We start from the raw sequence: 57,671 nt of genomic DNA, 5'->3' as shown, positions 1-57,671 counted from the left end.
CAACGTGCCCGGCAACGTGACCTACAACGGCTACGTCGCCATGCGCGAACTGCTGCGGGTGGTCGCCGAGGTCGGCTCGACCGACAACATCAAGATCATCAAGGCGCTGGAAGGCCGGGTCATGAAGGCGGCCGACCGCATGCAGCACCACGATGCGGTGATCGATGCCGACTCCCACCACGTGCAGCAGACCATCTACCTCGCCCAGGGCAACCCGAAGCCCAAGGACGACACCGACTACTTCCAGATCCTCAGCAGCTCGGACCCGGACTCGATCCGCGCCGATGCCAACAAGGAGTGCAAGCTGGAATCCTACGCGGACACGCCGAACTACGATCAGGGCTGATCCTCGTCCCTGCCCGGGGACCCGTGCTCGCCCACGGGTGCGGGTCCCCGTCTTTTTCGCCGTCATCGAGGGGCGATCCCGGTCGGGATCGTCGGGAGGCCCGTCCGAGACATGCTGCTCAACCTGATACCGCACCTCATCAACGGCCTGGCGCTTGGGCTGCTGTTCGCCCTGCTGGCGCTCGGCTTCATGCTGATCATCGGCGTGATGGAGGTGATCAACCTGGCGCACGGCTCGCTGTTCACGATCGGCGCCTATGTGGCGCTGGCGGTGATGGCGCCCGACGGCGGCCTGCCATACGCGTTCATGGAGCCCTACTACGCCCTGCCGGCGATCCCGCGCTACCTGATCGCTCTGGTGGTCGGCCCGCTGGTCGCCGGGGTGATCGGCATGGGGCTTGAGCTGTGCCTGCGCCGGACCTATGGCAGCGACCCGCTGTACGGCCTGCTGCTGACCTTCGGCGCCGCCCTGGTGCTGGAGGAGTTGATCCGCGAGATCTGGGGGTCTAGCGAATACTACCTGCCGGTGCCGCAGCAGATCTCCGGCGGCTTCATCGCCGGCGACCTGATCTACTCGACCTATCGGATCTATGCCGCAGTGTTCGCCGCCGCGATGGTCGGCGTGCTCTGGCTGTTCCTCAACAAGACGCCCTACGGCGCGGTCATCAAGGCCGGCGCCCATGACAGCGAGATGGTCCGCGCCCTCGGCTACAACCTGACCCGGCTGCGGCTGCTGGTGTTCGGCTTCGGCGCAGCGCTGGCCGGGATCGCCGGCGTCATCATGGCGCCGATCTGGGGCATCCGGCCGGTGGTCGGTGTCGACGCCGTCATCCCGGCCTTCGTGATCATCGTGCTGGGCGGGGTCGGCAGCTTCTGGGGTGCGGTCAGCGCCGGCATCATGGTCGGGCTGGTCGTCGCCCTGACCGCGGCCTTCCTGACCGACTGGTCGCTGCTGTCCATGTATCTGCTTCTGCTCGCGGTCGTGACCTTCCGGTCGCGCGGCCTCGCCGGCAAATCCAGCGTCTTGGAGGCCTGAGCGATGGCGATGGACTACGCCCCCAAGCAGACCACTGCCTGGATCACCGGACCGATCGCGCTGTCCCTGGTGGTGTTCGGCACCCTGCCGCTGTGGATCGAGAGCGTCGGACTGTACCAGTACATCGGCGTCGAGGTGCTGATCTGGGTGATCTTCGCCCTCGGATTCAACCTGCTGCTCGGCTACACCGGTCTGCCGTCGTTCGGCCACGGAGCGTTCCTGGGGATCGGCGCCTACGCCTTCGGGCTCGCCCAGTTCGAAGTCTGGCCGAACCTGTGGTTCTGCCTGATCGCCGCCTTCACGGTGACCGCCGCGTTCGGCGCGGTGACCGCGCTGTTCCTGTCGCATCGTCGCGGCATCTACTTCGCGCTGATGACGATCGCGTTCGGCCAGATCTACTACTTCATCGCCAGCAAGTGGACCGACGTGACCCATGGCGAAGACGGGCTGCTGAACATCGCCCGCCTGCCGGTCGACCTCGGACTGGTCGAGCTGTCGATCGCCGACAACGGGCAGCTCTACTACCTGTGCTTCGCGGTCTATGCGGTGCTGGTGCTGCTGCTGTGGCGCCTGACCAACTCGCCCTACGGCCGGGTCCTGCGCGCGATCAAGCAGAACGAGACGCGGGTGGCGTTCGTCGGCCACCCGGTCGGGCTCTACAAATGGTCGGTGTTCACCCTGTCCTGCGGCATTGCCGGCATCGCCGGCGCGCTGTTCGCCATGGCCCAGGAGGGTGCGTACATCAATGTCATGAGCCTGCAGTGGTCCGGCATCATCGTGCTGATGGTGCTGATCGGCGGCGGGTTCGTCAGCTTCTGGGGGCCGGTGTTCGGGGTCATCCTGTACTTCGTCGCCCGTGACGTGCTGGGAGCCTACACCGAGACCTGGCTGCTGTGGTTCGGACTGATGTTCGTCGTGCTCGTGATGTTCAAGCCCGACGGCCTTGCCGGCATGTGGCAGGACCTGATGCGCCGGCGAACCAGAACCCAGCCGGCGCCTGTCGCCGCAACCAAGGCGGAGGGCTGAGCCATGGCGTTGTTCGAGGCGCGCTCCCTGCACAAGCGGTTCGGCGACCAGGTGGTGCTGGAAGAGATCAACCTCAGCTTCGAGGCCGGCCAGCTGTCCGGAATCATGGGGCCGAACGGGGCCGGCAAGACCACCTGCTTCAACGTCCTGACCGGCCGCTACAAGCCGAACCGCGGCACCGTCACCTTCGACGGCCAGGACATCACCGGCCTTGCTCCGCACCGGATTGTCGCCCGCGGCATCTCGCGGTCGTTCCAGATCATGAACCTGTTTGACGAGTACTGCGCGCTGGACAACGTCGCGATCGCCCTGCCCGAAGTCCGCGCCCGTGGCTTCGCGGTGACCCATGCGATCGACGCCAACACCGAGATCCGGGACCGGGCGGCATCGATCCTGGAGCGGGTCGGGCTGCGCGGCCGCGAGCGGGTGAACGCCCGCAGCCTGTCCTATGGCGAGCGGCGGGCGCTGGAGATCGGCGTGGCGCTGGCCACCGAGCCGCGCCTGCTGTTCGTCGACGAGCCGACCGCCGGCCTGGGTACCAGCGCTACCGCCCGGCTGGCGGAGTTGATCCAGGAACTGAAGCGGAACACCACCATCGTGATGATCGAGCACGACATGCGCTTCCTGTTCGGCCTCGCCGACCGGATCTCGGTGATCCATTGGGGGCAGGTGATCGCCGAAGGCACACCCGACGAACTGCGCGAGAATCCCTGGGTGCAACGCTCGAACCTGGGAGCGCTGGCGTGATGCTGCAGGTCCATGACATCGAGACGTTCTACGGCGAGACCCAGGTGCTGTTCGGGACCTCGCTGGAGGTCGGCGCCGGCGAAGTGGTGGCCCTGCTCGGCGCCAACGGCGTCGGCAAGACTACCACCATCCGATCGATCCTCGGGCTGACGCCGCCGCGTTCCGGCTCGGTCCGCTTCGACGGCAACGACGTGACGCACCGGCCGACCCACGAGATCGCCCGGCTCGGCGTCGGCTGGGTCCCGGATGACCGGCGGATCTTCCCGACCCTAACGGTCGCCCAGAACCTGGCCATCGCCCGGCGCAGCACCCGGTTCCGCAGCTGGGCGCTCGGCGAGATGTTCGAGATCTTCTCGGCGCTGGAGCATCTGATGCTGCGGGACAGCGAGAACCTGTCGGGCGGCGAGATGCAGATGGTGGCAATCTCGCGCGCCCTGCTCGGCTCGCCCGGTCTGGTGCTGTTCGACGAACCATCCCAGGGGCTGGCACCGAAGATCGTGCAGGACGTGATGGCGACGATCCGCCGGCTCAGGAACGAGGGAATATCGGTGCTGGTGGTCGAGCAGAACGCAATGAGCGCGCTTCAGGTCGCCGACCGGGTCTACGTCATGGACCATGGTCGGACGGTTCACGAGGGACCGGCGGCGGCATTGCTTGCCGACGACGCGCTTCGGCAACGCCTGTTGGGGGTCTGACGATGACGCCGATCCTGCACGTCGACGGCCTGCGGAAGTCCTACCAACGCGGCCTCATCAAGCGCATCGAGACGTTCCGACTGGAAGCCGACTTCACAGTCGAGCAGCCGGCGGTCATCGGCGTGATGGGGCCGAACGGCTCCGGCAAGACCACGCTGTTCGAGCTGATCACCGGTTCGAACGCTCCGAGCGCAGGACGGGTGCTGTGCCGCGGCACCGATATCCACAAGGTGCGCTACGACGAGCGCGACCGGCTGGCGATCCACTACCACCAGTCCTATCAGGTCAGGCATTTCCGCAAGACCCGACCGGCGTTCATGATGGAGCCGGCGGCCAGCGATTATCCGGTGGTCCACCTGTTCGACGAGCCGCAGTTCAACACCCAGGACGGCTACATCGGCTTCATGCTGGATTTCTTCCGGCGGCTGCGCAGCGAGGGTCGCCTGGTATTCCTGTGCCTGCACCCGAACGAGCGGTTCCACCTGGAGATCCTGCGCGAGATCTGCGAGCGCTTCGTGTTCGTTCGCAACGGCCGTCTGACTCATGCCGACACCTTCGACGCCCTGGTCGAGCACGAGCCGGTGCAAGCCTATCTTGGCGCTTTGCTGCGCTGAGGAACCGGGATGGAAACCAACTCGGCATCACCCGACACCACGCCGATCGAGGGCCGCACCCCACCGGTCGATCTGGTCCGGTTGCGTGACCAGTTCGACCTGACCGGGCGGGTCGCGCTGGTGCCGGGCGGCTACGGGGCGATCGGTGAAGCGGTCTGCTGGGCGCTGGCGGTTCGCGGGGCGACGGTCGTCGTCGCCGGTCCTACCTCCGACAAGGCCGAACAGCTGGCCGCGGCGATCCGGGACGCCGGCTTTGCGGCGGATGCGGCAACGCTCGACGCCCGCGAGGTCGGCGTCATCCAAACCGTCGTCGACGCCGTCGCCGACCGGCACGGCGCGCCGGACATCCTGGTCAATTGCGTCGGCATACAGCGCGAGCAAACCCTCTTCGACGTCACTCCCGAGACGTTCGACGCGATGTACGAAACCAACCTGCGGGCCGCCATGTTCCTCGGCCAGTCGGTGGCGCGCCACCAGGTGGCGGCCGGTCGCGGCGGGCGGCAGATCCACCTGTTGTCGGTCCGCTCGCAGCTCGCGCTGCGCGGCCGCGGCTATTCAGCCTACTGCGCGACCAAGGGCGGCTTGCTGATGCTGGTCAGGCAGCACGCCATGGAACTGGCGCCGCACAACATCACCGTGAATGGCGTCGCCCCGACCTTCATCCGCTCCGACCGAATCAAGCCGCACATGGACCGCCCGGCGTTCCGCGACTTCATCCTGGACCGAAACCCGCTCGGCCGGATTGGTGAGCCGATCGAGGTCGCCGGGCCGGTTGTGGCACTGGCTTCGGACGCCGGATCCTATGTCACGGGACAGGTTCTGTACGTCGACGGCGGGGTGACCGCGAGCCAGTAACCGGCGCGCAAGGCGTTACATCAACCGAGACCGAGTTCGCGCGCCTTGAGCGCCGCCTGGGTCCGGTTGACGACCTCGAGCTTCTTCATGGCGCGCCGCACGTGCAGCTTGACGGTCACTTCCGCCAGATCGAGTTCCCGACCCAGCTCCTTGTTGGACTTGCCTTGGATCAGCCCTCGGACAACCTCAAGCTCACGCTCAGTCAACGTCGTATCCGGGCGAGCGGCTGCACGGAGCGACAGCTCCGGCGGTATGTACACCGCCCCCTTGGCGATCAGTTGGATCGCCGCAGCCAGCTGCTGCACCGGCATGGTCTTGGGCAGGAACCCGCGCGCTCCCGCGGAGACTGCCGCCGAGGCAATCGCGGGGTCTTCGTCGCCGCTGCAGACCACGACCGGTATTCCGGGCGCGGCATCGCGAAGATCGGCGATTGCTTCAGCGCCCGACAGGCCGGGCATGCGCCAGTCCATGATCATGAAGTCGAAGGCCGAACCGGCCTTCAGGACGTCGATCGCCCGATCAACCCGATCAACGGTGATGGTTTCCAGCGCGGTACCGGTTGCCTTCAGACTGAGCGCAAGCGACTCACTGACGAGAACATGGTCGTCGATCAGAAGAATCCGCAAGTTGGCCCCCGTTTCCCCCAAAGCCCTTCGGCAAAACGCACCTGTCCCCGGACACTGCCGCAATTGCCGGGGGCGGGCAACGCCTCCCGCAACCGCCGCCAGGTCACCAGCGGTTGACGCTGGGGCATCTCGGATCATGGGTTGGTAAAGGTTTAGTAACATTTGCACTGAATACTGGCAGCGGCCAGTTGGCTGCCGCTTGATGGATAGTGAATGAGCCCTTCCCCAGAGACTCCTGCATTAAACTCGAACGAAGCCGCGCCGTGGAGGATCGTCGCCGTCGACGACGACCCATTGGTCCATTCGACCACGCGGTTCCTGATGTCGGATCTGACGTTCCGGGATCGGCCGATCGAGTATCACGCGGCAACATCCAGCGACGAGGCGATACGCCTGCTGCGCGACGGCGCTGAACCCGCAGTCATCCTCATGGATGTCGTCATGGACCGGCCGGATGCGGGTCTGCAGCTGGCGTCCCTGATCCGCGAGGACCTGGGCAACTCGGCGTCCAGGATCATCATCCGGACGGGACAGCCCGGATACGCCCCTCAGCGGCACGTCGTCGAACGATACGACATCAACGACTACCTGGAGAAATCCAGACTCGACTCCGACCGGCTCCTGACGTCCGTACAGGTGGCCCTGCGGGGCTACGATCAGTTCTCGCGGCTGCGCGAGAGCGAGCGCCTGAAGGCGGAAGAAATCGCCCGACGGACCGCGATCACCGACCTGATGGCCGATCCCCTGATCGTCGTCGACCCCGACGGACGCATTACCTTGGCATCACAGGCGATCGAGGAAGTCCTCGGCTATCGGCCGGCCGATCTGATCGGCATGCCGATCGGGGATCTCGTGCACCCGAGCCAGCAGGACAGCGTGCCGAGGCTTCAACAACAGGTCGACGGGACGGAAGCACCGTCCTTTCACAGGGACAATCTGCGATTCCGGGCCCGCGACGGATCCTGGAAGATCGTGAATGTCTCCGGCCGGACCGGCCTCGACGTTCCGGGGCTGCGTGGTGGGGTCTATCTGCTGCGGGACGTCACCGACCAATATCTGAGCGATGAAGAAGCCCGGCGCACCCAGAAGCTGCAGGCGATCGGACGTCTGGCCGGCGGAATCGCCCACGACTTCAACAACATACTCGGTGCGATCGGCGGCTTTGCGTCCTTGATCCGCATGGATCTGGACCACGATACAGAGCGCTGCGGCTACACCGACCGGATCGCCGATGCGTGCAACCGCGGCCGCGATCTGGTCCGGCAAATCCTGGCGTTCGCGCGCGCCGAGGACACCGTCCTCGACACGATCGATGTTCGTGCGGTGGTATCGGAATCGCTCGAGATGCTGGCCGCCGGATTGGAGCGAGGCGTCGGCATCGATGCCGACTTGCCGGACGAGCCAATTCCGATTGTCGGAAACCGGGCTCAGGTCACGCAGCTTCTGCTGAACCTGGTGTCGAATGCGCGGGACGCGATGCCCGAAGGCAGCGGCAACGTTCGTATCGAACTGAACGTGGCTCAGGGCCGTCGCTGGGACCGCGGCGGCAGAGTGGAATCCGGCGCGGGGCAAGCGGTTTCGGGATCATTGGACGCACAGCAACGCTACGCATTCCTGTCGGTAAGCGACCAGGGCGTCGGCATGAGCGCGGAGACCCTGCAGAGGATCTTCGAGCCGTTCTTCACGACCAAAGCAATCGGCCGCGGCACCGGCCTTGGCCTGTCGGTCGTGCACGGTATCGTCCGGTCGCATCACAGCGCGGTCCGTGTGACTTCGGAACTTGGCGCCGGAGCAGTGTTCGAGATTGCGTTTCCACTGGCCGAGGGTCAGGTCGTCGAAACGATGGACACCAGTGCGAATGCCGAGCGCCAGGACGTATCCGATGTCCGTGTGTTGATCGTGGATGACGACCGCGACGTCGGCGAGAGCCTCCAGACGCTCCTGGCAAGGGCCGGGTACCGCGTCGAGTTTCAATCCAACCCGGTCGATGCGTTGGAGTGGCTGCGCAACTGCGGTGAAGTCGTTGATATCGTTATCACCGACGAAAGCATGCCCGGGATGCTGGGGACCGACCTGATCGCTGCCGCGGCTGAGGTCGTGCCGGAGACGATCTTCATCGTTTATTCCGGCTACGGATCCAACCTCAACCGCCAGCGGGCCGAGGACGTCGGAGCGTTTCAAATCCTGGAGAAACCGGCATCTTTCGGGTCGATCGACCGAGCGATCCGGGATGCGCTCTGGCCCGGTGAGTGACGGTCACGCCGCCAGAAACCGGTCGATGTGGGACAGCAGATCGGCTGGATCACCGAACTTGGGCAGCGCTGCATCGGCCCCGAAAGCGATCGCTGCCTTGGCATAGGTGTCTTCGCTCGACACGAACTGCCCGGATATCAGGACGATCGGTCCACCGTACCCACGGGCTTTGAGGCCACGGACCACCTCGAGCCCGTCCTTGTCCGGCATGAACAGGTCGCTGATCACCAAGTCGAAGGTCTCATCGGCGAGAATGCGCTCGGCATGGCGACCGTCGGTCGCTTCGACGACGTCGTGGTGACGCTTACGGCACAGCGCGACAAGAAACGACCGAAAGATCATGTCGTCGTCGATCACCAGAATACGGCTCATCATTCCCTCCTCACGACCACGTCTGCGCCGTCGGGAAATAGTGTGACAAGCCCTCACGCGACAAGGCCGCCTAACCTTTCAACCAATACCGCTATCCCAAAGGATATCGCGCCTGATCATTCGGCTAGTCCGCATGGTCCGCTCTCTACTCCATTGATAAGAACCAGGCGTCATTCAGGGTTGGGGCTGCCCGTCCATTGGGCGTGCCATCAAACGGGTCGGAGGTTTGGGACATGAGCAACTTCAGCATCACAGTACGCACCATGCTGATCAGCGCGCTGGCGCTGGTCGGGTTCGTTGCAATCGTCGGCATAACCGTGTGGGGCAATCTTCGGATCTCGACGAACGCCGATCAGCAGGCGGCCGCGGGCGAACGGTTGGCGATCGCCAAGCAGGTTTCCGAGGAGTTCCTGAACGCCCGGCGCCGCGAGAAGGACTACCTCCTCCGACGTGATGCAAAGTACGCGGCGGATCACGAGAAGGTCTCCGGCGTGATCCGGGCCGCGCTTGCCGATCTCCAGACCAAGGTCGCTGGAGACCAGGCGGCTCTGGTCGCCGAACTGGACAAAGGCTACCAGCGCTACCAGGCCCAGTTCGGTACGGTCAGTGCCGATCTGGTCGCTCTGGGGTTGGATGAGAAATCGGGTCTGCAGGGGCGTCTCCGCAAAGCTGTACAGGAAGCAGAGGCCCTGATCGTCAAGAACGCATCCGATGATCTGATGGTCACGTTGCTGATGATGCGCCGGCACGAGAAGGACTTCATCCTTCGGCAGGATGCAAAGTATATCGGCCAACTCGACAAGCGGATCGAGGAGTTCGACGCCAAGCTGGCGCCGAAAGCCGGGCTCGACGATGCCACGAAGGCGGCAATCCGCCAGAACCTGGCAGCATACCGCGAGACGTTCCACGATTTTGCCGAGGTTACGCTCGGGCTGGACAAGCACATTGCCGAGTTGTCAGACCTCTATGGGCAGGCCGAACCCAGACTGCAGGCGCTGCGCGGCAATATCGAAGCTGACTATGCCTCCGTCTCCGAACGACTGCGGGCCGCCAATCAGCAGGTGTTCTGGCTGACGCTGGGTCTGATCGCGACCATCGCGGCGGTGTGCGTCGCCGCAGGCGCGCTGGTCGGCCGGTCGATCACCGGTCCGGTCGGGCGCCTCGCGACGGTCATGCTGAAACTCGCCGACGGCGACAAGTCGGTTGAGATCGACGCTACGGGCAAGGACGAAGTGGCAGCGATGGCGCGTACCGTCCAGGTGTTCAAGGAAAACATGCTGCGCAACGATCAACTGCAGGCCGACGCCCAGGCCAAGCAGGAATCGGAACTCGCCCGCGGACGGGTGCTGGCAGAGTTGACCGGGACCTTCGACGGCGAAGCGAAGAAGCTGATCAATGAGCTGATCAGCGCCTCGACGCAACTTCAGTCGACCTCGCAGGAAATGCGGACCGTCGCGGAAGACTCCGGCGTTCGTGCGGTGACTGTCGCCTCTGCCACCGAACAGACGACGGCGAACGTGCAGACGGTGGCGACCGCCACGACGGAACTGTCGGCTTCAATCGCCGAGATCTCGTCGCAGGTCGCAAAGGCTTCGGAAGTTGCGTCCGATACGTCCCGCCAAGCGAACGAAACCGCCGGAGCCATCGACGAGTTGAGCCGGACCGCCGAGCGGATCGGCGAGATCGTTACCCTGATCCAGGCGATCGCCGAGCAGACCAACCTGCTGGCCCTGAATGCCACAATCGAAGCAGCGCGCGCCGGCGATGCCGGCAAGGGCTTCGCGGTGGTGGCCAGCGAAGTGAAGAGCCTCGCGAACCAGACTGCCAAGGCGACCGAGGAGATCTCCGCCCAGATCGCCGCCATCCAGTCGCGCACCGCTGGCGCCGTCGATGCGATCAAGGTGATCGTGACCAAGGTCGGCGACATGGAGGGCATCACGGCCGCGGTGGCGGCGGCGATCGAAGAGCAGAACTCCGCGACCCAGGAGATCTCGAAGAACATCGAGGACGTCGCGTCGGCGGCCGAAGACGTCGCGCAGAACGTGGTTCACGTCAGCGAGGCGGCCCAGACCAACGGCCGGATGGCAGGCGACGTGCTGCAGGCTTCCAACCTGCTGAGCGACCAGTCCGGTCGGCTGGGCACTCGGGTGCAGACATTCCTGGACGCGGTCCGGGCGGCATGACTGGCGTCATCGGTCGGCGTTGCGCTGCAAACGCCATCCATGAGAACTGAATCAACCTGACCGGCGCCATCCAGTGCTCTGACTGGAAGACGCCGGTCAACCCGTTCCATAGCGCGATTGGACAGTGCGATGCACGAGCATCCAGAGGCCAACCAAACCGATGGTGTCGCGAAGGATCTGGAACACCGCGAACAGGAACCGCGCGTTTCGCATCGCATCGCCAGGATGGGGTCGTTCCACGTCGACCTCGACACTGGAATCCAACGCTGGAGCCCGGAACTCTACGACGTCATGGAGATGGACCCCTGCGAAGATCCGACGGGAACGGTAGAGCGGGTCGCCCAACCCGATGACTATCAGGACTACCTTCGCTTGCGAGCGCACGCGATCACGACCGGCGAGACCATCTCCGGAACGATGGCCGTTCGAACCGGGAGCAGCGGGCTCCGACGCATGCGGTACTTCGTCGAGCCGAAGCGCGGACCCGATGGGCGGGTTTCGGGACTGTCCGGCTTCATCCAGGACGTCACCGAGTTCGAAACACTGTCGCTGGAGTTGAAGCGCAGCCGGGACCAACTGATCAAGGCGGAGAAGGTCGGCTCGTTCGGCAACTGGGTCTCCGACAAAACCGGCGCCAATATCGTTCTGTCTCCGGGAGCTGCCAAAGTCCTCGATCTGCCCGAGGGAGAGCCTTTGGCGCCCGGAGCACTGACCTCGCGCTTCGCCCCGAGCGACGTCGACGACTACCTGCGGCGGCGGCAGGTGATGATCGAGTCCGCAACACCCCTGGACTATGAATGCGACGCCCGCCTGCCTGGCGGCACGGTGAAGAGAGTCCGCATCCGGTCCCATCCGGAATACGATTCCGCCGGAGATTTCACGGGCGCGATGGCCATCCTCCAGGATGTGACGGCAGCGCATCTCGACCGCCAGGAGGCCGAAAACGCTCGCGCCCGGCTCGAACGGGCCGAAGCGGTCGGACATTTTGGTCACTGGTTCGGCAACTTCGAGGATCGGACTGCAATCCTGTCCAAGGGTGCTGCCCGTATCCTCGGCCTTCCGGCCGGCGAAGTGCTGCAACGCAACCGGTGGCAGTCGGGCCTGTCCGCCAATGGTGTCAACCGGTTCGAAGCATTCCGCGCCCGGACTCTTGAAACCGGTACGCCCTTCCGCGAGGATTTCAGCTGGCGGATGGCCGATGGCACAACGAAGCATCTGATGATCGAGCTCCACAAGGAGCAAGACGCCCAAACCGGTCACCGAGCTGGGTTCGCGATCATCCGGGACGTGACGGAGGAGTACGAGGCAAAGCAAGCCCTCGAGGAAAGCCGGGCGATGCTGCGCGAGGCCAGCTATGTGGCTCGCATCGGGTATTTCCGGACGTTCCTGTTGGAGCGACGGACTGTCTGGTCTCCCGAACTGGCGGGTATTCTGGGCAGTAGGCCGGGCGTGCGCAGCACCGACGACATCGCTGGCTACTTTGATCCGCTGGATTTTGCAGAGTACCAGAAGCGGTGTGCCAGTACCGAACTTGACGCCGCGACGTTCACCGGCCGAATGCGGTTCTCCGAACGGACCGCCGACGGCAGGGCGCGCTGGCTCGGCTATCGGGTTGTCTACAAGACCGACACGGACGGTCGGGCCGTCGAGCGCTTCGGCGTCCTGCAGGACATCACCGAGCAGGTTCATCTCGAGGAAGAGCGTGCGCAGGCCGCGTCCTTTCTGCGCAATGTCCTGGAGAATGCCGGAGCCGGAGTAGCAGTCGCGACCAGGGACCGACGGTTCGCCGTCGCCAACAGGATCTACCGCGAGCAAATCGGGATCCACCACGGATCGATCCTCGGCGAACCGGTCGATCAGGTGATTGCGACCACCGGTCGCTCGGCTCTGGCACGCGACATGAAGCACAACGATGAACGGATCATGTCGACCGGCGAGACGCTTCGGTTCGAGATACGGGAGCCCACCCCGCACGGGGACCTGCGCGACATGCAGATCGTCAAGTTCCCGATCCTGGACGAGGTTGGAGGGGTCATAGCGGTCGGAACCATCCGCACCGACGTGACGGAACTCAAGGACACCCAGCGCCAGCTGCAGGCCGTCAATCAGAACCTGGAACAGACGGTGGCGGAGCGCACGGCCGCCCTGCGGCTCAGCGAGGAGCGCTACCGGACTATCGCCGAGATCGCCAGCGACTGGTTTTTCGAGGTCGACGGCAACCTGACCCTGCTCTCGGTATCGAACGGATTCGAGCGCTCCATGGGACGTCGACCTTCAATGATGCTCGGTCGCAGCTTCCTGGAACTTGCCCCACAACCCGACGTGGTTGGACCCGGCGCCGCAAACACATGGCAAGTCCTGGTCGACTGCACGGCCAGCCGGAAGCCGGTCCGTGACCTGGAGGTCTGGTGCCGCGGCCAGGACAGCCATCGCTGTCTCCGAATCAACGCTGCACCACTGTTCGAGGGCGGCGTCTTCATCGGGTATCGCGGAGCCGCCAGCGATATTTCCAGCCTTCAGTCCGCGCGTCGTCAACTGGCCGAGGCCGAGCACATGGCGTCGCTCGGCCGCCTGGTTGCCGGCGTCGCGCATGAACTCAACACGCCCCTCGGAGCGGCAAGGACGGTCGCATCGTCGCTTGTCAGCCGTTTGACCGACCTGCAGTCGGCCGTGACCGCGTGGCCGACGTCGTCGGACTCGATGATCCGGCAGATCCAGAACCTCGAGCAGGGTCTGCAACTGGTCAACGAAGGCCTGGTGCGATCGGCGGATCTGGTCAGCCGGTTCAAGCAGGTCGCGGTCGATCAGACCAGCGGGACCCGGCGGGCATTCGGCCTGCGGGAGGTGGTTGAGAACAACATCGCGTCGATCCTGCCGTCGTTCCCGGGCCGCAAGGTCGTCATCGATCTGGAGATCGCCGACGACCTGCGCATCGAGTCGTATCCGGGACCCTTCGGACAGGTCGTCACCAACATCGTGCAGAATGCCTTTGTCCACGCATTCGACGGCCGGGCCGACGGGCGCTTGCAGGTCCAGGCACGCTGGACCGGCTCCGCGCAGTCGGCCGTCGACCTGGTGTTTCACGATGACGGAAACGGTATGGCGCAAAGCACGGTTCGACGGATCTTCGACCCGTTCTTCACCACCAAGCTCGGGGACGGCGGCAGCGGGCTCGGCATGCACATCGTCTACAACATCGTAGCGCAGGTGCTTGGCGGCAGGATTGAAGCCCGCAGTCCACCGGGGGGCGGTGCCGAGTTCCATCTGATCCTCCCCGCCAAAGCACCGACATTCAACGAAGCTTCGGCAACGAAAGGCATCGGCTAGCTGTTCAGCAACCAGCCGTCCGGATCGGCGCATATCCCTGCGAGGACGAACCGCGAGTGGCAGAAAAGTTTGATCGGAAATGGTGCTGCCGCAGAGATTTGAACTCTGGACCTCTCCCTTACCAAGGGAGTGCTCTACCCCTGAGCTACGGCAGCATCTGGCGCAGGACGGCGGCCGTCCGCGAAGGCGCGCATACATGCCAGACCGACCCGGTCGACGCAAGGCGGTTTTCGCCGGTGCGGCAAGTCGGCATGATGCGGCCCGGCAGAACGCGAGGAACAACGGTGACGGACGAGCACGCTGACACGGCCGGCAAGCCACGGAAAGCCGGTCCCGAGTCGCGCAAGAGCGGCGACACTGAGCCGACCGCGGCCGAGCGCCGGGCTACGGCACTGCGCGACAACCTGCGCCGCCGCAAGGCCCAGAGTCGAGCCCGCAGCGCGGCCCGCGATGGCGAGTCGATGCCCGAGTCCTGACCGAGGGATGCCACGCTTTCGCCGGAATGCCCGGTGACGCTGGTGTTCTCGGTTGAGAGGCCGGGGCCACTCCGCTACAACCCGTGAAACACAGCGAGACACGATTTTGATGGACCAGATTCGCGTGCATGGCGGTCGCCCGCTTCATGGCCGCCTGCCGATCAGCGGAGCGAAGAACGCTGCCCTGCCCCTGATGGCGGCCGGATTGCTGACTGCCGACCCGCTGCGCCTCACCAATGTTCCGCGACTGGCAGACATCGCGTCGATGACCAGCATCCTGCGCCAGCTCGGCGTGCGGATCGAGCGGACGGACGGCATCGATGGCGCCGCGGATGCCCTCACCCTGTCGGGTGAAGACATCGTCAGTACCGTCGCGCCGTACGATCTCGTCCGCAAGATGCGCGCCTCGGTCCTGGTGCTCGGGCCGCTGCTGGCCCGGTTCGGCGAGGCGACGGTGTCGCTGCCAGGTGGCTGCGCGATCGGCAACCGGCCGGTCGACCTGCACCTCAAGGGTCTTTCCGAACTCGGTGCCGTGGTCGAGATCGAGAGCGGGTACATCAAGGCGAGCGCGCCCAAGAACCGGGGCGGAACCGGCGGCCGGCTGCGCGGCGGGCGGGTGGCGTTTCCGTTCGTCTCGGTCGGCGCTACCGAGAACCTGATGATGGCGGCAGCCCTGGCCGACGGCGAGACCGTCCTGGTCAATTCGGCGCGCGAGCCGGAGATCGTCGATCTCGCCCGGCTGCTGACTGCCATGGGCGCCAGGATCGAGGGTGCCGGGACCGATACCATACACATCCAGGGGTGCGAGAGGCTGTCCGGCGCGGTCCACCGGGTGATCCCCGACCGGATCGAGACCGGCTCCTACGCCATGGCGATCGGCATTACTGGCGGCGACGTCCTGCTCGAAGGAGCGGACGGCGGCCTGATCGAGGCGGTGATCGAAACCCTCGGCGACGCCGGGGTGGCGGTGGAGACCATGGCCGACGGGCTGCGGGTGACGCGCGGCAGCGATCCGGTGATCGGGGTCGACGTCATGACCGAGCCGTATCCGGGCTTCCCGACCGACCTGCAGGCCCAGTTCATGGCGCTGATGACCGTGGCGCAGGGTGCCTCGATGATCACCGAGACGATCTTCGAGAACCGCTTCATGCACGTGCCGGAACTCGGCCGCATGGGCGCGAACATCAACGTCCACCATGCATCCGCCTTGGTTCGCGGCGTCGGCCGTTTGACCGGTGCCCCTGTGATGGCAACCGACCTTCGGGCATCGGTGTCGCTGGTCCTCGCCGGGCTGGGCGCCCAGGGGACCACCACCATCAACCGGGTCTACCACCTTGACCGCGGCTACGACCGCCTGGTGGAGAAGCTCTCGGCCTGCGGCGCGTCGATCGAGCGCGTGCCGTCGGAACGAGCGGCGGCGGAGGAGTAGGCATGCCTGGCCGTCATATCAGCACCGCCGTGACCGGCGGTCCGTTCCGGGTGCGGGCGCAAGATGCCGACGACCTGGCGGTGGTGTCGGCCTACCTGCAGGACGCCGTCCTGCCGGTCGTCGAGATCGCCTATGACGCGCCGGCCGAGCGCTTCGTGCTGGTGGCCGCCCGGTTCCGCTGGGAGAAGGCTCAACGCGACGCGATCGCCGCGAAGAGCGGTGAGCCGGCCGAGCGGGTGCATTGCGGCGTCCGGTTCGACGAGGTCACGGCCGTAAAGGTGCGCGGCGTCGATCCGAAGACGGAGCGAGACCGGATGCTGAACCTCCTGCAGATCGCCTGGAAAGATGGCAACGTTGAGCTGATCTGCGCCGACAACGTGACGATCCGACTTGACGTCCGCCGCCTCGCCTGTCAGGTCGAGGACCTTGGCGAGCCCTGGCCGACGGTTTTCCGGCCGACCCACGACGATTGAGGGTCGGCGGAGGCTGACGCCCGGCCGCCATCGCCCGATTTTCCGGGCTCCTGAGACCGGACGATCCACGAGGCGATCCGTGACCGCGAACGAGAAACTGGTGCTGGCCCTGCCCAAGGGCCGCATTCTGAAAGCCATCATGCCGCTGCTGACCCGCGCAGGGATTCAGCCGGAGGACGCGTTCTTCGACGAGGACTCGCGGCAACTGCAGTTCGCAACCCATGATCCGGAGCTCGACATCATCCGGGTTCGCAGCTTCGACACTGCGACCTTCCTGGCGTTTGGCGCCGCCCATCTCGCGGTGTCCGGCTCGGATGTGCTGATGGAATTCGACCACCCGGAGATCTACGCGCCGGTGAACCTGGACGTCGGCCACTGTCACCTCGCGGTAGCCGCTCCGGCCGATGTCGCGCGCAGCGAGGATCCGCAACGCTGGTCGCACCTGCGGGTCGCTACGAAGTACCCGAACGTCACCCGCCGCTACTTCGCCGCCCGGGGTGTGCAGGCCGAGTGCATCAAGCTGAACGGCGCGCTGGAGTTGGCACCGAACCTGGGGCTGTGCCGGCGCATCGTCGACCTGGTTCAGACCGGCTCGACCCTGAAGGCGAACGGGTTGGTCGAGATCGACCGGATTGCCGAGGTCAGCGCCCGTCTCGCGGTGAACCGGACGGCGCTCAAGACGCGCCCGGTGCCGGTGAACGACCTGATCGCGCGGTTCCGGGAGGCGGCGCGTGCCGCGTAGGCTTGACACCCGGGACGCCGATTTCGCCGCGCGTTTCGATGAGCTGGTGCATTCCAAGCGCGAATCCGACGCCGAGGTCGGAGATGCTGCCAAGGCGATCCTTGATGATGTGGCCGCGCGCGGGGACGCAGCGCTGATCGAGTACACTCGCCGGTTCGACCGGTTCGACCCCTCGGTGACCGGGCTTGCGATCACCGAAGCCGAGGTTGATGCCGCTGTCGCCCGCGTGGCGCCGAACCTGCGGGCCGCGCTGGAGGTGGCCGCCGGCCGGATCGAGGCGTTCCATGCCCGCCAGCTTCCGCAGGGCTTTGAATACGTCGACGACGACGGGGTCCGCCTGGGACTGCGCTGGACTGCCATGGATGCGGTCGGGCTGTACGTGCCCGGCGGCAAGGCCGCGTACCCGTCGTCGGTGCTGATGAACGCCATTCCGGCCCGGGTTGCCGGCGTCGGCCGGCGGGTCATGGTGGTGCCGACGCCGGACGGAGTTCTGAACGATCTGGTACTGGTTGCGGCACGGGTCGCTGGGATCACCGAGCTCTGGCGGGTCGGTGGCGCCCAGGCAGTCGGTGCCCTCGCCTACGGCACCGAAAGCATCCGGCCGGTCGACAAGATCGTCGGACCAGGCAACGCCTATGTCGCCGCCGCCAAGCGCCAGGTGTTCGGCCGGGTCGGCATCGATTCGATCGCCGGACCGTCGGAAATCCTGGTGGTGGCCGACGCCGACAACGATCCATCTTGGATCGCCATCGACCTGCTCAGCCAGGCCGAACACGACGAGGTAGCGCAGGCGATCCTGATCACCGACGACGCGGCGTTCGCCGACCGGGTGATCGCGGCCGTGGACGACCATCTGTCGACCCTGCCACGAACCGTGATCGCATCGGAAAGCTGGCGGACCCAGGGCGCGGTCGTCTTGGTGCGCTCGTTGGACGAGGCCCCTGCCCTGGTTGACCGGTTGGCTCCGGAACATCTGGAACTGGCGGTTTCCGACCCCGACGCTATGTCGGCCAAGGTGCGGCACGCCGGGGCGATCTTCCTCGGCCGGTTCGCGCCGGAAGCAGTCGGCGACTATGTTGCCGGGCCGAACCACGTGTTGCCGACCGCCAGGACTGCGCGGTTTTCCTCGGGTCTTGGCGTGCAGGATTTTCTGAAGCGCACCACCACGGTGGCGTGCGACGCTACAAGCCTTGCGGCAATCGGGCCGGCCGCGATTACACTGGCCGAGGCGGAAGGATTGGACGCGCACGCGCGCTCAATCGCTGTCCGCCTGAACCGACGCTGATCCACCGCTCCAGGGAGGGCGCATGCCGGATCATGATCCGGACGACGCGCCGGGTGCCGCGGCGAACTCAGCCCTCGACCTGACCGGCGAGGACGCGCGGATCGTTCACATCACGCTGGACGAGCGCACCGTGATTCGCCGCAGCCCCGAGGTCGAGCAGGAACGCGCCATCGCGGTCTATGACCTGCTTGAGGAAAACCGGTTTCGGCCATCGCAGGCGGGAGCCGGTCCCTACCACCTGCATTTGCGGATCGAGGAGAACCGCCTGATCCTGGACGTCCGGGATACCGGCGAGGAGCTGCGGGCGACGGTAGCGCTGCCGCTGACGCCGTTTCGTCGGCTGGTGCGCGATTACTTCCAGATCTGCGAGAGCTACTACGACGCCATCAAGCGCCTGTCGCCTTCGCAGATCGAGGCAATCGACATGGGCCGGCGCGGTCTGCACAACGAGGGCTCAACCCTCCTGCAGGAGCGCCTGGACGGACGGGTTGCGATGGACTTCCCGACGGCACGGCGGCTGTTCACGCTGCTATGCGTACTGCACATCCGGGGCTGACCGACGTGGCCGTCGATCCGCTTGCCCCGATCGCCCAGCCCAGTGCGGTGCTGTTTGCCTGCAACATGAACGCCGTCCGTTCGCCGATGGCCGAAGCGCTTCTGAAGCGCCGGCTCCGCACACGAGTGTATGTCGACTCGTGCGGAGTACGGCATGGCACACTCGACCCGTTCGTCGTCGAGGTAATGGCTGAACTCGGGATCGACGTGGCGAAGCACCGGCCCAAGAGCTTTGACGAGTTGGAGGACGGCTTCTTTGACCTGATCGTCTCTCTGTCGCCGGAAGCCCAGCACCGCTCCATCGAGCTGACCCGGACCATGGCGTGCGACATCGAGTACTGGCCGACCCTCGACGTCACCATGCTCGACGGCAATCGCGCCACCCGTCTCGATGCCTATCGCGCGGTCAGAGACGAGCTGGATCGGCGGATCCGAAAGAGATTCCCGGAAACATCGGAGTAGTGCAGCCATTGACTGGCTGAGATGCTTCCAACCACCTTGACGAAGGCTCGGGCCCCCCGCACTAAATCGGCATCTTCCATCCCAGCAGGAGGGACCATGCCGAAAGACGACGTGATCGAGTTCCCCGGAACCGTTGCGGAACTTCTACCGAACGCCATGTTTCGGGTACAACTCGATAACGAGCACCAAGTGTTGGCACACACCAGCGGCAAGATGCGCAAGAACCGCATCCGTGTCCTGGCCGGCGACCGGGTGAACGTTGAGATGACTCCCTACGATCTGACCAAAGGCCGCATCACATTCCGATTCAAGTAAGCACCGGTGCCGCTCCGGACCTCAGCAACATCGTCCCATTGCGCGCGCCGGATGGCTGTGCGCTGGTGCTGGCGTCGGCCTCGCCGCGACGCGCCGATCTGGTCCGTCAGATCGGCCTGACGCCTGCCCGGACCGACCCGGCCGAGATCGACGAATCCCCGCGACGTTCCGAACGACCGCGCGTCTACGCCGAGCGTATGGCCGGCCAGAAAGCGCAAGCCGTTGCCGTGCGCCACACGGGTTGCTGGGTGCTGGCCGCCGATACCGTCGTCGCGTGCGGTCTGCGCATCCTGCCGAAAGCCGAAGCCGAGCGGGAGGCGCGCCAGTGCCTCGAACTGCTGTCCGGGCGCCGACACCGCGTGATCGGCGGAATCGCGCTGGTCGCACCGGATGGCTCGATCAGGACGCGGGTCGTGGAAACCCGGGTCGAGATGAAGCGTCTGGAGCAACGCGAGATCGCCGCCTACCTGGCGTCCGGCCAATGGCACGGTAAAGCCGGCGGGTATGCCATCCAGGGTCTGGCGGCGGCCTACATCACCCTGGTCAATGGCTCCTACTCAAACGTCGTGGGACTGCCGCTGGCCGAGACCTACGGCCTGCTGACCGGTGTCGGCTTCCGTCATGCCGGCGATTGACAGGATCGTCGTCGATCGGGCGCCCTGGGCCACACGGGTGGCCTTCCTGTCAGCCGGCGAGGTTGTCGATCTGTGGATCGAGGCCGCCGACCGTCCGTCGCTGCTCGGAGGCATAGCGCTCGGCCGGGTTGTCGCGCTTCACCGTGACACCGGATCTGCGACCGTCGCGGTCCCCGGCGCCGAGGTTCACGTTACGACCCGCACCCTTGTCGAAGGCGCCGCCGTCCTCGTTCAGATCACGCGCGACACGATATCCGCCAAACGAGCGGTTGCACGCCTCGGCGTCGAGCTGGCATCCGGCTCGCTGGTACTGACCTCCCACACTGCCGGTGTCGGCCTATCGGCGGCAATCGGCGGCAAGGCGCGGCGATCGGCCATCCGGTCGGCACTGGCCGCGTCGGCACCCAATGACGCCGGACTGTTGGTCCGCTCGACCGGCGCCGACATACCGATCGAGGATCTGGTCGCCGACGCTGAACATCTCGCGCAGCGCTGGAATGCACTATCAGAGCGATCCGCCCTTCTGGAGCCACCAGCTTGGCTTCAACCACCGATCCCGATCGTGACGGCAGCCAGAAGTCACGCGCCGGGCGTAGAGCCCGAGATCGACGAGTCGGGCGAGGCGTTCGAGGAATGCGGCGGCGGTGACGCCCTGGCCGGGGCTCTTGCCCACCGGGTGCCGCTGGAGGGCGGCGGCGAGTTGGTTGTCGACATGGTCGAAGCGGCGACCCTGGTTGACGTGAACCTGCCGTCCGGCGGCGGCGCCGAGGGGTTTCGGCGAGCCAACGAAGCCGCCGGTCTGGCAGCGATCCGGCAGATGCGCCTGCGCGGCGTTCATGGAACTGTACTGCTCGACCTGCCACGAATGACCGACCGTGCGACCCGCAAACGAATACAGGAACGGATCGCCGAACAGGCCGCGACCGACCCCGTCGGCACCCGGGTACTGGGCTGGACGCCGGGCGGCATGCTGGAAATCGTGCGCGAGGGTGCCCGACGGCCATTGGCCGACGACCTGTTGACGGACCCGCGAGAACCGGCGAGTTCGCCACGCGCTGTTGCCTGGGACGCCCTTCGCGCCGCGCGCCGGGAGGCCAACCGCATCGCGCGCCCGCGGCTCTGCGTGGCCCCGGCGGTTGCGGCTTGGTTTGACGGACCCGGTCAGCCTATCTTGCAGGTGGAGCGGCGGCGCCTTGGTCATTTGTCGGTGCGCGTCGATCCGGCTCTGTCCGGCAATGCATTTCGTGTGGAAAGCGAGGTTTGATGGCGGAGGTGTATTCGATCGCCAAGGCCCGGCGCAGCTCGTGCCCGATCTGTAAGAAGCCCAGCGTCGCGGACTACCGTCCGTTCTGTTCGCCGCGGTGCAAGACCCTCGATCTCGGCCAGTGGCTCGGCGGCGGCTACCGCCTGCCGACCGAGGAAGTGCCCGAGGAAGCCGAATTGGAAGCCGGCCTGCAGGAGCGACCGGAAGACGAGACGTAACCGTCACCGGTTCATGCTTCACGACACCAGAACTGATACATGCCGAGGAAGATGTCTGGCCGCTCGGCCTCGACAGAATCCCATACGCTGAGATCGAGAGCGGCGGGATCGTCCCTGCGATGTCGCCGATAGAGCGCCAGGATAGCCGGGTCCGGCAGTTCGAAGCCAAGGAACCGAAGGTCGAGTTTCCGCAACGCCTCGTCGATCCAGATCGGATCGACCACCGTCTCGCTGACGTGCAGCAGCGCGTCGCGAACCCCGCTCGCCGCGTAGAAATCGGCGGTGCGCAGCAAGGCCCGCGCCGGATGACCGGCAGGCATGCCCATGACCGTCCGACGCGCCTGACGGACGCGTTCTATGACGGGTCCATCAACCGGAATCGTGGCGCGGATGTCGTCGAAGCCCGCCCGCGCGCGCCGGCTGTACAATGCGATCCGCATCAGCCCGCCCGGTGCCAGAAGACCGCGCAGCACCCGCCAACCAGCCATCGGATCGGAGAGGTGGTGGAGCACCCCTGAACTCTCGATCAGATCGAAGCGGTCCGCGTGTCCCTCGAGTGCAAGAATATCCGCCTGGCTGAACGTCAGGTTGTCGATGCCGAGATCGCGTGCCATGCGCTTGGCATAGGCAAGAGACCGGCGAGACAGATCAACGGCCAGGACCCGGCTTTCATGATATCGGAGCGCGGTCTGGATGGCGTGACGACCGGTTCCGCAACCAGCGATCAGGATCCGCATCGGTCCGTCGGGAACCCGGCCCTGCGGCGCACTTGGAAGTACCCGGCGCAGGTGGTCGGCAAGACTCCGCGGCGGTCGACGGTCAATCGACAGCCAGCGGGGGTAGGGATTCTCCTCGTACTGAGCCCGAACCGCGGCCGAGGTATCGTCGGCGATCGCGGTCAACGCCGGCATCTCCGCCTCCAGCCGCGATTCCGCGTGCGTATCCAGGAACGTGCGGCGCAACAGCAACGCCCAGAGCGACGCATCATCGTAGCGCAGCATCGAAGCTTCGCGCCGAAGGGCGTCGACCATCGGATCGCTCTCCATCGGCCGATACATCGCCCTGACCAGCACACGCTCGGACATCGGGCTCGATTCATCGATCAGTCTGTCGAGAACCTGAAGGTCGGCGGCCTCCTCCGGAGTCTCCGGCCAGACCCACTCAACGGCGCGCGCTTGGAGTGCGAGAGCTGCCAGCCAGGAAAGGTCGGCACCCAACGGGCGGAGGGCTGACAACTCCGACACCAGATGACGCCGGGTGAAGACGATCGCCGCCTCCATGTCAGGATCGACGATTACCGCAGAAGCCAAGGCCGACAGTGCCAGTTCGTCGGGGAGAAAGCCGGTCAGAGGCCGAAACGCGGAACCGGGATGTTCCCGTTCCGGATAGCCCCACGCCGCCGCCTCGACGGCGCGCCGGATCGCCGGCTGCGCGCGCCAGACACGGATCGCCGGGCTTGCCAGCGCCTGCCGGTCCAGACCGTCCCGCTCGAACAGAACGGTCAGCACGGACCGAGCGCCGGCATGCGGCTTGTCGAACGGGCAGCGGCGCAGCGCGGTTACCAGGGCGTCACGCTGTTCGAGATCGTCGGGATTCAGCCGCCAGGCGTCGATGCGATGCTCAAGCCCGTCGAGCGGCCGGTCGAGGGCTTCGAGCGCCGCCGCCAGGTTGGCGTGCGCGGCAACGTAGTCGGGCTTCAGCCGGACCGCACGCCGGAAACAAGGGACCGCATCGGCGACATGGCCGGCGGCCTTCAGCGCGATGCCAAGGTTGTTGTGGACGTCGGGAATGCGCGGGCGTTGCCGGATGACGTCACGATAGATGGCAGCCGCTTCAAGATGCAGGCCGGAGCGGAACAGCACACCGGCGCGCTGCAGCGCTTCAAGGGCCGACCCGATATCTGTCGCGGTGCGCGGAGCCATCGGACCGTTCTAGCGGGGGTGCAGGTCGAAGGCGACGCTGATTCGCTCATCGCCGCCGACAAACGGAATGGTCCGGTGCCAGACATATGACGGGAACAGAACCACCATGCCGACCTGGGGCCGCAACGCGCGAAACGTCGCCCGACCGCTGTCCGGAATTCCATAGCCGGGTCGGTTGAACTCGATCCAGCCGGCATGGCCGGGGTCATCGTCATGAACCGACGCCGGAACTTCGGCGTAGTACACACCGCTGAGCCAGCCGAGATTGTGGATGTGTCCGCTCTGGTGGCCGCCGTCGCCGAGGATGTTGGCCCAGGCATCCAGCGCGTATCCGGCCGGAATGGCACGAAGGTGCGGGTGCTCGGGATCCCGATCCGCCGGCGGCAGGTCCTTGACGTATTGGTCAAGCACCACGGCCAGCGATCCGGCAAAGGCCGCAACCGCCGGGTCATCATGCTTCAGAACGTCCGTCACCAGCGACCCGCCGCGGATCGCCCGCTTCGTGGGATCCCAGTCATCGCGTCGATTCGGATGGCGGCGGATCGCAGCGGCGAGCTCCCGGTTGAAGCTGTCGAGATCAGCGTATCCGCTTGGGACTGGCAATGTGTAGGGCCGTGTGAGACTGCCCCAGCCGACCAACCGATCGGCGTCGTTCGACCGCCCAAGGTTGTAATAGCAGGTGGCAGCCAGTGCGTTGGCGCGGATATGGCCCGGTTGCCGCGCCAGAACATCCTCGCAGGCGGCGAGCGCTACCGGCGAATCGCCAAGCTTGAGTGCCGCCGTGGCAAGGTTCATCGCCGGCCCTTCCTCGAACGGTGCCAGAGCCAACGCGCGTTTGTAGCATCCGACCGCGCCGGCGGGATCCTCCGCCCGCGCCTGATGGAGGTTGCCGAAATCATACCAGGCCGACCAGGAGGCCGGCTCAAGCACCGTCAGCCGCTGATAGGCCCGTATCGCCGTGCCGACCGGTGCCTCATCGCCCGCCCAACGGGCATCGACATCACGGGCGGGCACATAGTCGGGCGCGGCCTCCAGTGCGGCGTCGATATGGCGCTTGGCGCGGATCGGATCATTGGCGCGCCGGGCGATCCGCGCGGTCAAGGTGTTCGCTACCGGGTGGTCCGGCTGCACCCGCAGGATCTGCGCGCAGATCGCATCGGCCTCGGCGCTACGTCCGGCGTTGATGTGCTGTATGGCAATACGAAGTGCGTCAATGATCTGCATGGGCACGGGCAATTTAGGCGGGGGCTGATCGCCAATCAACGCCGGCGCGGTTGTCGGACGTGCGGCCACTCGGTATATGCAGATCGTGAACCCCTAGGGGCTTTCGTCGCGCCATCCACCGGAGCTCGCGTCATCGCAACGTCATCCCTCCCAGTTCTGACCATGGTCGGGAAGTTGCGCGCCGCAGGCCGGAACGGCGATGCCGGGAAGCTCATCGAAGCCTATTGCGAGCGACGGCCCGACGACGTTCAGGGACGGTTTCTGCTGGCGCTGATCCGCCGGGATCTCGGAGATGGACCAGGTGCGAAGTCGGCCATTGAACCGATTCTCGGAGAGCGCCGAGCACCGATCCAGCATCTGGCTGGCCTGATCGCACGCGATCATGGTGACGATGGACGCTCCGTTGCCCGGTTCAAACGCGCGCTTCTCTGCGACCCTGGCCACGCCGGCGCCTGGCAGGCCTTGTCACGAGAGACCGCATTGGACGTCTGCGGAGTACGATGGGCTACCGCAGCGGCCATCGTCGATCCGGCTGATGTCGACGCCTGGGCCGGTTTGGTGTCCGTCATCCTTGTGTCAAACGACGTTGCGCGCTCACACAGCCTGAAAGTACTTGCTTCCAAAGCATTGGGTCGGGCCGGCGCCATGATGGCAGCGACCGCCCCTGCGGTGACTGCGCTGACATGCGATCGTCCTGTGGAGGCTGCCAAAGCCGCAGAGTGTACTGAAGATACCGAGACTGCGATTACAAGGCTGGTGGATCAGGCGGCAGCGCGTTTTTGCGACATTGCAGTGGTGCAGGCAAGGCTGGACCTGCGCCTGAAACAGCTTGCGACCCAGTCCCCGCAGGATCGTTCAAACTATCTTGCACTGCTGGCCCTACACGGCCGCAACGCTCGACCCGACGACCAAGGACTCATGCGTCACGTTCGGCGGGTCATCGCATTCGGAAACCTGCACGCCAGCGCGTCGGATCTCAGGCAGACCTTCACGGCGTGTGTCGCTGCCAAGAACTTCGCGATGAGAGAGATCGATACGAACGCAGCGATGATTGTAGGGCATGCCCTCGGACTGCAGGCCTTGTGCGAGCAGGTCGGCCGTCCGATCGAACTGCGCTGGAGCGACGGAGCCCGTCACGTTCGAATCGGTGATCGGGAGGTCAGCTATACCCTGTCGTCATCGAACGTCATCGGATTCGTGAGCCGGTTGTTCCTGTTCGAACCCGGGCTATGGCGTTGGATGGCCGGGTTCGATGCCGACGATGTACTGCTCGACATCGGGGCGAACGTCGGCATCTACTCGATCGCGGCAGCGGGACTGTTCGGTGCGCGGGTCGCGGCGCTCGAACCCTACGCCCCCAATCTGCAGACACTGCGCCAGAACGTGGCGGTCAATCACCTAGACGATCGAATCACTATTCTGCCCATCGCCGCAACCGATGTGGAGCAAACAGGACGGTTGTTTCATGATGGTGGCGCAGCCGGCGCAGCCGCACAACACTTCGAGAGCAGCAACGCGACGCCCGAGACCGCTGCCGCCTTCGACACGGTCGAGGGAGTACCGGTCGACCTGCTGATCGATCGCGGCACGATCCCGTTTCCGACCCGGATCAAGATCGACGTCGACGGCAACGAACGCGCCGTTATCGAAGGCATGACCCGAACCCTCGCAGACCCTCGCCTGCACAGCGTTCGGCTTGAGGTGCACTGGTGGGATGCCAAAGGGCGGGCGGTCGTCGAGCGCGTGAAGGCGTTCGGGTTCCGCGTGACCGTCGACGACGACCAGAAGAACCTGCTGTTCACCCGGACGACGGCGCCTGCAAAAACCTGATGATCGGTGCTGGACAGCCCTCCGATCGGCGGCTATACACCGCGCCTGTGCCTCAGGCACCGCCCAGGTAGCTCAGCTGGTAGAGCAGTGGACTGAAAATCCGCGTGTCGGTGGTTCGAATCCGCCCCTGGGCACCACTTCCCCTTCCGGCTTTTGCCGTCATCCGGCCCGACGCCAGATCACAGGGAACAGGTCGCTGTCCAGCGGCCCGCCCGGTGCAATTCCAGGATCGCGCAACATTCGCTGCAGGTTGGGGCGTGGGTTGTAGACGACGTCGTGCCCGGCCCAGCGCGTGACATACGCGCGGCGACGCACGCCATCGCTCGTATTTCCCGGAGCACCGTGGACGGTCAGTCCATGATGAATGGTGCAGTCGCCCGGCTCCATCTCGAACCAGACGATGTCGTGCTGATCGCGTTCGGCGTCGATGTCGGGCACCGGCGGCAGGTCTTCCTTGTAACTCTCATGAGGACTGAAGCTGGCCGCTGCGAATCGTTTGCCCCAGCGATGCGAGCCCTTCACGTACTCCACCGCCCCGGTGTCGTAGGTCACCGGGTCGAGAGCCAGCCAGAGGGTCGCAATCATGTCGCCCATGACCGGCCAGTAGGTGGCGTCATGATGCCATTTGGTCTTCGTGCTGGTTCCCGGCTCCTTCACCAGCACCTGGTCGAAGATGAGATTGACCTTGTCGGCGCCGAGCAGCGAACCGACCAGTTCGGCCGCCGGCGATCCATCGACGAACTTGCGGTAGGCCGGGATGTGATGGCTGACGAAGGTGTCACCGAAGAAGAAACCCGTGCTGCCGGCCTGGTTGATGTCCTTCACCATGCCCGAGGGATTCGCGATGTTCTGCTCGACCGCCCCCCGAACGTGCTCGACCCAGTCGCGGTTGAAGAAGCCCCTCAGACAGACAATTCCGTCGCGGCGATATGTATCGATCTCGGCGTCCGTGACGGGGCGGGTAAGGCCTTCCTTCATGGTTTGCTCCACGATTTGGATGAACGGGGCAAGAACGCCCGCAACGCGCGTCAGCCGGATACTACACGCGCACCAGGCAGCCGAGAATGTATGGGTTGCGGCCTCCTGCAGCCACCAACGGAAGAGCGACGCCCTGGATCTGGGCGTGCGCCTTGTCGAAGGCCGTGATCGGACCTTCGAACCGGAACGGCATCAGTCGTTCGATACACCGCTCGTAGTTGGCGGCAACGTTGGCGATCACACCTGAGTCAGTCCCGGCGAACTCTGCCGGCCACCGATCCCTTCCCAGCAGATAGCGAATGTCCTCGCCCTGGATGCGGGAGCAAAAGCGACCCGGCCCCATCCGTTCCGTCAGGAACAACACGCCGGCGAGACGCGGGAACAACAGGATATCGAACGCGTCTCGGGATGGGACTTCCGGCGCGAACGAAGCCCACCAGTCGAACAACCGGCGGCACCGCTGGTCGAGCGTCGCGAAGGATGCAGCGTCGGCGGAATGGCGCATTCCCTCGAAGGTCGGCAACAGCCATTCGGCCTCCGGGGAAAAGCACTCATCCATCAACCGCTCCGTCGCCGCGCCCTGCGCCGCTTCGAAACAGCTCAGAGCCTTCACCGCAATGATTTCAATGGTATGCCGATCCCGGCAACTCGACAAATCGCAGCCGCACGCCCGATCGGGCAATCATGGGCTGAAGATCAGCAACACATAGGCAAAGAACAGAACGAGATGCACCGCCCCCTGCAGGAGATTGGTGCGGACCCCGCCAAAGGTCATGGCGCTCATTACCAGGGTCAGCACCAGCAGCACCGTGGACGTGTCGTCGAGTCCGAGAGTCACGGGACGCTCGATCAGAAGGCCGATGGCGAGCACGGCAGGGACGGTCAAGCCGATGGTCGCAAGCCCGGAGCCGAGCAGCAGGTTCACCGAGCGTTGCAGATAATTGGCTCGGGCGGAGGCCAACGCCGCCAGCCCCTCCGGCGTCAGAACCAGCAGGGCAATGATGACGCCACCGAGTTCGGCCGGCACACCCAGGCGAACCGTCCCGAAGTCAACGACACTCGCCAATCGCTTCGACATCAGAATGATCGGCAGCAGCGCGAGAAGCAGCAGCACAAGATGATAGCCACTCGAGTTCGTCGGACGCGCATGCCCGGGAATACCGTGTTCCACCAGCGATCCGACGCGTGGCTGCTGGAAGAAGCCCCGATGCCGGACGGTCTGGATCGCGAGAAAAACCCCGTAGAGCAGCAGCGTGATGACGCCGAAAAACAGCGCCTGGGGGCCGGAGAACGTTGGCTCCGCAGTCGATACCGTAAATTTCGGCAGCACCAGCGCGAACACCGCGAGCGGCATCAACACCGCTACGAACGCCTGCGCGCCTTGCAGGTTGTACTCCTGCTCTCGGTGCCGCAGACCGCCGATCAGCAAAGCGGCCCCTACCAGCCCATTCAGCACGATCATCAGGATTGCGAACATCGTGTCGCGTGCCAGGGTCGGCGCCGCCTCGCCAGTCAGCATCACGGCTGCGATCAATGCGATCTCGATGCTGATGACGGCGAGCGTCAGGATCAGGGTACCGTACGGCTCTCCCAAGAGATCGGCCAAGGCGTCGGCGTGGCGCACGACCCCGAAAGACGCCCAGAGCATGACACCGAACAACCAAGCGAAAACGACGCCCGCCAGCATTGGATCGGTCAGTTCTACCAGCCACTCATCGCCAGAAAACTGAAAAACTGCAAGAGTGCATCCAGAAGCGACCAAAGACGCTTCTTGTCTCAACCATCGGACCGCTGAACGGACGGTCCCGAGAACTCGCTTCAAGCGCCCTATTCCTTATGCTTTCAGTCGTGCGTTCGTCGGATCGTACAGCGGGTCGACATGAAGTATCGCGGGGTACTCCGCCCCCGCAACAACCAGCCTATAGTCTCCAGCCCGCAGATATCCTTCGTCGACTCCACCGGCGTTGCGAACATAGCCGTAGCCGATGTTGCACCCTAGGGTATAGCCATAGCCGCCGCTGGTCAGATAGCCGACTGGCTGGCCGTCGCGCAGGATGGTCTCGCGCCCCACCAGCACCGCCGCAGGATCCGCAACCGACAGGCCGACCAGAGACTTCTTCAGGGGTGCCGCCGCGACCGCAGCGGCGGCGGTGCGGCCCAGGAAGTCGCCATCCGAGCCGAGCTTGACCGCCCAGCCCAAACCCGCCTCGAACGGGCTGTCGGTCGGCGTGATGTCGGCGCCCCAGGCCCGGTACCCCTTCTCCAGTCGCAGCGACTCGATCGCCCGGTACCCGGCCGGCCGGATACCGTATGGCGCACCGGCCGTCATGAGCGCGTCGAACACCGCGCCCGCCGCCTCGACCGGCGTGTGCAGTTCCCACCCCAGTTCGCCCACATAGCTGACCCGCAAGGCCCGGACGGCCTGTCCGGCGAGCGTGATACTGCGCACCGAACCGAAGGGTGCCGACGCGTTGGACAGATCATCAGCGCTGACAGCAGCCAGCAGATCGCGCGACCGGGGCCCCATCAGGGTCAGCGTCGCCCAGGCCTCGGTCACGTCCTCGAACACCACGTCGGCAGTGCCCAGATGCCCTCGGATCCAGGCGGCATCATGGGTTCGGAATCCGGTACCGGTGACGACGTAGAACCTGTCCTCCGCCAGCCGCGCCACCGTCAGATCACACTCGATTCCACCGCGTTCGTTCAGCATCTGCGTGTAGGTGAGCCGCCCCGGCGCCCTGGCCACCCGGTTTGCGCAGATCCACTCCAGCCGCTCGGCCGAAGCGCTCCCCCGAACCTCGAACTTCGCGAACGAGGACTGGTCGAACACCACCACCCCTTCGCGGCAGGCGCGATGCTCCTCGCCGACCGGACCGAACCAGTTGGCGTGGCCCTGCGACGGACGGTCGATCGGTTCCACGCCCTCGGGCGCGAACCAGTTCGGCCGCTCCCAGCCCAGCTTGGAGCCGAACACAGCGCGCCGCGACTTCAGCCGATCATACAGCGGCGACGTCAGCCGTGGCCGGGCGCTGGCGTACTCGTCGTGCGGCCAGGCAATCGCGTAGTGCTTGCCGTAGGCCTCCAGCGTGCGTTCCCGGACCCAGGCGTCGTCACGGTGGAGGGACGAGAACCGGCGGATGTCGACCACCCACAGGTCCATCGGCGGCGTTCCGTCCATCACCCAGCTGGCGAGCGCCCAGCCCGCTCCGCCGGCCGAGGCAATCCCGAAAGCGTTGAAGCCGCAGCCGACGAAGAAGCCGCGCAGTTCCGGCGCCTCGCCGAGGATGAAATTGCCGTCCGGGGTGAAGCTCTCCGGTCCGTTGATCATCTGCTTGACGCCGGCGGTGGCGAGCGCCGGGACCCGCTCGATCGCCTGGATCATGTGCGGCTCGAAATGGTCCCAGTCCTCGTCCAGCAACTGGAACTCGAAGCCTTCGGGGATGCCGCCGTCGGCCCAGGCGATCGGGTTGAGTTCATACCCGCCCATCGACAACCCGCCGACCTCCTCTTTGAAGTAGATCAGCCGGTCGGGATCGCGCAGTGTCGGCAGGCTCGGCGCCACGCCATCGATCGGCTCGGTCAGCACGTACTGGTGCTGAACCGGCTGCAGCGGTACCGACACCCCGGCCATCCGGCCGACCTGCTTGGCCCACATCCCGCCGCAGTTCACCACCCGGTCGCAGGCGATCCGGCCATGGTCGGTCAAGACCGCCGTCACCGCGCCGTTCGCGGTCTCAAACCCGGTCACCGCCACACCTTCGACGATACGGGCACCGTACATCCGCGCCCCCTTGGCGAGGCTCTGGGCGATGTCGGAAGGGCTCGCCTGCCCGTCGGTCGGCAGGAAGGCGGCGCCAACCAGATCGTCCACGGACATCAGCGGCCAAAGGTCCACCGCCTCGGCCGCCGACACCAGGTGCATCTCCAGCCCGAAGCTCCGAGCCGTCGTGGCCTGGCGCTGGATCTCGATCCAGCGATCCGGGTTGCAGGCAAGCCGCAGCCCGCCGTTCTGCTTCCATCCGGTGGCAAGCCCGGTCTCAGCCTCCAGGGTCGAGTACAGTTCGACCGAGTACTTCAGCAGACGGGTGATCGATGCCGAGGTGCGCAACTGTCCGACCAGCCCGGCGGCGTGCCAGGTCGAGCCGTTGGTCAGGCGCCCCCGCTCGATCAGCAACACATCGGCCTTGTGATCGCGCGCCAGATGGTACGCCGTCGAGCAGCCGATGATGCCGCCACCGATCACGATGACCTGGGCCTGGGTCGGAACCGTCGTCACGTATCGTTCTCCTCAAAATCGGTCACGGCTGATTCGAACTGCTCCAGGGTCTCGGCGGTGTAGGCCGCATAATCAATGCCCGGCGCAGCCATGTGGATCTCGGAGACCTGGCTCCACAGCGTCTCGCGCAGCAACGAGGCGACCTTCATGGCCCGGTAGGCTCGCCACAGGGCTTCGTCCGGCTCTCGCTCGAAATACGCCTCCACCAGCGTGCGCTGGTCTGCGTCCGTCAAACCGGCATTGCCGGCGAGGTTGGCGAGATCGAACAGTGGCGTGCCGTAGCCGCCATACTCCCAGTCGACCAGCCACAGCCGCTCGCCGTCATCCATCAGGTTGGCGGGCAGCAGGTCGTGATGACCGAACACCACCGGCATCGGCACCTGTGCCGCGTCCAGCCGGCCGGCGATCTGCAGCAGGCGAGGCAGTCCGCCGGCCAGCCGTCCATCACCGGCCCGCAGCGTCGCCGCGTAGTCACGGATCACATGGAACACCCAGAAGAACGGCGCCGGACCGGTCAGGTGCTGTCCGACCTCAGCATGGCACTTCCGGAGCAACGGCAGGATCCGCCGCCAGTTCGCCTGAACATCTCCAGCGCAATACGTACGGGCATCCAGGAACTCGAACACCGACACGCCGTCCTGCGCATGGACAAGTTGCGGCGAGATCCCGGCGGCATGGGCGGCGCGGCTGGCCGCTGCCTCCCGCTCACGGAACACATGGTGGAACGGCAGGTCGGCACCGAGCCGGACCATGCAGGTCCTGGCACCGTCGACGACCTTGAAGTTGGCGTTCGACAGGCCTCCAGAAACGGGCTGGATATCGATCGGGCCGGACCAGATCGGCAGAGCGCGTATTATAGCCTTCGCGTCGTTCACTCCGCCTCATCCCATCCGTCGCGGCGACCGGGCCCACGCGAGTACGCTACCCCTGCTATTTCACCCCGGCCAGCACTCGTGCGGAATGTCCGAGAGCCTGCGAGATCGCCCTGTCGAAGGTGGAGTCGGGGACTCGCCAGCGGTCCGGGACGTCATCGGCCAGCAATGTCCAGTCGGTCGTCCAGTACCCCTGGGACGAGATCGCCATTGCACCAGCCAGGACGGCCCCGGCCCGATACGATGCAGCAAGCGCTCCAACCGCTGCGCCGCTCGTGCTGGCCACCTCCCGATGACTGACGGCCAGCGCTTCGACCGTATCCATCTTCGGCAGCACCAGCGGCAGGCCACGACGCCTCGCGTGGCTCTCCAGCGTTTCGCGGTGACCAATCCCACGCGCTTCCTCGGTACCGACGATGAACGCTCCGGCATGGTCGGTCACCGCCAGGATGACCAGCAGTCGGGGCCGGTCTTCATGCCAGGGATCAAGACCCAACCGGCCGAGAATGCCGTGCACCCCGGTTGGATCGAACTCGACCCTGAGATGAAAGCTGCGATCGCGGGTACCCTGTTCGTCGGAGATCTGGACGCCCTTCTTCCGATCCTCGTACTCATAGCGCAGCACATAGGCATCGGCGCCAGCCAGGATCGACGGCAGGGTCGGGTGCTCTGCAATCCGGTCGTCGCCCGACACTTTCACCAGCACCTGGGTCAGCGCCTCGCGAACGCCCCGCGCCCGCTCATCAAGATTGTCCTGCCCGGTGATGATCGACTCGCCGTGATACAACTCGGGCACGACCTCGGCGCGCGCGGAGCCAACGATCAGAATTACCAGAAACCCCAGAAGCAACGGTCGAGGCACAGGCGCCTCCTTCGTTCGAACTCCGGAAGCATGCGCGCCATCCGGAACAAAGAACAAGCCCGCGATTGCCGGCGTTCACATGCTCGCCTGTTTTCGTGACGACAACAGGATGCTGGTCTCGGTCGAGGCTATGCCGTCGATAAGACGGATTGTCGTCAGTGTACGGTCAAACGCCTCAAGGGTATCCGTGGCGAGTTCAGCGACAATGTCCCATCGGCCGTTGGTGGCATGCAGGGTGCGCACTTCCGGAAAACCGTGCAGACGGCGGAACACCGCGTCCGTGGTCTTTCCCTCCACTTCGATCAGCATGATGGCCCGGACCGGTTGACGATCGCCTTCCGCGCTGACCTTGATGGTAAAGCCCTGGATCACACCGTCCGCCACCAGCCGATCGATCCGGTTGCGCACGGTTGCCCGACTGACCCCGAGTCGAACCGCCAACGTGGCAACCGGCAGGCGGGCGTCACTGCGAAGTTCAGCTATCAGATGTCGATCGGTGTCATCCATGCCTGAACTGCCACTATGATCATACACTTGTTACAAAATGGTCAAACAACCTATTCATTTTGACACTATTCCTACTTTCTGTCGCCAGTGGATTCCGGGATTCTGTCCGCGACGCAATCGACCGCATCGACCCGATGGAGGACGGATGTGACCCAAACCGTAAACACCACCCCTGTTACCCGAGACCGCCGCCTGGCATTGCTTGGCGCGCCGGTCGAGGTCGGGGCCGGCCGTCGTGGCTGCATCATGGGTCCGGCGGCGCTGCGGACAGCGGAGTTGTCTGAACGTCTGCGCCGGCTGGGCTACGCGGTCGACGACCACGGCGATGCAGCTCCGACACCAGTCGACGCGCTGGAATTGCCCGGGAACGCCCGCTACGCCGCCGAGATCGCCGGCTGGGCGCGCAGCCTCGATGCGCATACCTATGCTTTGCTTCGACAGGGCTCGACGCCCGTCATACTCGGCGGCGACCACAGCCTGTCCATGGGATCGGTGACCGGTGTTGCGCGCTGGTGCGCCGAAATCGGCCGCGAGTTGTTCGTGCTTTGGCTCGACGCCCACGCCGACTTCAACACCCCGGCGACCTCGCCATCCGGCAACATGCACGGCATGCCGGTCGCTTGCTTCTGCGGCGAGGATGGGTTCGAAGGCCTGTTCGGGGACGAACCACGGGTAACGGTCGATCCGGCGAACGTCACCATGGTCGGGGTCCGCTCGATCGACGAAGGCGAACGCAGCCTTCTGCGTGACCGCGGCGTCGAGGTGATCGACATGCGCACCATCGACGAGTTCGGGGTGGCGGCACCGATGCGTGGCTTCCTGGACCGGGTGGCCGAGCGAGACGGGCTGATCCATGTCAGCCTCGACGTCGACTTCCTGGATCCTGGCGTTGCCCCCGGAGCGGGCACCGCGGTTCCAGGCGGTGCGACGTTCCGCGAGGCGCACCTGATCATGGAACTGCTGCACGACAGCGGCCGGGTCGCGTCGGTCGACGTCGTGGAGTTGAACCCCTTCCTGGACGAGCGGGGACGCAGCGCCGTGGTGCTGGCAGAGATGACGGCCAGCCTGTTCGGCCTGACCGTCCTCGATCGTCCCGTCCGTCCCGTTTCCTGAGCCTCGGAGGCCTGTCATGAGCACACCGGCAAGCGACTTCATTGCGACAGAACACCGTCTCGGCGCCCACAACTACAAGCCGCTGGACGTCATCCTGACGCGCGGCGAAGGCGTGTGGCTGTGGGACGTCGACGGAAACCGGTACCTTGACTGCCTGTCGGCCTATTCGGCGGTCAACCAGGGTCACTGTCATCCGAAGATCCTGGAGGCGATGGTCCACCAGGCCGGGAAGCTGACCCTGACCTCGCGCGCTTTCCGAAACGACCAACTCGCCTACCTCTACGAGGAACTGGCCGCACTGACCGGCAGCCACAAGATTCTGCCGATGAACTCCGGCGCCGAGGCTGTGGAATCGGCGATCAAGGCCGTCCGCAAATGGGGCTACGAAGTCCGCGGCGTGCCGGAGAACCAGGCCGAGGTCATCGTCTGCTCCGACAATTTCCACGGCCGTACCATTGGTGTGATCGGCTTCTCGACCGATCCGGCTGCGCGTACCGGCTTCGGGCCGTTCGCCCCAGGGTTCAAGGTCGTGCCGTTCGGCGACTACGCGGCCCTTGAGGCTGCCATCACTCCGAACACGGTCGCCTTCATGGTCGAGCCGATCCAGGGTGAGGCCGGCGTGATCATCCCGCCCGAAGGCTATTTCAAGAAGGTTCGGGAACTCTGTACCGCCACGAACATCACCCTGATCCTCGACGAGATCCAGACCGGCCTTGGCCGGACCGGGAAGCTACTGGCCGAGGAGCACGAGGCCATCGAGGCCGACGTCACGCTGGTCGGCAAGGCGCTGTCCGGCGGCTTCTACCCGGTCTCCGCGGTGCTCTCGAACTCCGAGGTTCTCGGAGTGCTGAAACCCGGGCAGCACGGATCAACCTTCGGCGGCAACCCGCTGGCCTGCGCGGTCGCCCGCGCTGCCCTCAAGGTGCTGGTCGAAGAGGGCATGATCGAGAACTCGGCGAACCAGGGCGCCTATTTCCTGGAGCGTCTGCGCGGCATCCGCGCCAACGCGGTGCGCGAGGTCCGCGGTCGCGGACTGATGCTGGCGGTGGAGTTGAATCCGGAGGCAGGCGGTGCGCGGCGATACTGCGAAGCGCTGCAGAGTCGCGGGCTTCTGGCCAAGGACACCCATGACAACACCATCCGATTCGCCCCGCCGCTGGTCGTAACCCGCGAGCAGGTCGATTGGGCGCTCGAGCAGATCGAGCCGGTGCTCACCGGGTTGGACTGACCGGCGTCGATGATGGTGGATCGCTGAGACCGGTTCCGACCCGGTCCACGATTCCGGCTGCACACCCGGCCGAAGTCTCCGGGGCCTGGTCGAGCAGAGCCTGGAGTCCGCGGCCAGGGGCGATCGGGCCTGCAAGACTGATCTTCAGCTCGACGATCAGGCGGCGGATTCCGACCCGTCGGCAAATCACCTCGACCCGACGCCCCGCCCCCGGACCGAACGCCTCGTCGAAGCGCTCACGAATCGTCTGGGCGGACAGCACCCGACCTATGCCTGCCGAGAAGACAGTGCGCACCGGCGACGCGTTCAACTCCGACAGCAGCCGCAAGGAATCGCTGAAGTACACCTCCGCCGAGTTGGCGTGGCAGGTCCCGTGCTTGACCCATTCGTGGCGGTCCAGAAACGAGGCGACACCCGGCATGACCTGGTCCAGCGCCTTGCGTGTCTCCGCCGTCAGATCCGGCGCGGGCAGATCCTCCCAGCCTCCGGCCCGATCGATCGCCTGAAGGTCGGCCTCGACCCCGCAATAGACGTTGCTGCGCGGCTGCGGCCACAGACCGTGCAACGTGAAGTTCGAAGCGTCGAACCGTTCATCAGTCTGGCTGATGCATTCGGGTTTCTCCGGCCGGGTTTCGCAGAATGCCGGCTGCCAACTCACCGCCAGGACATAGGTCTTGCCGGCCGCCAGGGAACTTCGGGCGGCGCCGAATGCCGTCACGGCGACAATCAGCGCGAACAAGAGATTCCGGCACGGCCTCATCAGGCGGGTACTCCCGGCCATGTGGTCCCCTTCCACGGCCGGAGCCATCATACCATGGCGTCCTGCACGCCTCGACGGACGCCTACGTGACGAGCGATCGAACCCGCTCGGGACCGAACGCGACCCAAACCCGTGTACCCTGACCAAGGGTGCTCTCCAGTCCAACCTCGGCGTCGTGCAGATTTGCCAGGATCTTGACCAGATGCAGGCCCAGGCCGGCACCCTCCGCCGTCGACAGCCCTGGATTGCGCGCGCGTTTGAATGCTTCCCAGATGCTGCTCTGCTCGTCGGGCGGGATACCGGCGCCGTTGTCGCTGACTTCAAGCAACAGGCCGCCGTCGTCGTCCGCACGCATCGCCAATCGAACCCAGCCACCACGGTCGGTGAACTTGAGAGCGTTCGACAGCAGGTTGATGACGATCTGGCGTACCCCCTTGATGTCGCCATACAGCGCGGGCAGCTCGTTCTGAAGATCCAGGGTAACGGAAACACCACGACGTGACGCCTCGTGGGCCAGCAAAGCCCGGACTGCCTTCGCCTCGCGCACCAGATCGATCCAGGTTTCATCCAACTCGTAGCTGCCGCTCTCGATCTTCGACAGGTCGAGAATGTCGTTCACCAGATTGAGAAGGTGTTGGCTGCTGTCGTGGATGATCTCTGCGTACTCCTGTTCGCGACTCTTGGTCTTGCCCGGTCGGTGCTGGATTTTCAGGATCTGCGAGAAGCCGATGATCGCCGTAAGCGGGGTGCGCAGCTCGTGGCTGATGCCGGCCAGGAAGCTGCTCTTGGCCCGTGTCGCGTGTTCGGCACTCTGCAGCGCCGATCGGACCTGCGCGGCGTTCTCCGAGAGTTGCTCGTTCGCCCGATGCAGCGCAGCCGCCTGCTCCCGGAGGTCGTGATTGACCTTCCCGATCCGCCGCAGCACCAGCCAGCCAAGACCGAACAGCGCCAAGCCGATCCCCAGAAGTGGCCAAAGCGTCCGGTCGATCAGGGTTCTGCCCGGGGTCTCGGGCAACCAGTCGATCCAGCCGATCGGTTCGCCATCCGGCCCGAAGATCGGGCACGCATGACCGGACGCCAGCGCCGAATCGCGAACGAGACGAAGATCCGGAAGGTTGAAGCGCTCCTGCAACTCGGCGAACACGGCATCGTCGATCTCCCTAACGAAAATCAGTACCGGGCGATCGTGAGGCTCCAGCTGGTCGCCGCTTGGAACCTCGGGCGTGATCGCCGCGGTTCCGGCAAGGAACAGCGCTCCGTCCACTTCGACAAAACCCGAGATGCCAACCGGTTCGCGAAGCGGCGCCGCCCGGGCTTCGGTGATCAAAGGCGCCAAGGCACCGACCAGAGCCTCCGCGAAACCCGGATTGGGCGCCGTGCGCTTCTCATCCAGCGCAAAGTGGATCACCCGATCGCGGGAATCGATCGCGATCGTGGCCGTCATGCTGAACGTCTCGATAATGTACCGGCCGACGTTTCGAGGCGCCCAGCTTGGATCCGGCGCGACCACGATATTCTGCACGGTCGCATCCCAGAACGCGTAGTCCTTGACCCATAGCGCGATCTCGCGTCGCACAATCCGGAGAGCGGACTCGGCGAGGCGTTGAGACCCCGCGATCGCGGCTCGGTCGAGCTCGACCACCGCCAGCGAAATCGTGATCCCGACCAAGGTCACCGCGGCCAGCATCAAGGCCAGCACCGGCGCTAGCAGACGCGCGCTCGACGCGGCGTTCGGCGCGGCAGCCGCCGGCTCTACGATCCATTGTTCCGACTTCACTCGGCCACCCCCGACGTTAGGGGAACCGTACCATCCGACCCGCTAACGGCAAAACAGCCGCTCAGCCACGGACCTCGTACTCGGCAAGGAACTCCGGCCTGAACGCGAGACCGTGTCCCGGCCGCTCCGGCGGCCGATACAGGCCACCGGCCGGCAGCACGGGCTCGATCCACGCGTCATCCATCCAGTCGACGTACTCGATCCAATGCGGATTGGGGATGGCCGCCATCAGTTGAACCATCAGTTCCGGAAACAGGTGCGGTGCGATTCGCATGCCCCAGGTGTCTGCCAGGACGGCAATGCGGCGAAGCTCCGTCAAGCCGCCCCGCATCACATCCGGTTGCAGGATCGGGATCTTGGGATGCTCGAAGAACGGTCGAAGATCGTACCGGGTGAAATGCGTCTCGCCACCGACGACCCTCAGGTCCAGCGCGTCGGCAACCCGTAAGTATCCGGCGAAGTCCTCGCACGGCACCGGTTCCTCGATCCAGTACACTCCGTGATCCTGGAAGCGGCGTCCCACGGCGATCGCCTGATCGGCGGTCCAGCCCATGTTGACGTCGATCAGGATCTCAACACCTGCGCCAACGGCGTCGCGCATCTGGCGTACATGGTCGATGTCGGTCCGGTCGTCGTAGAGGTGGCCCGCCTGCATCTTGATCGCGGCGAAGCCTTGTGCAGCGTAGGCCTTGGCCTTCGCCACCATGCCGTCGCCACCGAGCCCACGCCAGCAGCCGCTGCCATAAGCCGGCAGCGGCCGGCTGGAACCGCCCCACAGCCGGAACAATGGCAATCCGGCCAGCTTGCCGGTCACATCCCACAGCGCAACGTCGACCGCCGACTGCGCCAGCACGGTGATGCCCATCCGGCCGACCCAGTAGTTGGCACGCCAGAGATCCCCCCAGATCGCCTCGACTTCGGTCGCATCTCGCCCGATCAGGTGCGGACGCACCAGTTCGTCCAGGCACGCCGCAACCGTTGCGGATCCGCCGGACAGCAGCTGGAGATAGCCCATGCCGACATGCCCGCTGGCGGTCTCGATCTCGACAACCACCAGTTCCCGGAGCCGGTCGTAGCTTGGCGACCATCGAGGCGGATCGGTCCATGGCGCCACCAAACGCCGTACGCGGACATCGACGATCCGCCGAGCCGCGGGATCAACCCCGGACATCGGCGCGGCCGCTCCTAGGCCAGGAACGAATCGATGAACGCAGCGATCCCGAAGAAGCCCGTGCCGATAATGGCCAGGACGAGCACGTTCGTCGAAAGAATGCCGGCCGGCCAGGATTCGGCCGTCGCCCGGCTGCGCGACACAGCAAAGACCAAGAGCGCGATGGACACGACCAGCAGGCCGCCACCTTCCAACAGTTCCATAATGTTATTCATGCGTTTCCTCCGAGCGAGCAGCCGGTTCGATGCCGGCCTTGATGGTTGAACGATAGTCCGGACGACAGGTCGGTGAAAGGTTGTTGCGCGTTGTTGCCTACCATCGCCGTGGGTTGGTTGCTACCGTCGCAAGGTGAGAACGCCGCTTAGCCAACGGCACTTGATGACGATGGAGAATCCATGAACCAGGCGTTGGTCCTCGCGCAGGTGGCAAGAAGCTTCAGTGACCGCCCCGCCATCTCGGTCGGCGAACGGGTGTTGCACGACTATCGGGGATTTGCGGAGCGGGTCGCCCGAATCGCCTCCGGGTTCCGTGCGCTCGGGCTCGCCCATGGCGAGCGGGTAGCGTTGGTGATGAAGAACGGGCCGGAGTACTTCGAGGTCATGTATGGCGCATGGCACGCCGGGCTGGCTGCGGTACCGATCAACGCCAAGCTGCATCCTAAAGAGCACGCCTACATCATCGATCATTCCGGAGCCCGGATCTGCTTGGCCACTCCCGACCTGGCCGACGCTCTGGAGTCGGTGCGTGGCGACATGCCGAACCTGACGCAGACCATCGTCACCGGCTCGAACGCCTATCACGCGCTGCTGGCCCACGGGCCGATCCCGGTCACCGCTACCGACCCGAACGAACTCGCCTGGCTGTTCTACACCTCGGGGACCACCGGCCGGCCGAAAGGCGCGATGCTGACGCACCGCAACCTGATGGTAGCGGTCATGAACTACTTCGGTGACGTCGACACCGTGCTTCCGACTGACTGCATGATCCACTCGGCGCCGATGAGCCATGGCTCCGGACTGTATGGGCTGCCGCATGTGGCCAAGGCGGCGAACACCGTGATCCCGGAGTCTGGTGGATTCGACGTTGCGGAGACCTTGCGGCTGATCGAGCGCTGGCCGGGCTGCTCGTTCTTCTTCGCCCCGACCATGGTGACCCGCCTGATCAACGCGCCGAACATCGAGCAGGCCGACCTGTCGAATTTGAAAACCATCGTGTATGGCGGCGCGCCAATGTATCTGGCAGACGTCAAGCGCGCGCTCGAGGTGCTTGGGCCCAAACTGGTGCAGATCTATGGCCAGGGCGAAGCTCCGATGACCATAACCGGCTTGCCGAAGCACATTTACACCCACCGCGATCACCCAAAATGGGAAACCAGGATCGGCTCGACCGGCTTTCCGCGCACCGATGTGGAGGTCAAGGTTGTCGATGAGGACGGCGTCGATGTGCCGATCGGCGAGCCCGGCGAGGTGATCTGTCGCGGCGACATCGTCATGGCCGGCTATTGGAACAATCCCGAGGCAACAGCCAGCTCGATACGGGACGGCTGGCTGTGGACCGGCGACATCGGGGCGTTCGACGAAGACGGCTTCCTGTCGCTCAAGGACCGATCGAAGGATGTCATCATCTCGGGCGGCACGAACATCTACCCGCGCGAGGTCGAGGAGGTTCTTCTGCGGCACCCCGGGGTACTGGAGTGCGCGGTGATCGGACGACCGCATAAGGATTGGGGCGAGGAGATCGTGGCGTTCGTGCGTGCCCGGCCCGGCGCGAGCGTACCGACCGCGGAACTCGACCAACTGTGCCTGGACAACATTGCCCGGTTCAAGCGGCCAAAGGAGTACCGCATGCTCGCGGATCTGCCGAAGAACAACTACGGCAAGATCCTGAAGACCGACCTGCGACGGATGCTGAGCGTCGAATGACGCAATGACCCCGCTGCCGGTGCCACAGCGGTTATCGATCTCCGACACTCAGCCCCTTGCCCGATCACAGATCGGATTTTCGTTTACTCGTTGTACACACTTTCGATGTCATAGTGCCAACGGGGTGGCGGGCCATCAGGTTCGCGCATTGTCAGACGTCGTTTCCTTGATGGTTGAGGACAGGTCAACAACTGAGCGGTTCAGCCGACCTGAAGCAGCATGAGCAACAAACCGACTCCGGCCGTCGTCACGCGGTCAGCGTTCAACGACATGTACAAGCGGCACGAACAGTTTCTCGCAAACGCGACGGCGGGAAGCCGTTTGTTCATCGCCAACACCACCATTCAACAGATCCAGACCACTGCCATCGACCTGCGCGGTGCTTGCTTCATCAATGTCACGTTCGACGAGTGTTCGTTCTGGCGTACCACCCTGGAGGATTCGGACTTCGAGCTCTCGACGGTCAGGAACTCCAGTTTCGAGGGCTCCAACCTGCGCAAGGCACGCCTGCGCGGCGTCCGGTTGCGCAGCGCCAACATGAAAGGCGTCGACCTGACCGACGCGGACCTCAGCCCGGCGACTGTGACATTGGCCGGCGGCACCAAGTCATCCGATCTGCGCGAAGTCGACCTGGAGCGTGCCAAGCTGGTGAACGCCAACCTCGACGGCGCCGACCTGCGCCACTCCAACCTGTTCGAATGCGATCTCGCGGGCGCCATCCTTACCGGCGCGCGCCTGGGCGAAGCCAACCTGGCCGGGGCCAATCTCTCCGGGGCCAATCTGCGCGGTGCTGACCTGACCAATACCCAGCTGCGAAACGCCAAGCTGATCGGATGCGATCTGACCGATGCGAAGCTGGAGGGAGCCCAGGTGTTCTTCGGGCTGTCCAGCCTCGCCAAGTCCATGCAGCAGAAGCTGATGAGCCACATCGACTGGGTGATGAGCGAAGGACGCGAAGGCCAGCGCGCCGTCCTCAAGGAAGCGATGCTGTCGGAGTGCAACCTGTCCTATGCCGAACTGACCTGCGCCGACCTGTCGTCGGCCAATCTGCGCGGCGCCGACCTGACAGGCGCCTATCTGGCAGGGGCCGATCTGCAGGGCGCCGACCTTACGGGCGCCGACGTCACCGGCGCCGACCTGCGCGGGGCCAATCTCATCGGAGCGACGCTCGATCGCGTCAATCTCGACCTCGCGGAGACCAGCGGGTTGCTCGTCAAGTCGCGCGGCCGGGTAACCACGATGCAAACCCGCCTGAACTCCTGATCGTTCCTCGGTCGCTAGTCCGACGGTGACACGGCCGCCCGATCGAGCCAGCCCGCCAACGCATCGGCGAACGGCGCCATGCTCTTGTAGCGCCGAGTGTCCGCCGGCATGTCGGTAATCGCCTCGTTCAACCCCCTTGCCACCTCCGGCCTGCCGACCAGCGACGACAGCGGATCGACGATCGTCTTGATCCCGAACACCAGAGCGTTGGATTTCGGTAGCCTTCTGAAGGTCTGCCGTTCCACCCGCAGCCACAGCATGTCGCCCGCGTTCGCGGCCGTGATCGCATTGTTGATCCCGGACTGGCCGTGACCGGTTGGCTGGAACAAGGCCGGGTCGTCCATAACCGACCAATTCAATCGCATGTAGACTTGGCCTGCCTCGATCCGGTCGAAGAACCGGTCCACCGGCCGCGCCAGCTTGTCGTTGAATCCGGGCACCGGCTGGTGGATTTCCACCATCGGCCGTCCGAGCTTGTCGGCCAACCGCCAACGCGAAGGGAAGCACAACGACGCGGCGATCAGCCGGTAGGTGCCATCGTGCGGCGCCATCAGGCACAGATCCTCCTGCACCAGCCGACCGGCCAGATCGAGTGGCCGGGCCGCGAATGCTTCGCGCTCGTAGCGGTCACCGGTCGCGACGACATGGACAGTGCGACCGCCCAGTTCAACCATGTCCGGCCGAGTGCGCTCCAGCGACTCCAGCAGCATATCGAGGCATTCCGTCTGCGCCGGCAGACTTCCGTCGGTAGCGCCGAACACCTCGGTCGGGCGCTCGGCGAGCAACCGGCGCTTCTCCGCGAGGTGCGCCGTATAGTGGCTATCGAACTCGATCCACTCTGCCGGATCGATCGCGCGGATCCCCAGGGTCAGCTGAAAGCGACCTTTGTCGTAGGGCGTGTAGCGCGGAGCGTCTGGTGTCATCTGGAAATACTAGCGGTGCTCGGTCACGGGAATCCAATACGGTCGGCCCACCGCGACGCCCTGCCATGGGTAGGGACCGGCCGCCGCGACTTCGAGCTGCAGACGACGCCCTGCAGTCTGAGGGTCGGCAAGTTCATGGAACACCAGCCAGACCCAACCAGCATCACTCGGGCGGCCGAAAGTATGGTTCGCGACCTCCTTCCCGGTTTCCGGATCCCGGACCAGAACGGAGACGTTCAGCGGATACGGCCCGGTTCGTACCGGTATCGCCAATGCCATGGCCCCATTCCGGGCCTGGACATCCAGCCGGGCGAGGAGATGCGATTCCGTCCCCAGGCTTCCAATCACCGGTCGCGCGCGTTCCGGCGGTTCGACTGTCCCAGCACGATCAGGACGCTGACCCTCAACAACGCTCCACGCATCGCCGGCCGGCAGCGCGCCATCCGGCAGTTCGGCAAGGTAGCGCGGCGGCGCAGCTGGCAATCCGGATGCAAGGCGGCACAGGCTGCCGTCATCGAACACGCCCACAATGTCGATCGGTCCTGCGACCGGGCGTTCGCCGACCGCAGCAAACCCACGCCCCAGCCGGCCGATGCCAAGTGTTTTCCCGATGTCCTTTCGTTCGATCAGACTGCCACCCCAGCCGACGACACTGCCCGACGAATCCGTCACCAAGAGCCAAGCGGGCTGGTCCGGTGAGTCGAACGCCGCCGCCCACCCGGTGACCACGACGCCGTCGACGGGATTCGACACGACGCTTTCGACGTCGCCCCGGCATGCCTCGTTCGGCTGCGGAACCGGTCCCTGACGCAGCCTCGCCGAGGGCAGGAAGCGCGAACGATCGGCAAATGGCCCCAGGCTCGCCTGATCGAGCTGCTGCAGAACGGTCATTGGAATGATCGGCCAGCCCGGATGCAGCGACCTCATGGTTTCCGGACGGAACCCGCCGGCCAGATAGGCAGCGATCGCGTTGGCCCTAGCGTCGCGTGTCCCGATGACTTTCGGCAGTTGAAGCAGGCCGTCGACCAGCCCTGGGATCAGGAGCAGGATCGCCGCAATCCCGACGCCGACCGGGCGGGCGTGACGGCGCTCCACCCTAGCCAACCGATCCAACAGCAATGCCAGCGTCGCCAGCAGGAACAGGAAGGACGGCGTCGCGTACCGCACCGAGTTGGCCTGTCCGACACCGAACGTGACCCGGCCAACAGCCGTCAAAAGCGCCGCACCGAGCACGAATGCGGCAACCGCGAGGAGCACAGCATGCGCCGGACGATAGCGGTCGCGATTCCTGATCGCATCGACGGTGAACGCACCGACCGTCAAGATCAGGACTACCCCGAGGATCTCCTGGCCAAGCGTGCCGATCTGCCCGATCCCGTTCGTCAGGTAGCGCAGGACGTACAGAGCCAGTGCCGTGGGCTGCTGCAGGGCCTGCAGCGGACTGCCGTGACCGGGGTTCGACTGATAGCCCGCAACCTCCAGGGCGATGACGCCCAGCGCGACCGCGAGCAGCAACCGGAACGGCCAGCCACGCAGCCCGCACCACATCGTCAGACCGACCAGCAGCGGCCAGACCAGAAGGCCGTTGGCCATCGAGTATGTCGACGCCAGGCCAAACATGATCGCAACGGTCACCCGGCCCCAAGGCCGCAGGGCGTTGTCGGCACAAACCGCGACGAAGGCCAGGGTCGCAAACAGCCAGACCTGGACGAACTGGACCTGGAAGGCCCATACCAGATTGTCCCATTGCGCCGGCGACAGTACGGCGCCCAGAGAGAGCGCCGCAAACACCCAGCCCAGTGCACCGCGGTGCCCCAGACTACGGAACAGCCAGGACAGGGCGGCCCCGTGGGCGACCGACGACAGCACGATGACGACAATCAGGAACCACTGGGTGCCGGCGAACAGAGCGACATCGGCCAGGAACCACAGCCGCGGCACCACCAAACGGTGCTCATTGTGATGTTCGTACAGCTCAGCGAAGCCGTAACCGCTCCAACCACCAGCCTCGAAGAAATGGCGATAAAAGTCGATGAAGTCGGCGAACGGGATCGGCTCGAACGCCACGACGGCGACCATGATTCCGGCCAGCGCCGAAATCAGACCGAGGGCGACGGCAACACCGACCACTGCCCTCACAAGTCACCACCGCGCCGGGTTGCGAATGAGAAGTGGCGGTGGCCGAAATAGCTGGTAACGGCCGGAACGGCCACACCGATCAGATGGGCCACATCCTCGGCATGCCAGACGAAGCCAACGGCCGGAAACGCCAACCGGGCCAGACCGACACTCACTACCCAGACTTGTGCCAGCGCCACCAGATTGACCAGGGCGAACCGCCCCGCCTCGTCGGCGATGCTTCGACCGGACTGGGCGAAGACGAAGGCGCGCGCCAAGCCATACGCGGTGACCATGCCAACCAGATAAGCCAGCGCCACAGCGAGTTCATAGGCCACCGCATGGCTCAACAGCCACCGCGACAGCACGTTGACGCAGGCCGCCGCACCGCCGGTTATCAGAAACCGGCCGAACTCGCCGCCGATGAATGCCTTGCTCACCGTCAAGTACCGAGATTGGCGGCCATCAAGGCGCCATACCGTACGCTTTCCGAGATGCCCCGATCCTCCGGGTAGTAGAACGCCGTATCGGCAACCTGCAAGCCCTGGATGGGCGTCTGGATCGGCGGCACCCGCTCGGCGAATCCGGCTGGGCAGACCGGCTGGGCATGCCGCAGGCGGCCGACCATGCTGGCCTTGAGGTCTGTGTCGTCAATCGTCGGGTTGAGCCGACGGATCGCCGCCATCGACTCGGCGACGAAGTCCGAGTCGCTGCCGCCGAACTTTACGTTAGTCTGCGGCATGTAGAACGGCACGTAGACCACTGTCTCATCGACCGGGCGCAGGTTGGAGAACTCGATGATACCGGGAATGTCGATTGCCGGATCGTTGATGTTGACCCAGAAGTGCGGCGACACCGACCGGGCCAGCTTCAGCAGCACGCAGACCACGCCGATGTTGTCGATGCGGTCGTACGCCGCATTCCAGTCGTCCGGCAGACCCGGGATCAACCGCGCGACATACGGTGTGGGCATGGTCGAGATCACGGCGTCGACCGGGTCTATTCCCGCCGGGGTACGCACCCCCGTCACCCGGCCGTCGGCCGTGACGACCTCCTCGACCCGCATTCCCAGCCGAATGGTTCCGCCGCGGCTCTCGATCGCCTGTACAAGCGCATCGACCAGGGTTTGCGATCCACCCTCGATGTAGCCGAGTTGTTCCTGCATCAACGACCGGCGTGATGTCCCGATCCGCTTGATGCGGGTCCAGATCCAGGCGGCCGAAACGTGCTCGGCGAACTCAAAGAACTTTAGATCGAACAGCCGGCGCCACAGAACGTCATAAGCCTCCGAGCCGGCCTCCCGCTCAATCCAGTCCTTGGCGGTGACGTTTTCCAGGTCGGCCCAGTCCGACCGTTTCGTCGCGCGAAACATCTGCCAGCCGTATCGGAGCTTCGCGATCCACGACAGCTTGGGAAAACTGAGCAACGCCAGCGGATCGCCCCAGCGGTACAGCCGGCCATCCACGAAGTAGCCCATCGAGGTATCACGCCAGCGCATCCGGTCGCCGATGCCAAGCTCCTGCATCAGTTCGAAGGTTGCCGCGTCGGCCTTGCAGACGAAATGGTAGAATCGTTCGATCGACAACCCATCGAGATCGGCGTGCGCCGCCATGCCGCCCGGCACGGAATCAGCCTCATAGACTGTGACCCGATGCCCGGCCTTCAGCGCATGGTAGGCAGCGGCGAGGCCCATGGCCCCGGCACCGACGATCCCGACGGTTGCCAACTTCCTCTCCTTCAGAAGTCCAGCGCGATGGGCGCGTAGGTTGGGTCGTTGAACGTGGTCTGCAACGCGTCATCCAACGGCGTCGATTGCACGCCGAAGATGGCCGGCCAGTCGATGACCTCGAAGCTATCCGGTGTCACCAGCGCTTCCAGTTGAGTCGTGGTGAACGGCGGATTGCGATCGACCAACGCATAGGCCTGCAGCAGCAATCGGAACAGTCCGTAGGGAATCTTGATGATCGGCGTACGGGCCCCAGTCGCCCGCTTCACCGCCCGGATCAGGTCGATGTAATCGATCTTCTCCTGGCCTGATATGTTCCAGGCTCCCTGCTTGGTGCTTCGCAGGCACGAGGCAATCACGTCGCAAAAATCGAGGGCGAATAGCGGCTGGCGCATGTAGCGGCCTGAGCCCGGGATCGGGAACACCGGCACGCGCTTCATGAAGCGCGCCAACCAGCCGAGATGCTTTCGGTCAAACCAGCCGAACATCAGAGTCGGACGCAGGATCGCGTGCGGGATGCGGGATTCAACCACCAGCTTTTCCTGGGTCTTCTTCGACTCGGTGTAGAAGTCCACCGCCATCGAGTTCACCACCGACGAACTGACATGCACCAGGTACGGCACCTGTGCTGCCGTCATGGCCGCCAGCACCTTCTCGGTCGCCAGGATGTTGTTGGCTTCGAATTCCCGCCAGTCGAGCCCACCGATCTGGGCGTGCAACTGAATCACGGCGTCGGCGTCCTGGAACGCCGTCACCCAGGGACCCGCCACCGACAGGTCGGCCTCGATCACCTCGATCTCCGGGTGCAACCGGCGCAGCGTCCGCGTGTTGGCGTGATGCTTGTCGATTCCGACAATGCTCAGGCCGGAGTCCGATTTCAGCCGGGCGATCAGGTTCTGCCCGACCAGGCCCGCCGCCCCGGTAACAACAATCCTGGTCACTCGACCGCCCCTAGATGTTCAACCGGTTGAAGACCGCTCGCGGCAGGTTGCGGATGATCAGCATGACGCCCCACCAGAACCACGGCGTGTAGATCACCGCACGGCGCTTGACGATGGCCCGCTCTATGTCTTCCGCCACACGCTCCGCCGTCGCCCACAACGGGCCGCCCTTCTGGACATGCGCGGTCATCGGAGTGTCGACGAAGCCGGGCTTGACGGCGACCACCGTCACTGGGGTTCCGGCAAAGCGGTGCGCCAGACCGTCGAGGAAAACCGATAGCCCGGCCTTGGCGGCACCATAGGCGTAGTTGGACCTCCGGCCGCGGTCGCCCGCCACCGACGAAATGGTCACCAGCGTTCCCGCACCTGCTGTTTCAAGCGCACCGGCCACCAATTCGCACCAGATCGCCGCGCTCAGAAAGTTGGTGCGCAAGCCCTGCTCCAGACGGTTCGTATCCGCCTGGCCCGCGGCATGATCTCCTAGAACACCATACGCGATGAACGCCACATCGATTCCGCCCAACCGCTCCACAAAGGCGGCGAAGCGTTGAGGCGCCCCGTCGGTGTCGGCAAGGTCGCTCTCTGCGACCAGCACTTCGGCGGCGCCGCGGGCGCGCAGGTCATCGGCAACGATGGACAACTTGCCTGGATCCCGGCCAACCAGCAGCAGTCGATCGCCACGGGTGGCGCGCAGCCGCGCCCAACGTTCTGCAATCGTCGACGTTCCGCCGAGAATGAGGATTTTCTTAGGTTCCGGCATTGCATCCATCACTCGGTTTCGGTAACCCGGCGCCAGAAACTGGACATCAGCATAGGATCGCGCAAACGCTCCAGGTCCGTCCACGCCGGATAACCGCAGCGGAATACCGCTGCCGGCAGTCGCCCATCCTTGGCTGGATACAGGCGGCCACCGGCCTCAGCAACGATCCGGTCCAATTCGCCCAACAACGCCAAGGTGCGATCACCGCGGTTCGGAAAATCGAGTGCCAGGGTCGTACCGGCCATCGGGAAAGACATCGGTCCCGGTGACGCCACCTCGCCGAAGTTCTTGAGCACCGCCAGGAACGAGGCATCACCGCTGCGCGCGATCCGGTCAAGCAACGCGTGCACGGTGGGTTTCGCGGCGCCCGTCGGGACGACGCCCTGCCATTGGTAGAAACCGCGCCGGCCATACAGACGGTTCCAGTTCCCAACACGGTCCAGCGGGTAGAAGAAGCCATCATAATGCTGCGTACCGCGGTATGCCGCCCCCGGCCTAGCGTAATAGAGCCGGTTCAACGCACCAATCGTCCAACGGTTCAGCAGGTGTCCCGGCGCGTCGATCGGAACCGAGAATCCTAATGATCGGTGCGGTTCAAGCAGCGCGCCATCGGCGTGCCGCCCCCGCGAGAACACCCCTCGCCCGAGCCGCCTTCCTGTCGAGAGCGTGTCGATCCACGCCACTGTATACGGCCAGTCGACGCTTGCCTCGGCCGACCGAAAGAACCCGTCCAGGGTATCGAACCGCTCGTTCTCGACCGTCATCGACGACGACGTGATCGGAATTAGCGCGATCTCGATCCACAACAGAATGCCGGTCAGGCCGAGCCCACCGATGGTCGCCCGAAACAACTCAGTATCAGTGTCAGGCCCGCACTCGACCACACCGCGATCCGACCGCCAAATCGCAAACCGGCGGACATGCCCGCCAAAGCACCCGACTGCGTGATGGTTCTTGCCATGAACATCATTGGCCACCGCACCGCCGAGGGTGACGAACTTGGTGCCGGGCGTTACGGGCACAAACCATCCGGCTGGCACAACAAGCCGCAGGACCGCATCCAGAGACATGCCGGCGTCCGCCCGCAGGATTCCGGACGCCCGATCGAAGGCGACGGCACGGTCCAGCCCGGTCATCGTGACGAGCCCGCCGCCGATGTTCAGGCCGGTGTCACCGTAGGACCGTCCGAGTCCCCGGGCGAGCGTCGTTCCGGTACCGTTGGACGAGGCCGCCGCTGCGGCCATCACGTCCTGAGGCCAGGCTGGTGTTGTGACCCGGTGCCGGCCACGGTGCACCCTGCCCCAACTCAGCAGCCCGTCATGATCGTGGGTAATCACCCCGCAAGCAGGACCGCGCCAAGCGCGACCAGTCCAAGACAAAGGCTCGCCCGGTCCTTCAAGGCGAACACCACCGGGTCGTCGTGCATTTGCCCGCGCGACGCCAGAAGCCAGACTCGTGGCAGCCACCAGCCCAACACCGCCGGAACAACCCAAAGCCACTCCGGACTGGCGAGCCGGATCTCGTGCAACGGATCGGCCACGAGGTAGATCATGAAGATCAAGACCGATGCGATGCCGGTCGCCAGACCGATCACCAGGATGAACGGACCGTCGCCGGCTCGATAACCACGGCCCGGGACGGAGACCAGCCCTCGTTCCTCAAGTCCTCGCACCTCGGTCAACCGTTTGACGAGCGCCAGACTGGTGAAGAACGCCATCGAGAACACCAGAAGCCAGGCCGGCACCCCGTCCTCGACCAGCAGGTGCCCAGCAAGCAGACGCAACGTGAACAGCGCTCCGAGTGTCAGTACATCGATGACAGTTTGGGTTTTCAGCCCAAAAGAATACAGGGCCGTCAAGACAAGGTAGGCCAGCAGGCACAAGAACACGTCCACGTCGATCAGCACCGTGCCGACAAGACCGGCAAGGACGAAAACCGGCGCCAGGACGAGGGCGGTGGGGATCGGCAAGGCGCCCGAGGCGAGCGGCCGACTGCGTTTGCTCGGGTGCGAGCGGTCAGCCGACAAGTCCAGAAGGTCGTTCAGAAGGTAGGTTCCGCTCGCCGCTAACGAGAACAACAGGATCGTCGCCACCGCCGACAGCAGGACCGCCGACTCCTCATAGCCCCGTGTCAGCAGCAACGGCAGCAGGATCAGGGTGTTTTTCGCCCACTGGTGTGGCCGCAATGCCCGAAACAACGCGCTGAGCATTGAGGACGGCGTGCCGAAGGCCGCCTCAATCGGAGCTCGCGCCAACGCCGCGTCGTGTAAGGTGCGGCCGTCGTTCACCAGAACGGCGCCGACCGCTCGGTCCCAGACCACCAAGTCGGCACGGGCGTCACCGGCATACACGAACCCGTCGGGATGCCGGTCGATCAGGAGCCTCGCCTTAGTGGGCCCCTTGAGGTTGGTCCGGCCGTCGCTGCCCAAGGCGGCATCGAACACACCGACGCGGGCGGCCACCCGGTCGACAATACGTTGATCGGAGGCCGAAACCAGCTCGATCCGACGACCCGCTGCGCGCTCTGACCGCAGATAGGCCACCAAATCATCGGTCAGCGGCAGCAGATCAACGTCGACCCCGTCACCCGCTGCTTCAAGCAGCCGGGCCTTCAGATGCGCCCTGCCCGAGACCAGCCAGACCGGCAGCAGAAAAACGATCCAGGGGCGCCGACTGAGGGCCGCCAGCAGTGTCTCGTACAGCAGATCGGTCCTGATCAGCGTACCGTCGAGATCCACACAAAGCGGCGGCCGCATCCAATTCTCCAAACCCGGGTGCCGGTCGTCATCCTCCGAACCACCCTTCCTATGGTGTCCTCGATGCTCCGGCAAGCGGCGCTCAGCGCGGATGAGCGGCCTTCCAACGATCCGCCTCGGCACGGGCACGCTCGCGGTCCTGCTGGTCCAGCACCACCAGCACCGATTGCCGAAGCGCGTCTGCCGCCTCGATACCGGCATCGACGGCCAGATTGAGCCACTTCAGTGCCTCAACGGCGTCGGCCTCTACTCCCTCACCCCGAGCATAAAGATTGCCGAGGTTCAGGAATGCTTCCGGCACGCCGAACTCGGCCGCCTTATGGTACAGATCCAGTGCTCGAGCCGGATCGGCCGGGCCACCTTCGTCGGTCTCCAAAAGCACCGCCAGATTGTATTGCGCCGACGGCATGCCTTGCTTGGCGGCGTGTTCGTACCAGGTGCGGGCCTTTGCCAAGTCGCGCTCCACGGCCTGGCCGGTCTGGTAGAGCACACCGAGCTTGAACTGGGCCAACGCGAATCCGGCCTCTGCCGACCGACGATACCAGTTCACCGCTTCCTGTGGGCGAGGTCGATCCTGCAGCCCCTGCTCCAGGGTCAGACCGAGGTAGAACATCGCCTTGGGATCCCCGGCACGCGCGGAGTCGCGATACCAGCGCATGGCGTCGGTGTAGGTCTTCGGGACCGGCACGTCAGCCGCGACGGACGTTCCATCGGACACGATCAGCGCCAGCATCCCTGCACTCAGAACAGCGATCGTGTGGCGTCTCACCGGCGCACTCGACGGTGAACGAAAGGGGACGACGATCGCTTCACGGGCTCAGCGGGCCTGTGCCACTGCTCGACCGGGGGGCCGGTCCCTGATAGCCGATCAACCGATTGGCCTCGCTGCCGGGAAGCGGTTGGGCGTAGCAGTTCACCTTGCCCAGGGTGCGGTAACAGTACGACGTCGGTGGCGGGACCGCAGGCGCCTGCTCCTTCGGCTGGAACGCCGCCGACACGTCGTTCACGGCGTTCTGGACCGACTGACCGACCTCGGCGCAACCGGACAGCAATCCGATCAGCAATCCGGCCAGACCGACTTTTCTCCACGCTCCGGCGCGCTTGGCGCTCCGCATCGTCATGCCATCAAGACCCCGTCTTGCCCGCGCCCCGACCCGCAGGATTCATCAAGGAGTCTAGCCGAACCCCGAATAAATCCCAAGCGGGCCGAATCGCGCCCCGTCCCGGCGAGACCGTCAGTGAACCGTCTTCAGCACGTCCGCCACGGTGTCGACGATGAAGTCGATCTGCGTCTTCTCGACGATCAGCGGCGGCGACAGGGCGATGATGTCACCGGTGGTGCGGATCAACAGCCCCTTGTCGTATGCCTTCAGGAACGCGTCGAATGCCCGTGCCGTCGGCTTGCCCGGCTGTGGCTCAAGTTCGATCGCTCCGACCATGCCGATGTTGCGGATGTCGATGACATGGTTGCCGCCCTTCAGCGAGTGCAACCCGTCCGCCCAATACGGTGCCAGATCATTCGCACGCTCGAACAGCCCCTCATCCCTGTACAGGTCGATGGTGGCCAACCCGGCCGCGCACGCCAGTGGGTGGCCTGAATAGGTATAGCCGTGGAACAACTCGATCGAATTGTCCGGCGCGTTCATGAAGGCGTCATAGATGCCGTCCCGGCAGAACACCGCCCCCATCGGAACCACGGCGTTGGTGATGCCCTTGGCTGTGGTGAACAGGTCCGGCTTGACCCCGAAGTAGTCGCTGGCGAACGGCGCACCGAGACGGCCGAACCCGGTAATGACCTCGTCGAAGATCAACAGGATGCCGTGCTTGTCGCAGATCTCGCGCAGGCGCTTCAGATAGCCCTTCGGCGGGATGAGAACGCCGGTCGAGCCCGCCACCGGCTCCACGATCACCGCGGCGATGGTCGAGGCGTCGTGCAGGGCGACGATGCGCTCGAGCTCATCGGCCAGTTCGATACCCGACTCCGGCTCGCCGCGGGAATAGGCGTTCTTCGACAGGTTGTGGGTGTGCGGAAGGTGGTCGACCCCGCCCAGCATGGTGCCGAAGGTCTTGCGGTTCGACACGATGCCACCAACCGAGATACCGCCGAAGCCGACCCCGTGATAGCCGCGCTCGCGACCGATCAGACGGGTACGGGTGCCCTGGCCGATGGCTCGTTGATAGGCGAGCGCGATCTTCAGTGCGGTATCGACCGACTCCGACCCGGAATTGGTGAAGAACACCTGCCCGAAACCCTCGATCATCTGGGTGAGGCGGGAGGCGAACTCGAACGACAGCGGATGGCCCATCTGGAACGTCGGTGCGAAGTCGAGCTTCTCGACCTGGCGCTGCACAGCCTCGATGATCGGCCTGCGTCGGTGTCCGGCGTTGCAGCACCACAATCCGGACGTCCCGTCGAGCACCTTGCGGCCCTCGGCTGTGGTGTAGTGCATGCCCTCGGCTTCCACGAACATCCGGGGCTGCTTCTTGAACTGCCGGTTCGCGGTGAACGGCATCCAGAACGGCTCTAGATCGTTCGGCTTGGTCTGGTCGTTCGCCGCGGTCGCCATGAGTGTCTCCGTCTGTCGGCAAGGCTTATGGGATACTGGATCGCCGAGCATCTTAGGGGGTGCTGTACGAGCGGCGCAAACATGATTGCGTCACACAGGCAATCCTTTGTTGAGGCGCTGGCCACAGCATGGGCACCAAACTCAAGGCAGCGCGGTACGCTCAGGTGAAGTCGAACCACGACGATTGCAGGTCAGTCAAGCGAACCCCCGTCAACTGTACGGTCGGGCCCGCGTCGAAACTGAACAGCACGCTGCCGTCGGCAGTCTCCGAAGCGCGGGCCAACAGTGCTGCGAAATCGGTGACGCCCGACCCCGGGCCGGCGCTCTGGACCTGCATGATGTCACCGTCGGATCCGTCAAAGTCACTGACGACAATCGTCCCGCTCGACTCTCTGATGACGATCAGATCCTGGCCCGTCCCAAGGCTGATCAGTTCCGAGCCCACCCCCGCATAGACCGTATCGTTGCCGGCGTCTCCATACAGGCGGGTCTCTTCACCAACGGCTTCGCCGCCCGTTGACCCATACAGCACATCGCTGCCGAGACCGCCGTAGAGGATGTTTGCTCCACGATTGCCGAGAATGACGTCGCTTCCGTCGCCACCGTAAATGACATCATTTCCCTGACCGCCGTATATCGTGTCTAACCCTTTGTTTCCGTACAAAAGGTCATTCTCCTTGTTTCCATAAACAAGGTCATCATTCTGGCCCCCAAATATGGAGTCAGATCCTTGACCGCCGAACAAGGTGTCGTTGTCGGTGTTGCCGTAGATTAAGTCGGTCCACAGATTTCCGTAGATCAGATCAGCCCCTAGGCCGCCAATACCGATATCAGCGTCGTCGCCGCCATAGATCGTATCGTTGCCATCCTCTCCGTCGAGGTAGTCGGTACCGGAGCCGCCAATAAGCAGATCCCCAGATCCTCCTCCGTAGATCGTATCGTTGCCCTCGCCGCCATCAAGGACATCCGGCGAACCGCCGCCGCGCAGAAGATCGTCGATCGAGACTCCGCCACCGCCGCTGCCACCGCCACCACCTCCTCCACCGCCGCCGGAGGACGGGGCTGTATAGGTGATGGTCGTAACGCCGCCACCCGACGTCGCCGCGAATGAACCGGAAAGCGCGCCGCTCAGCGTCAAGGTGGTATCGACCGACGAATTGCCATCGGTGTCGATCGCCAAGGTCGTATTACCCGCAACCGTGACAGCGACCGACCCGATGGCGAACGTCCCGGTGACGACGATCGAGTCATCGCTGCCGAAATCACCCAGCACGTCGCCATCGGTCACGACGAACCGATCCGACCCAGTACCACCGAGGAGTGTGTCGGCGCCGGCGCCACCGGTGATTGTGTCGTTGCCGGCGGCACCGGTGATCGCGTCGGCCTGTCCGGTGCCAACCACCGTCGCCGAAGTACTGCCGGAAAGCGCCAGAACCAGCGCGCCCCCCATCGCACTTGCATCGACGGTCGAAGCGGCGAGCGTCAGGCCGGTGATCGAAATGTTCTGGGTACCGGCGAGATTCAGCGTCTGTATGCCGGTGCTGCCCGCCATATTCAAACTGCTGGCCGTGCCGGTCGAGGTCAGCGTCACCGTCTCGACGTTGTCGACGTTCAGTGCACCGGTGCTGCCCGACGCCAGGCCGTTGATCGTCGCCGTCAGCGCGTCGGTGCCGGTGCCGCCGTCTACCGCGTCGGCATTGGTCAGGGTCGTCCCGAAGGTGAAGCTGTCCGCCACCGATCCGCCGGTGACCGCGACGTTCGCCGTCGCACCGAAGGTCAGGTTCAGCGCGCCCGTCGAGCCCGAGCCGTTGACCGTGGTCACCGTCGAGGTCATGCCGCTGGCCGTCACCGTCTGGTCGCCCGACAGGTTCAGCGTGGTGATCCCGGAACTGCCCGACAGGTCCAGGCTGCTGGCCGTACCGGTCGAGGTCAGCGTCACCGTCTCGACGTTGTCGACGTTCAGTGCACCGGTGCTGCCCGACGCCAGGCCGTTGATCGTCGCCGTCAGCGCGTCGGTGCCGGTGCCGCCGTCCACCGCGTCGGCGTTGGTCAGGGTCGTCCCGAACGCGAAGCTGTCCGCCACCGATCCGCCGGTGACCGCGACGTTCGCCGTGGCCCCGAAGGTCAGGTTCAGCGACCCGGTCGATCCCGAGCCGTTGACCGTCGTCACCGTCGAGGTCATCCCGCTGGCCGTCACCGTCTGGTCGCCCGACAGGTTCAGCGTGGTAATCCCGGCACTGCCC

At 65.0% G+C, this 57,671-nt stretch carries 53 protein-coding genes and 2 tRNA genes (1 of these 55 running past the window's edge); 27 read left to right on the top strand and 28 right to left on the bottom strand.

Features of this window, described 5'->3' with window-relative positions:
• From RIC54_RS13960 to RIC54_RS13930, 7 genes are all read left to right on the top strand, one after another.
• Positions 1-346, top strand: partial view of an ABC transporter substrate-binding protein gene (locus RIC54_RS13960; RefSeq protein WP_350088317.1) — the end only. The gene continues 950 nt to the left of window position 1, outside the view; only the last 346 of its 1,296 coding nucleotides appear in the window; its start codon lies off the left edge, out of view; it ends in the stop codon at positions 344-346.
• 111 nt (positions 347-457) lie between these two features.
• Positions 458-1,381, top strand: coding sequence for a branched-chain amino acid ABC transporter permease (locus RIC54_RS13955; protein ID WP_350151115.1), 924 nt, complete (start codon positions 458-460; stop codon positions 1,379-1,381).
• A 3-nt stretch (positions 1,382-1,384) separates the two neighbouring features.
• On the top strand, positions 1,385-2,407 hold the full coding sequence (locus RIC54_RS13950) for a branched-chain amino acid ABC transporter permease (RefSeq protein WP_350088323.1): 1,023 nt from the start codon (positions 1,385-1,387) through the stop codon (positions 2,405-2,407).
• Between the two features lie 3 nt (positions 2,408-2,410).
• Complete coding sequence (locus tag RIC54_RS13945) at positions 2,411-3,154, top strand: ABC transporter ATP-binding protein (protein ID WP_350088326.1); 744 nt, start codon at positions 2,411-2,413, stop codon at positions 3,152-3,154.
• Positions 3,154-3,849, top strand: coding sequence for an ABC transporter ATP-binding protein (locus RIC54_RS13940; protein ID WP_350088329.1), 696 nt, complete (start codon positions 3,154-3,156; stop codon positions 3,847-3,849). Before RIC54_RS13945 ends, RIC54_RS13940 begins: the two co-directional genes overlap by 1 nt.
• A 2-nt stretch (positions 3,850-3,851) precedes the next feature.
• The gene (locus RIC54_RS13935; protein ID WP_350088332.1) at positions 3,852-4,463 is read left to right on the top strand and encodes an ATP-binding cassette domain-containing protein; all 612 of its coding nucleotides are present in this window, start codon (positions 3,852-3,854) and stop codon (positions 4,461-4,463) included.
• A 9-nt stretch (positions 4,464-4,472) separates the two neighbouring features.
• Positions 4,473-5,318: an SDR family NAD(P)-dependent oxidoreductase gene (locus tag RIC54_RS13930; protein ID WP_350088335.1), complete on the top strand. Its 846-nt coding sequence runs from the start codon at positions 4,473-4,475 to the stop codon at positions 5,316-5,318.
• 20 nt (positions 5,319-5,338) lie between these two features.
• On the opposite strand, the gene RIC54_RS13925 is transcribed toward RIC54_RS13930, so the two are convergent.
• Entirely contained in the window at positions 5,339-5,944 is a 606-nt protein-coding gene (locus tag RIC54_RS13925) for a response regulator transcription factor (RefSeq protein ID WP_350088338.1), read from the bottom strand.
• Between the two features lie 213 nt (positions 5,945-6,157).
• Here RIC54_RS13925 and RIC54_RS13920 point away from each other — a divergent pair, with 213 nt between their 5' ends.
• The gene (locus tag RIC54_RS13920; RefSeq protein ID WP_350088341.1) at positions 6,158-8,197 is read left to right on the top strand and encodes an ATP-binding response regulator; all 2,040 of its coding nucleotides are present in this window, start codon (positions 6,158-6,160) and stop codon (positions 8,195-8,197) included.
• 3 nt (positions 8,198-8,200) lie between these two features.
• Here RIC54_RS13920 and RIC54_RS13915 read toward each other — a convergent pair whose 3' ends face one another.
• The gene (locus RIC54_RS13915) at positions 8,201-8,569 is read right to left on the bottom strand and encodes a response regulator (RefSeq protein ID WP_350088344.1); all 369 of its coding nucleotides are present in this window, start codon (positions 8,567-8,569) and stop codon (positions 8,201-8,203) included.
• Positions 8,570-8,802: 233 nt separating this feature from the next.
• Here RIC54_RS13915 and RIC54_RS13910 point away from each other — a divergent pair, with 233 nt between their 5' ends.
• Complete coding sequence (locus RIC54_RS13910) at positions 8,803-10,752, top strand: methyl-accepting chemotaxis protein (RefSeq protein ID WP_350088347.1); 1,950 nt, start codon at positions 8,803-8,805, stop codon at positions 10,750-10,752.
• A gap of 129 nt (positions 10,753-10,881) precedes the next feature.
• Positions 10,882-14,079 (top strand): PAS domain S-box protein, encoded by a 3,198-nt coding sequence (locus RIC54_RS13905; protein WP_350088349.1) that lies wholly within the window; start codon positions 10,882-10,884, stop codon positions 14,077-14,079.
• A gap of 80 nt (positions 14,080-14,159) precedes the next feature.
• Here the strand turns inward: RIC54_RS13905 and RIC54_RS13900 are convergent.
• Positions 14,160-14,234, bottom strand: a tRNA-Thr gene (locus RIC54_RS13900).
• Positions 14,235-14,363: 129 nt separating this feature from the next.
• Here RIC54_RS13900 and RIC54_RS13895 point away from each other — a divergent pair.
• The 11 genes from RIC54_RS13895 to RIC54_RS13845 all read left to right on the top strand — a co-directional run bounded on the left by RIC54_RS13895 (position 14,364) and on the right by RIC54_RS13845 (position 21,933).
• On the top strand, positions 14,364-14,555 hold the full coding sequence (locus tag RIC54_RS13895; protein ID WP_350088351.1) for a hypothetical protein: 192 nt from the start codon (positions 14,364-14,366) through the stop codon (positions 14,553-14,555).
• Between the two features lie 109 nt (positions 14,556-14,664).
• Positions 14,665-15,984: a UDP-N-acetylglucosamine 1-carboxyvinyltransferase gene (gene murA, locus RIC54_RS13890; RefSeq protein WP_350088354.1), complete on the top strand. Its 1,320-nt coding sequence runs from the start codon at positions 14,665-14,667 to the stop codon at positions 15,982-15,984.
• A gap of 2 nt (positions 15,985-15,986) precedes the next feature.
• Positions 15,987-16,457: a DUF2948 family protein gene (locus RIC54_RS13885; protein ID WP_350088357.1), complete on the top strand. Its 471-nt coding sequence runs from the start codon at positions 15,987-15,989 to the stop codon at positions 16,455-16,457.
• Positions 16,458-16,536: 79 nt separating this feature from the next.
• The gene (gene hisG / locus RIC54_RS13880) at positions 16,537-17,199 is read left to right on the top strand and encodes an ATP phosphoribosyltransferase (RefSeq protein ID WP_350088360.1); all 663 of its coding nucleotides are present in this window, start codon (positions 16,537-16,539) and stop codon (positions 17,197-17,199) included.
• Positions 17,189-18,484, top strand: a complete 1,296-nt coding sequence (gene hisD / locus RIC54_RS13875) for a histidinol dehydrogenase (protein ID WP_350088363.1) — start codon at positions 17,189-17,191, stop codon at positions 18,482-18,484. Before hisG ends, hisD begins: the two co-directional genes overlap by 11 nt.
• A 22-nt stretch (positions 18,485-18,506) precedes the next feature.
• Complete coding sequence (locus tag RIC54_RS13870) at positions 18,507-19,040, top strand: UPF0262 family protein (RefSeq protein WP_350088366.1); 534 nt, start codon at positions 18,507-18,509, stop codon at positions 19,038-19,040.
• 5 nt (positions 19,041-19,045) lie between these two features.
• Positions 19,046-19,501, top strand: a complete 456-nt coding sequence (locus RIC54_RS13865) for an arsenate-mycothiol transferase ArsC (RefSeq protein WP_350088369.1) — start codon at positions 19,046-19,048, stop codon at positions 19,499-19,501.
• A 96-nt stretch (positions 19,502-19,597) separates the two neighbouring features.
• Entirely contained in the window at positions 19,598-19,816 is a 219-nt protein-coding gene (gene infA / locus RIC54_RS13860) for a translation initiation factor IF-1 (protein WP_350088372.1), read from the top strand.
• A gap of 38 nt (positions 19,817-19,854) precedes the next feature.
• Positions 19,855-20,451 carry a Maf family protein gene (locus tag RIC54_RS13855; protein WP_350088375.1) on the top strand — a complete coding sequence of 199 codons (597 nt, stop codon included), beginning with the start codon at positions 19,855-19,857 and terminating at the stop codon, positions 20,449-20,451.
• Positions 20,438-21,715, top strand: a complete 1,278-nt coding sequence (locus tag RIC54_RS13850; RefSeq protein WP_350088378.1) for a ribonuclease E/G — start codon at positions 20,438-20,440, stop codon at positions 21,713-21,715. The genes RIC54_RS13855 and RIC54_RS13850 overlap by 14 nt, the downstream gene beginning before the upstream one ends.
• The gene (locus tag RIC54_RS13845) at positions 21,715-21,933 is read left to right on the top strand and encodes a DNA gyrase inhibitor YacG (RefSeq protein ID WP_350088381.1); all 219 of its coding nucleotides are present in this window, start codon (positions 21,715-21,717) and stop codon (positions 21,931-21,933) included. The genes RIC54_RS13850 and RIC54_RS13845 overlap by 1 nt, the downstream gene beginning before the upstream one ends.
• Before the next feature lie 11 nt (positions 21,934-21,944).
• On the opposite strand, the gene RIC54_RS13840 is transcribed toward RIC54_RS13845, so the two are convergent.
• A complete protein-coding gene (locus RIC54_RS13840; RefSeq protein WP_350088384.1) occupies positions 21,945-23,855 on the bottom strand; it encodes a class I SAM-dependent methyltransferase in 1,911 nt (636 codons plus the stop codon).
• A 9-nt stretch (positions 23,856-23,864) separates the two neighbouring features.
• A complete protein-coding gene (locus tag RIC54_RS13835; protein WP_350088387.1) occupies positions 23,865-24,956 on the bottom strand; it encodes a putative 2OG-Fe(II) oxygenase in 1,092 nt (363 codons plus the stop codon).
• Between RIC54_RS13835 and RIC54_RS13830 the strand changes: the two genes are divergently transcribed.
• Together RIC54_RS13830 and RIC54_RS13825 are read left to right on the top strand one after the other, a co-directional pair.
• A complete protein-coding gene (locus RIC54_RS13830; protein ID WP_350088389.1) occupies positions 24,903-26,909 on the top strand; it encodes an FkbM family methyltransferase in 2,007 nt (668 codons plus the stop codon). The two genes, RIC54_RS13835 and RIC54_RS13830, sit on opposite strands and share 54 nt — an antisense overlap.
• Positions 26,910-26,970: 61 nt before the next feature.
• Positions 26,971-27,046 (top strand) — tRNA-Phe (locus tag RIC54_RS13825).
• A 22-nt stretch (positions 27,047-27,068) separates the two neighbouring features.
• Here the strand turns inward: RIC54_RS13825 and RIC54_RS13820 are convergent.
• The 7 genes from RIC54_RS13820 to RIC54_RS13790 form a co-directional block, all read right to left on the bottom strand.
• Positions 27,069-27,887, bottom strand: a complete 819-nt coding sequence (locus RIC54_RS13820) for a phytanoyl-CoA dioxygenase family protein (RefSeq protein WP_350088392.1) — start codon at positions 27,885-27,887, stop codon at positions 27,069-27,071.
• Between the two features lie 61 nt (positions 27,888-27,948).
• Complete coding sequence (locus RIC54_RS13815) at positions 27,949-28,446, bottom strand: PAS domain-containing protein (protein WP_350088395.1); 498 nt, start codon at positions 28,444-28,446, stop codon at positions 27,949-27,951.
• A 123-nt stretch (positions 28,447-28,569) separates the two neighbouring features.
• A complete protein-coding gene (locus tag RIC54_RS13810; RefSeq protein ID WP_350088397.1) occupies positions 28,570-29,709 on the bottom strand; it encodes a calcium:cation antiporter in 1,140 nt (379 codons plus the stop codon).
• A 12-nt stretch (positions 29,710-29,721) separates the two neighbouring features.
• The gene (locus RIC54_RS13805; protein WP_350088400.1) at positions 29,722-32,163 is read right to left on the bottom strand and encodes a GcvT family protein; all 2,442 of its coding nucleotides are present in this window, start codon (positions 32,161-32,163) and stop codon (positions 29,722-29,724) included.
• The gene (locus RIC54_RS13800) at positions 32,160-33,038 is read right to left on the bottom strand and encodes a phosphotransferase (RefSeq protein ID WP_350088403.1); all 879 of its coding nucleotides are present in this window, start codon (positions 33,036-33,038) and stop codon (positions 32,160-32,162) included. Before RIC54_RS13800 ends, RIC54_RS13805 begins: the two co-directional genes overlap by 4 nt.
• A gap of 55 nt (positions 33,039-33,093) precedes the next feature.
• Positions 33,094-33,897: a DUF8605 domain-containing protein gene (locus RIC54_RS13795; RefSeq protein WP_350088406.1), complete on the bottom strand. Its 804-nt coding sequence runs from the start codon at positions 33,895-33,897 to the stop codon at positions 33,094-33,096.
• Positions 33,898-33,972: 75 nt separating this feature from the next.
• Complete coding sequence (locus RIC54_RS13790) at positions 33,973-34,404, bottom strand: Lrp/AsnC family transcriptional regulator (protein ID WP_350088409.1); 432 nt, start codon at positions 34,402-34,404, stop codon at positions 33,973-33,975.
• 147 nt (positions 34,405-34,551) lie between these two features.
• On the opposite strand from RIC54_RS13790, the gene rocF reads away from it, so the two are divergent.
• Both rocF and rocD read left to right on the top strand, forming a co-directional pair.
• Positions 34,552-35,517 carry an arginase gene (gene rocF, locus RIC54_RS13785; protein WP_350088413.1) on the top strand — a complete coding sequence of 322 codons (966 nt, stop codon included), beginning with the start codon at positions 34,552-34,554 and terminating at the stop codon, positions 35,515-35,517.
• Between the two features lie 16 nt (positions 35,518-35,533).
• Complete coding sequence (gene rocD / locus RIC54_RS13780; RefSeq protein ID WP_350088416.1) at positions 35,534-36,745, top strand: ornithine--oxo-acid transaminase; 1,212 nt, start codon at positions 35,534-35,536, stop codon at positions 36,743-36,745.
• Here rocD and RIC54_RS13775 read toward each other — a convergent pair.
• The 4 genes from RIC54_RS13775 to RIC54_RS13760 form a co-directional block, all read right to left on the bottom strand.
• Positions 36,729-37,526 (bottom strand): ribonuclease T2 family protein, encoded by a 798-nt coding sequence (locus tag RIC54_RS13775; RefSeq protein ID WP_350088419.1) that lies wholly within the window; start codon positions 37,524-37,526, stop codon positions 36,729-36,731. The genes rocD and RIC54_RS13775 overlap by 17 nt on opposite strands.
• 61 nt (positions 37,527-37,587) lie before the next feature.
• Positions 37,588-39,282 carry a sensor histidine kinase gene (locus tag RIC54_RS13770; protein ID WP_350088422.1) on the bottom strand — a complete coding sequence of 565 codons (1,695 nt, stop codon included), beginning with the start codon at positions 39,280-39,282 and terminating at the stop codon, positions 37,588-37,590.
• Positions 39,283-39,343: 61 nt separating this feature from the next.
• On the bottom strand, positions 39,344-40,453 hold the full coding sequence (locus RIC54_RS13765; RefSeq protein WP_350088425.1) for a mandelate racemase/muconate lactonizing enzyme family protein: 1,110 nt from the start codon (positions 40,451-40,453) through the stop codon (positions 39,344-39,346).
• A gap of 14 nt (positions 40,454-40,467) precedes the next feature.
• A complete protein-coding gene (locus tag RIC54_RS13760) occupies positions 40,468-40,656 on the bottom strand; it encodes a hypothetical protein (protein ID WP_350088428.1) in 189 nt (62 codons plus the stop codon).
• Between the two features lie 192 nt (positions 40,657-40,848).
• Between RIC54_RS13760 and RIC54_RS13755 the strand changes: the two genes are divergently transcribed.
• Positions 40,849-42,375: an acyl-CoA synthetase gene (locus tag RIC54_RS13755; protein ID WP_350088431.1), complete on the top strand. Its 1,527-nt coding sequence runs from the start codon at positions 40,849-40,851 to the stop codon at positions 42,373-42,375.
• A 219-nt stretch (positions 42,376-42,594) separates the two neighbouring features.
• On the top strand, positions 42,595-43,638 hold the full coding sequence (locus RIC54_RS13750) for a pentapeptide repeat-containing protein (RefSeq protein WP_350088434.1): 1,044 nt from the start codon (positions 42,595-42,597) through the stop codon (positions 43,636-43,638).
• Between the two features lie 14 nt (positions 43,639-43,652).
• On the opposite strand, the gene RIC54_RS13745 is transcribed toward RIC54_RS13750, so the two are convergent.
• From RIC54_RS13745 to RIC54_RS13690, 12 genes are all read right to left on the bottom strand, one after another.
• Entirely contained in the window at positions 43,653-44,561 is a 909-nt protein-coding gene (locus RIC54_RS13745) for a heme-dependent oxidative N-demethylase family protein (protein WP_350088437.1), read from the bottom strand.
• 9 nt (positions 44,562-44,570) lie between these two features.
• Positions 44,571-46,700, bottom strand: a complete 2,130-nt coding sequence (locus RIC54_RS13740; protein WP_350088440.1) for a hypothetical protein — start codon at positions 46,698-46,700, stop codon at positions 44,571-44,573.
• Complete coding sequence (locus RIC54_RS13735; RefSeq protein ID WP_350088443.1) at positions 46,697-47,119, bottom strand: GtrA family protein; 423 nt, start codon at positions 47,117-47,119, stop codon at positions 46,697-46,699. Before RIC54_RS13735 ends, RIC54_RS13740 begins: the two co-directional genes overlap by 4 nt.
• Positions 47,120-47,121: 2 nt before the next feature.
• Positions 47,122-48,405 (bottom strand): NAD(P)/FAD-dependent oxidoreductase, encoded by a 1,284-nt coding sequence (locus RIC54_RS13730; protein WP_350088446.1) that lies wholly within the window; start codon positions 48,403-48,405, stop codon positions 47,122-47,124.
• A gap of 11 nt (positions 48,406-48,416) precedes the next feature.
• Positions 48,417-49,346 (bottom strand): NAD-dependent epimerase/dehydratase family protein, encoded by a 930-nt coding sequence (locus RIC54_RS13725; RefSeq protein ID WP_350088449.1) that lies wholly within the window; start codon positions 49,344-49,346, stop codon positions 48,417-48,419.
• A 10-nt stretch (positions 49,347-49,356) separates the two neighbouring features.
• Positions 49,357-50,106, bottom strand: a complete 750-nt coding sequence (locus RIC54_RS13720; RefSeq protein WP_350088452.1) for an SDR family NAD(P)-dependent oxidoreductase — start codon at positions 50,104-50,106, stop codon at positions 49,357-49,359.
• 8 nt (positions 50,107-50,114) lie between these two features.
• Complete coding sequence (locus RIC54_RS13715; RefSeq protein WP_350151124.1) at positions 50,115-51,401, bottom strand: FAD-binding protein; 1,287 nt, start codon at positions 51,399-51,401, stop codon at positions 50,115-50,117.
• A 38-nt stretch (positions 51,402-51,439) separates the two neighbouring features.
• Entirely contained in the window at positions 51,440-52,861 is a 1,422-nt protein-coding gene (locus RIC54_RS13710; RefSeq protein WP_350088458.1) for a UbiA family prenyltransferase, read from the bottom strand.
• A gap of 82 nt (positions 52,862-52,943) precedes the next feature.
• Entirely contained in the window at positions 52,944-53,630 is a 687-nt protein-coding gene (locus RIC54_RS13705; protein WP_350088461.1) for a tetratricopeptide repeat protein, read from the bottom strand.
• A 40-nt stretch (positions 53,631-53,670) separates the two neighbouring features.
• A complete protein-coding gene (locus RIC54_RS13700) occupies positions 53,671-53,982 on the bottom strand; it encodes a hypothetical protein (protein WP_350088464.1) in 312 nt (103 codons plus the stop codon).
• Between the two features lie 114 nt (positions 53,983-54,096).
• Positions 54,097-55,428 (bottom strand): omega-aminotransferase AptA, encoded by a 1,332-nt coding sequence (gene aptA, locus RIC54_RS13695; protein WP_350088467.1) that lies wholly within the window; start codon positions 55,426-55,428, stop codon positions 54,097-54,099.
• 160 nt (positions 55,429-55,588) lie between these two features.
• Positions 55,589-57,463 carry a hypothetical protein gene (locus RIC54_RS13690; RefSeq protein WP_350151111.1) on the bottom strand — a complete coding sequence of 625 codons (1,875 nt, stop codon included), beginning with the start codon at positions 57,461-57,463 and terminating at the stop codon, positions 55,589-55,591.
• Positions 57,464-57,671 lie beyond the last annotated feature (208 nt).

It is taken from the genome of Thalassobaculum sp. (assembly GCF_040219215.1).
Classification (GTDB): domain Bacteria; phylum Pseudomonadota; class Alphaproteobacteria; order Thalassobaculales; family Thalassobaculaceae; genus Thalassobaculum_A.
The sequence above is the reverse complement of the archived record's forward strand: the minus strand, read 5'-3'. Positions and strand labels throughout refer to the sequence as shown.

Coding starts and splice junctions, on each gene's coding strand:
- RIC54_RS13955 (WP_350151115.1), top strand. CDS start 458: ATGCTGCTCAACCTGATACCGCACCTCATCAACGGCCTGGCGCTTGGG.
- RIC54_RS13950 (WP_350088323.1), top strand. CDS start 1,385: ATGGCGATGGACTACGCCCCCAAGCAGACCACTGCCTGGATCACCGGA.
- RIC54_RS13945 (WP_350088326.1), top strand. CDS start 2,411: ATGGCGTTGTTCGAGGCGCGCTCCCTGCACAAGCGGTTCGGCGACCAG.
- RIC54_RS13940 (WP_350088329.1), top strand. CDS start 3,154: ATGCTGCAGGTCCATGACATCGAGACGTTCTACGGCGAGACCCAGGTG.
- RIC54_RS13935 (WP_350088332.1), top strand. CDS start 3,852: ATGACGCCGATCCTGCACGTCGACGGCCTGCGGAAGTCCTACCAACGC.
- RIC54_RS13930 (WP_350088335.1), top strand. CDS start 4,473: ATGGAAACCAACTCGGCATCACCCGACACCACGCCGATCGAGGGCCGC.
- RIC54_RS13920 (WP_350088341.1), top strand. CDS start 6,158: ATGAGCCCTTCCCCAGAGACTCCTGCATTAAACTCGAACGAAGCCGCG.
- RIC54_RS13915 (WP_350088344.1), bottom strand. CDS start 8,569: ATGAGCCGTATTCTGGTGATCGACGACGACATGATCTTTCGGTCGTTT.
- RIC54_RS13910 (WP_350088347.1), top strand. CDS start 8,803: ATGAGCAACTTCAGCATCACAGTACGCACCATGCTGATCAGCGCGCTG.
- RIC54_RS13905 (WP_350088349.1), top strand. CDS start 10,882: ATGCACGAGCATCCAGAGGCCAACCAAACCGATGGTGTCGCGAAGGAT.
- murA (WP_350088354.1), top strand. CDS start 14,665: ATGGACCAGATTCGCGTGCATGGCGGTCGCCCGCTTCATGGCCGCCTG.
- RIC54_RS13885 (WP_350088357.1), top strand. CDS start 15,987: ATGCCTGGCCGTCATATCAGCACCGCCGTGACCGGCGGTCCGTTCCGG.
- RIC54_RS13870 (WP_350088366.1), top strand. CDS start 18,507: ATGCCGGATCATGATCCGGACGACGCGCCGGGTGCCGCGGCGAACTCA.
- infA (WP_350088372.1), top strand. CDS start 19,598: ATGCCGAAAGACGACGTGATCGAGTTCCCCGGAACCGTTGCGGAACTT.
- RIC54_RS13850 (WP_350088378.1), top strand. CDS start 20,438: ATGCCGGCGATTGACAGGATCGTCGTCGATCGGGCGCCCTGGGCCACA.
- RIC54_RS13845 (WP_350088381.1), top strand. CDS start 21,715: ATGGCGGAGGTGTATTCGATCGCCAAGGCCCGGCGCAGCTCGTGCCCG.
- RIC54_RS13840 (WP_350088384.1), bottom strand. CDS start 23,855: ATGGCTCCGCGCACCGCGACAGATATCGGGTCGGCCCTTGAAGCGCTG.
- RIC54_RS13830 (WP_350088389.1), top strand. CDS start 24,903: ATGGCGCTTGGCGCGGATCGGATCATTGGCGCGCCGGGCGATCCGCGC.
- RIC54_RS13820 (WP_350088392.1), bottom strand. CDS start 27,887: ATGAAGGAAGGCCTTACCCGCCCCGTCACGGACGCCGAGATCGATACA.
- RIC54_RS13815 (WP_350088395.1), bottom strand. CDS start 28,446: ATGGATGAGTGCTTTTCCCCGGAGGCCGAATGGCTGTTGCCGACCTTC.
- RIC54_RS13790 (WP_350088409.1), bottom strand. CDS start 34,404: ATGGATGACACCGATCGACATCTGATAGCTGAACTTCGCAGTGACGCC.
- rocD (WP_350088416.1), top strand. CDS start 35,534: ATGAGCACACCGGCAAGCGACTTCATTGCGACAGAACACCGTCTCGGC.
- RIC54_RS13775 (WP_350088419.1), bottom strand. CDS start 37,526: ATGGCCGGGAGTACCCGCCTGATGAGGCCGTGCCGGAATCTCTTGTTC.
- RIC54_RS13765 (WP_350088425.1), bottom strand. CDS start 40,453: ATGTCCGGGGTTGATCCCGCGGCTCGGCGGATCGTCGATGTCCGCGTA.
- RIC54_RS13760 (WP_350088428.1), bottom strand. CDS start 40,656: ATGGAACTGTTGGAAGGTGGCGGCCTGCTGGTCGTGTCCATCGCGCTC.
- RIC54_RS13755 (WP_350088431.1), top strand. CDS start 40,849: ATGAACCAGGCGTTGGTCCTCGCGCAGGTGGCAAGAAGCTTCAGTGAC.
- RIC54_RS13750 (WP_350088434.1), top strand. CDS start 42,595: ATGAGCAACAAACCGACTCCGGCCGTCGTCACGCGGTCAGCGTTCAAC.
- RIC54_RS13745 (WP_350088437.1), bottom strand. CDS start 44,561: ATGACACCAGACGCTCCGCGCTACACGCCCTACGACAAAGGTCGCTTT.
- RIC54_RS13720 (WP_350088452.1), bottom strand. CDS start 50,106: ATGCCGGAACCTAAGAAAATCCTCATTCTCGGCGGAACGTCGACGATT.
- RIC54_RS13710 (WP_350088458.1), bottom strand. CDS start 52,861: ATGCGGCCGCCGCTTTGTGTGGATCTCGACGGTACGCTGATCAGGACC.
- RIC54_RS13700 (WP_350088464.1), bottom strand. CDS start 53,982: ATGACGATGCGGAGCGCCAAGCGCGCCGGAGCGTGGAGAAAAGTCGGT.
- aptA (WP_350088467.1), bottom strand. CDS start 55,428: ATGGCGACCGCGGCGAACGACCAGACCAAGCCGAACGATCTAGAGCCG.